This window comes from Salinibius halmophilus (assembly GCF_003577475.1).
Classification (GTDB): domain Bacteria; phylum Pseudomonadota; class Gammaproteobacteria; order Pseudomonadales; family Natronospirillaceae; genus Salinibius; species Salinibius halmophilus.
Map to the genome: position 1 here is coordinate 113,783 of NZ_QPEP01000010.1, position 57,223 is coordinate 171,005.

Annotated in this window: 52 protein-coding genes and 2 tRNA genes (2 of these 54 cut by a window edge); 29 read left to right on the forward strand and 25 right to left on the reverse strand. The window is 49.3% G+C overall.

Going from position 1 to position 57,223, the window contains the following annotated elements; genetic code table 11:
- A protein-coding gene (galU, locus tag DUW71_RS12570) for a UTP--glucose-1-phosphate uridylyltransferase GalU (protein WP_119395609.1) crosses the window boundary here: on the forward strand, positions 1-657 show its 3' portion. 234 nt of this gene lie to the left of the window's left edge; the window shows 657 of its 891 coding nt (coding positions 235-891); the start codon falls outside the window, past its left edge; it ends in the stop codon at positions 655-657.
- Positions 658-779: 122 nt separating this feature from the next.
- Positions 780-1,067 (forward strand): hypothetical protein, encoded by a 288-nt coding sequence (locus tag DUW71_RS12575; protein ID WP_119395610.1) that lies wholly within the window; start codon positions 780-782, stop codon positions 1,065-1,067.
- Positions 1,068-1,111: 44 nt separating this feature from the next.
- Here DUW71_RS12575 and DUW71_RS12580 read toward each other — a convergent pair whose 3' ends face one another.
- Together DUW71_RS12580 and ydiJ are read right to left on the reverse strand one after the other, a co-directional pair.
- Entirely contained in the window at positions 1,112-2,461 is a 1,350-nt protein-coding gene (locus DUW71_RS12580; RefSeq protein WP_119395611.1) for a class II 3-deoxy-7-phosphoheptulonate synthase, read from the reverse strand.
- Positions 2,458-5,517: a D-2-hydroxyglutarate dehydrogenase YdiJ gene (gene ydiJ, locus DUW71_RS12585; RefSeq protein ID WP_119395612.1), complete on the reverse strand. Its 3,060-nt coding sequence runs from the start codon at positions 5,515-5,517 to the stop codon at positions 2,458-2,460. Before ydiJ ends, DUW71_RS12580 begins: the two co-directional genes overlap by 4 nt.
- A 172-nt stretch (positions 5,518-5,689) precedes the next feature.
- Between ydiJ and DUW71_RS12590 the strand changes: the two genes are divergently transcribed.
- The gene (locus DUW71_RS12590; protein WP_119395613.1) at positions 5,690-6,325 is read left to right on the forward strand and encodes a hypothetical protein; all 636 of its coding nucleotides are present in this window, start codon (positions 5,690-5,692) and stop codon (positions 6,323-6,325) included.
- A 79-nt stretch (positions 6,326-6,404) separates the two neighbouring features.
- Positions 6,405-7,412, forward strand: a complete 1,008-nt coding sequence (glpX, locus tag DUW71_RS12595; protein WP_119395614.1) for a class II fructose-bisphosphatase — start codon at positions 6,405-6,407, stop codon at positions 7,410-7,412.
- A gap of 37 nt (positions 7,413-7,449) precedes the next feature.
- On the opposite strand, the gene DUW71_RS12600 is transcribed toward glpX, so the two are convergent.
- Positions 7,450-8,433: a DegV family protein gene (locus DUW71_RS12600; RefSeq protein WP_119395615.1), complete on the reverse strand. Its 984-nt coding sequence runs from the start codon at positions 8,431-8,433 to the stop codon at positions 7,450-7,452.
- 90 nt (positions 8,434-8,523) lie between these two features.
- Between DUW71_RS12600 and gltX the strand changes: the two genes are divergently transcribed.
- The 5 genes from gltX (at position 8,524) to DUW71_RS12625 (ending at position 11,511) form a co-directional block, all read left to right on the forward strand.
- Positions 8,524-10,020, forward strand: a complete 1,497-nt coding sequence (gltX, locus tag DUW71_RS12605; protein ID WP_119395616.1) for a glutamate--tRNA ligase — start codon at positions 8,524-8,526, stop codon at positions 10,018-10,020.
- Between the two features lie 20 nt (positions 10,021-10,040).
- Positions 10,041-10,520: a hypothetical protein gene (locus DUW71_RS12610; protein WP_119395617.1), complete on the forward strand. Its 480-nt coding sequence runs from the start codon at positions 10,041-10,043 to the stop codon at positions 10,518-10,520.
- A gap of 68 nt (positions 10,521-10,588) precedes the next feature.
- Positions 10,589-10,664 (forward strand) — tRNA-Ala (locus DUW71_RS12615).
- A gap of 108 nt (positions 10,665-10,772) precedes the next feature.
- Positions 10,773-10,848: transfer RNA gene (locus DUW71_RS12620), tRNA-Ala, on the forward strand.
- A 267-nt stretch (positions 10,849-11,115) separates the two neighbouring features.
- A complete protein-coding gene (locus DUW71_RS12625) occupies positions 11,116-11,511 on the forward strand; it encodes a GNAT family N-acetyltransferase (RefSeq protein ID WP_119395618.1) in 396 nt (131 codons plus the stop codon).
- Here the strand turns inward: DUW71_RS12625 and DUW71_RS12630 are convergent.
- Positions 11,508-11,678: a CPXCG motif-containing cysteine-rich protein gene (locus DUW71_RS12630; protein ID WP_119395619.1), complete on the reverse strand. Its 171-nt coding sequence runs from the start codon at positions 11,676-11,678 to the stop codon at positions 11,508-11,510. The two genes, DUW71_RS12625 and DUW71_RS12630, sit on opposite strands and share 4 nt — an antisense overlap.
- 71 nt (positions 11,679-11,749) lie before the next feature.
- Between DUW71_RS12630 and DUW71_RS12635 the strand changes: the two genes are divergently transcribed.
- Positions 11,750-12,037, forward strand: coding sequence for a DUF3817 domain-containing protein (locus tag DUW71_RS12635; RefSeq protein WP_119395620.1), 288 nt, complete (start codon positions 11,750-11,752; stop codon positions 12,035-12,037).
- 4 nt (positions 12,038-12,041) lie between these two features.
- Here DUW71_RS12635 and DUW71_RS12640 read toward each other — a convergent pair whose 3' ends face one another.
- The 9 genes from DUW71_RS12640 to DUW71_RS12680 all read right to left on the reverse strand — a co-directional run bounded on the left by DUW71_RS12640 (position 12,042) and on the right by DUW71_RS12680 (position 21,381).
- The gene (locus DUW71_RS12640; protein ID WP_119395621.1) at positions 12,042-12,347 is read right to left on the reverse strand and encodes a TusE/DsrC/DsvC family sulfur relay protein; all 306 of its coding nucleotides are present in this window, start codon (positions 12,345-12,347) and stop codon (positions 12,042-12,044) included.
- Between the two features lies 1 nt (position 12,348).
- The gene (locus DUW71_RS12645; RefSeq protein WP_119395622.1) at positions 12,349-12,576 is read right to left on the reverse strand and encodes a hypothetical protein; all 228 of its coding nucleotides are present in this window, start codon (positions 12,574-12,576) and stop codon (positions 12,349-12,351) included.
- Positions 12,570-12,881, reverse strand: a complete 312-nt coding sequence (locus DUW71_RS12650) for a hypothetical protein (protein ID WP_119395623.1) — start codon at positions 12,879-12,881, stop codon at positions 12,570-12,572. Before DUW71_RS12650 ends, DUW71_RS12645 begins: the two co-directional genes overlap by 7 nt.
- Positions 12,874-13,251 (reverse strand): sulfurtransferase complex subunit TusD, encoded by a 378-nt coding sequence (gene tusD, locus DUW71_RS12655; protein WP_119395624.1) that lies wholly within the window; start codon positions 13,249-13,251, stop codon positions 12,874-12,876. The genes DUW71_RS12650 and tusD overlap by 8 nt, the downstream gene beginning before the upstream one ends.
- On the reverse strand, positions 13,244-13,912 hold the full coding sequence (locus DUW71_RS12660; protein WP_119395625.1) for a Bax inhibitor-1/YccA family protein: 669 nt from the start codon (positions 13,910-13,912) through the stop codon (positions 13,244-13,246). The genes tusD and DUW71_RS12660 overlap by 8 nt, the downstream gene beginning before the upstream one ends.
- A 70-nt stretch (positions 13,913-13,982) precedes the next feature.
- On the reverse strand, positions 13,983-16,643 hold the full coding sequence (locus DUW71_RS12665) for a helicase-related protein (protein ID WP_158584059.1): 2,661 nt from the start codon (positions 16,641-16,643) through the stop codon (positions 13,983-13,985).
- Between the two features lie 124 nt (positions 16,644-16,767).
- Positions 16,768-17,115 (reverse strand): hypothetical protein, encoded by a 348-nt coding sequence (locus DUW71_RS12670; protein WP_119395627.1) that lies wholly within the window; start codon positions 17,113-17,115, stop codon positions 16,768-16,770.
- Between the two features lie 77 nt (positions 17,116-17,192).
- Positions 17,193-20,309, reverse strand: a complete 3,117-nt coding sequence (locus DUW71_RS12675; RefSeq protein ID WP_119395628.1) for an efflux RND transporter permease subunit — start codon at positions 20,307-20,309, stop codon at positions 17,193-17,195.
- Between the two features lies 1 nt (position 20,310).
- Positions 20,311-21,381, reverse strand: a complete 1,071-nt coding sequence (locus DUW71_RS12680; protein WP_119395629.1) for an efflux RND transporter periplasmic adaptor subunit — start codon at positions 21,379-21,381, stop codon at positions 20,311-20,313.
- A 75-nt stretch (positions 21,382-21,456) separates the two neighbouring features.
- Here DUW71_RS12680 and DUW71_RS12685 point away from each other — a divergent pair, with 75 nt between their 5' ends.
- The 4 genes from DUW71_RS12685 (at position 21,457) to fadA (ending at position 27,268) form a co-directional block, all read left to right on the forward strand.
- On the forward strand, positions 21,457-23,355 hold the full coding sequence (locus DUW71_RS12685) for an ATP-binding cassette domain-containing protein (RefSeq protein ID WP_119395630.1): 1,899 nt from the start codon (positions 21,457-21,459) through the stop codon (positions 23,353-23,355).
- On the forward strand, positions 23,355-23,837 hold the full coding sequence (locus DUW71_RS12690) for a hypothetical protein (RefSeq protein WP_119395631.1): 483 nt from the start codon (positions 23,355-23,357) through the stop codon (positions 23,835-23,837). Before DUW71_RS12685 ends, DUW71_RS12690 begins: the two co-directional genes overlap by 1 nt.
- A gap of 125 nt (positions 23,838-23,962) precedes the next feature.
- The gene (gene fadB / locus DUW71_RS12695; protein ID WP_233546130.1) at positions 23,963-26,080 is read left to right on the forward strand and encodes a fatty acid oxidation complex subunit alpha FadB; all 2,118 of its coding nucleotides are present in this window, start codon (positions 23,963-23,965) and stop codon (positions 26,078-26,080) included.
- Between the two features lie 12 nt (positions 26,081-26,092).
- Entirely contained in the window at positions 26,093-27,268 is a 1,176-nt protein-coding gene (gene fadA / locus DUW71_RS12700; protein ID WP_119395632.1) for an acetyl-CoA C-acyltransferase FadA, read from the forward strand.
- An 18-nt stretch (positions 27,269-27,286) separates the two neighbouring features.
- On the opposite strand, the gene DUW71_RS12705 is transcribed toward fadA, so the two are convergent.
- On the reverse strand, positions 27,287-28,069 hold the full coding sequence (locus DUW71_RS12705) for a hypothetical protein (RefSeq protein ID WP_119395633.1): 783 nt from the start codon (positions 28,067-28,069) through the stop codon (positions 27,287-27,289).
- 157 nt (positions 28,070-28,226) lie between these two features.
- Between DUW71_RS12705 and topA the strand changes: the two genes are divergently transcribed.
- A complete protein-coding gene (gene topA, locus DUW71_RS12710) occupies positions 28,227-30,860 on the forward strand; it encodes a type I DNA topoisomerase (protein ID WP_119395634.1) in 2,634 nt (877 codons plus the stop codon).
- On the forward strand, positions 30,818-31,711 hold the full coding sequence (locus DUW71_RS12715; RefSeq protein ID WP_119395635.1) for a DUF72 domain-containing protein: 894 nt from the start codon (positions 30,818-30,820) through the stop codon (positions 31,709-31,711). The genes topA and DUW71_RS12715 overlap by 43 nt, the downstream gene beginning before the upstream one ends.
- On the opposite strand, the gene DUW71_RS12720 is transcribed toward DUW71_RS12715, so the two are convergent.
- Positions 31,686-32,048, reverse strand: coding sequence for a hypothetical protein (locus DUW71_RS12720; protein ID WP_119395636.1), 363 nt, complete (start codon positions 32,046-32,048; stop codon positions 31,686-31,688). The two genes, DUW71_RS12715 and DUW71_RS12720, sit on opposite strands and share 26 nt — an antisense overlap.
- Before the next feature lie 179 nt (positions 32,049-32,227).
- Here DUW71_RS12720 and DUW71_RS12725 point away from each other — a divergent pair, with 179 nt between their 5' ends.
- Genes DUW71_RS12725 through DUW71_RS12735 form a run of 3 tightly spaced genes read left to right on the forward strand, consistent with a single transcriptional unit; the run spans position 32,228 to position 35,106 of the window.
- A complete protein-coding gene (locus DUW71_RS12725) occupies positions 32,228-32,740 on the forward strand; it encodes a GyrI-like domain-containing protein (protein WP_119395637.1) in 513 nt (170 codons plus the stop codon).
- A 30-nt stretch (positions 32,741-32,770) separates the two neighbouring features.
- Positions 32,771-33,391 (forward strand): bifunctional 4-hydroxy-2-oxoglutarate aldolase/2-dehydro-3-deoxy-phosphogluconate aldolase, encoded by a 621-nt coding sequence (locus DUW71_RS12730; RefSeq protein WP_119395638.1) that lies wholly within the window; start codon positions 32,771-32,773, stop codon positions 33,389-33,391.
- Positions 33,382-35,106, forward strand: a complete 1,725-nt coding sequence (locus DUW71_RS12735) for a glycoside hydrolase family 20 zincin-like fold domain-containing protein (RefSeq protein WP_119395639.1) — start codon at positions 33,382-33,384, stop codon at positions 35,104-35,106. Before DUW71_RS12730 ends, DUW71_RS12735 begins: the two co-directional genes overlap by 10 nt.
- Here DUW71_RS12735 and DUW71_RS12740 read toward each other — a convergent pair whose 3' ends face one another.
- From DUW71_RS12740 to DUW71_RS12750, 3 genes are all read right to left on the reverse strand, one after another.
- Complete coding sequence (locus DUW71_RS12740; RefSeq protein WP_119395640.1) at positions 35,107-35,541, reverse strand: CBS domain-containing protein; 435 nt, start codon at positions 35,539-35,541, stop codon at positions 35,107-35,109. It lies immediately after the preceding gene.
- 104 nt (positions 35,542-35,645) lie between these two features.
- Positions 35,646-36,128, reverse strand: coding sequence for a DUF934 domain-containing protein (locus DUW71_RS12745; protein ID WP_119395641.1), 483 nt, complete (start codon positions 36,126-36,128; stop codon positions 35,646-35,648).
- Positions 36,109-37,785, reverse strand: coding sequence for a nitrite/sulfite reductase (locus DUW71_RS12750; RefSeq protein WP_119395642.1), 1,677 nt, complete (start codon positions 37,783-37,785; stop codon positions 36,109-36,111). Before DUW71_RS12750 ends, DUW71_RS12745 begins: the two co-directional genes overlap by 20 nt.
- Before the next feature lie 465 nt (positions 37,786-38,250).
- Between DUW71_RS12750 and DUW71_RS12755 the strand changes: the two genes are divergently transcribed.
- Positions 38,251-39,618: a KamA family radical SAM protein gene (locus DUW71_RS12755; protein ID WP_119395643.1), complete on the forward strand. Its 1,368-nt coding sequence runs from the start codon at positions 38,251-38,253 to the stop codon at positions 39,616-39,618.
- Positions 39,619-39,809: 191 nt separating this feature from the next.
- Here the strand turns inward: DUW71_RS12755 and DUW71_RS17585 are convergent, their stop codons facing one another.
- A complete protein-coding gene (locus tag DUW71_RS17585) occupies positions 39,810-39,956 on the reverse strand; it encodes a hypothetical protein (protein ID WP_158584061.1) in 147 nt (48 codons plus the stop codon).
- 91 nt (positions 39,957-40,047) lie between these two features.
- Between DUW71_RS17585 and DUW71_RS12760 the strand changes: the two genes are divergently transcribed.
- Positions 40,048-40,653: an esterase/lipase family protein gene (locus DUW71_RS12760; protein ID WP_119395644.1), complete on the forward strand. Its 606-nt coding sequence runs from the start codon at positions 40,048-40,050 to the stop codon at positions 40,651-40,653.
- Here DUW71_RS12760 and DUW71_RS12765 read toward each other — a convergent pair.
- Positions 40,643-41,119: an acyloxyacyl hydrolase gene (locus tag DUW71_RS12765; RefSeq protein ID WP_119395645.1), complete on the reverse strand. Its 477-nt coding sequence runs from the start codon at positions 41,117-41,119 to the stop codon at positions 40,643-40,645. The genes DUW71_RS12760 and DUW71_RS12765 overlap by 11 nt on opposite strands.
- A gap of 199 nt (positions 41,120-41,318) precedes the next feature.
- Positions 41,319-44,993 carry a methionine synthase gene (gene metH, locus DUW71_RS12770; RefSeq protein WP_119395646.1) on the reverse strand — a complete coding sequence of 1,225 codons (3,675 nt, stop codon included), beginning with the start codon at positions 44,991-44,993 and terminating at the stop codon, positions 41,319-41,321.
- 165 nt (positions 44,994-45,158) lie between these two features.
- On the opposite strand from metH, the gene DUW71_RS12775 reads away from it, so the two are divergent.
- The 4 genes from DUW71_RS12775 to DUW71_RS12790 all read left to right on the forward strand — a co-directional run bounded on the left by DUW71_RS12775 (position 45,159) and on the right by DUW71_RS12790 (position 49,656).
- A complete protein-coding gene (locus DUW71_RS12775; RefSeq protein WP_158584063.1) occupies positions 45,159-45,881 on the forward strand; it encodes a sulfite exporter TauE/SafE family protein in 723 nt (240 codons plus the stop codon).
- Between the two features lie 240 nt (positions 45,882-46,121).
- Entirely contained in the window at positions 46,122-46,709 is a 588-nt protein-coding gene (gene nfuA / locus DUW71_RS12780; RefSeq protein WP_119395648.1) for a Fe-S biogenesis protein NfuA, read from the forward strand.
- 191 nt (positions 46,710-46,900) lie between these two features.
- Positions 46,901-48,217 carry a GGDEF domain-containing protein gene (locus DUW71_RS12785; protein ID WP_119395649.1) on the forward strand — a complete coding sequence of 439 codons (1,317 nt, stop codon included), beginning with the start codon at positions 46,901-46,903 and terminating at the stop codon, positions 48,215-48,217.
- A 110-nt stretch (positions 48,218-48,327) separates the two neighbouring features.
- Positions 48,328-49,656 carry a GGDEF domain-containing protein gene (locus DUW71_RS12790; RefSeq protein WP_158584065.1) on the forward strand — a complete coding sequence of 443 codons (1,329 nt, stop codon included), beginning with the start codon at positions 48,328-48,330 and terminating at the stop codon, positions 49,654-49,656.
- Here DUW71_RS12790 and DUW71_RS12795 read toward each other — a convergent pair.
- Both DUW71_RS12795 and DUW71_RS12800 read right to left on the reverse strand, forming a co-directional pair.
- On the reverse strand, positions 49,646-50,215 hold the full coding sequence (locus DUW71_RS12795) for a DNA-J related domain-containing protein (protein WP_119395651.1): 570 nt from the start codon (positions 50,213-50,215) through the stop codon (positions 49,646-49,648). The two genes, DUW71_RS12790 and DUW71_RS12795, sit on opposite strands and share 11 nt — an antisense overlap.
- A complete protein-coding gene (locus DUW71_RS12800; protein WP_119395652.1) occupies positions 50,212-51,063 on the reverse strand; it encodes a D-hexose-6-phosphate mutarotase in 852 nt (283 codons plus the stop codon). The genes DUW71_RS12795 and DUW71_RS12800 overlap by 4 nt, the downstream gene beginning before the upstream one ends.
- 143 nt (positions 51,064-51,206) lie before the next feature.
- On the opposite strand from DUW71_RS12800, the gene DUW71_RS12805 reads away from it, so the two are divergent.
- The 4 genes from DUW71_RS12805 (at position 51,207) to pepN (ending at position 55,912) form a co-directional block, all read left to right on the forward strand.
- Complete coding sequence (locus tag DUW71_RS12805) at positions 51,207-52,088, forward strand: NAD(+) kinase (protein WP_119395653.1); 882 nt, start codon at positions 51,207-51,209, stop codon at positions 52,086-52,088.
- An 87-nt stretch (positions 52,089-52,175) separates the two neighbouring features.
- Positions 52,176-52,448 (forward strand): YeaC family protein, encoded by a 273-nt coding sequence (locus DUW71_RS12810; RefSeq protein WP_119395674.1) that lies wholly within the window; start codon positions 52,176-52,178, stop codon positions 52,446-52,448.
- Between the two features lie 3 nt (positions 52,449-52,451).
- Positions 52,452-53,288: a DUF2797 domain-containing protein gene (locus DUW71_RS12815; RefSeq protein WP_119395654.1), complete on the forward strand. Its 837-nt coding sequence runs from the start codon at positions 52,452-52,454 to the stop codon at positions 53,286-53,288.
- The gene (gene pepN, locus DUW71_RS12820) at positions 53,285-55,912 is read left to right on the forward strand and encodes an aminopeptidase N (protein WP_119395655.1); all 2,628 of its coding nucleotides are present in this window, start codon (positions 53,285-53,287) and stop codon (positions 55,910-55,912) included. Before DUW71_RS12815 ends, pepN begins: the two co-directional genes overlap by 4 nt.
- Positions 55,913-55,977: 65 nt before the next feature.
- On the opposite strand, the gene DUW71_RS12825 is transcribed toward pepN, so the two are convergent.
- Together DUW71_RS12825 and DUW71_RS12830 are read right to left on the reverse strand one after the other, a co-directional pair.
- Positions 55,978-57,183, reverse strand: a complete 1,206-nt coding sequence (locus tag DUW71_RS12825) for a 5'-methylthioadenosine/S-adenosylhomocysteine nucleosidase family protein (RefSeq protein ID WP_119395656.1) — start codon at positions 57,181-57,183, stop codon at positions 55,978-55,980.
- Positions 57,184-57,223, reverse strand: the 3' portion of a protein-coding gene (locus DUW71_RS12830; protein ID WP_119395657.1) for a response regulator. 407 nt of this gene lie beyond the right edge of the window; the window shows 40 of its 447 coding nt (coding positions 408-447); its start codon lies beyond the right edge, outside the window; it ends in the stop codon at positions 57,184-57,186.

Here is a 57,223-nt window from a genome sequence, read left to right on the forward strand (position 1 = left end):
AAGCGGGTTAAGCGCCAATTGTTGGAGGAAGTTCAGTCTATTTGTCCGAAAGATGTGACCATTATGCACGTGCGCCAAGGTACTGCTAAAGGCCTTGGTCATGCTGTTCTATGTGCTCGACCACTGGTTGGCGACAACCCGTTTGCAGTCGTGCTACCAGATGTTTTGATTGATGATGTCGCAGCGAATCCAAAAGCCGATAACTTGGCAGAAATGGTCAAGCTTTATAACACCACACAAGAAAGCCAAGTAATGGTAGAGGGCGTGCCGAAAGAGCAGGTCGATCAGTATGGTGTGGTTGATGTCAACGGCGCTGAGTTGAAGCCTGGTGGTGTTGCACCCATTAAAAACATGGTGGAAAAACCGCCAGTTGAAGAAGCACCTAGTAACCTTTCGATTGTTGGTCGTTATGTTTTATCTGCGGCAACCTGGGACTTGCTAGAGCGTACACCACCAGGTGCAGGAGACGAGATTCAGCTAACCGACGCCATGTTTATGCTGATGGAAAAAGAAACCGTTAATGCCTACTACATGAAAGGCCGCTCACATGATTGTGGCAGCAAATTGGGCTACATGATGGCCAATGTGGAATACGGTTTGCGTCATGAAAAACTCGGTAGTGAGTACAAAGCGCGTCTAAAAAAACTACTCAAGTAGTTTTATTCTGGGCGCATAACCGTTGTTATGCGCCGCACCAAAATTTTAATCTCTGCAAGATGGCCAAAACTAGGCGATACTTCGTATAACCCTGTGTTCAACTAAGTGCTTAAGGAGTCGCTATGGCTTGGTTATTGGTGTTGGTTCCAGCTTTGATTGTTGGCGGTTTCTGCTTTATTTGGCGGGACGATAAAGTAGGGCGCTACACCGCAGTTATTATTCCAGCATTGCTTGCGCTTATTGGCTTTGCCTATGTCATTACCATTGCTGATGTGAACGGCGGTTGGTCGCTGGCAACGGTAGCGGGTTGGTTGTTTATTACGGCCATTGCAGGTGCAGGTGGTTTGGCTGGCTTTTTTATTGGCGAGTCGCTTGTTGGGCATGAGACGCCAAAGGAAGATCAATCATAAAAAAAGCTGGCTAAGCCAGCTTTTTTTATATCTTCAGCAAAGCATTATTTTGCTGCATCTTTTAGGCTGTCAGCAATCAAGAACGCAAGCTCTAGTGATTGGTCAGCGTTAAGACGTGGATCACAGTGCGTGTGGTAGCGCTCAGCTAGATCATGCTGTGTTAGGTCGTACTGACCACCCAAGCACTCAGTAACGTTGCGGCCCGTCATTTCAAAGTGAACACCACCAGCGTTGGTGCCTTCCGCTTTGTGGATCTGGAAGAACTCTTTTACTTCCGACAGTACATCTTCGGCGCGACGAGTCTTGTAGCCATTCTCTGTTTTAATGGTATTGCCATGCATTGGGTCGCAAGACCAAGCAACGTTTTTGCCTTCTTTGCTTACTGCGCGCAGTAAGTCAGTGAAGTGCTTCTCTACGTTACCTGCACCCATACGAACGATGATATTTAGCTTACCTTCTTCGTTGTTCGGGTTTAGGCTGTCGATGTTGCGAAGCAAATCATCAACGCTTGTTGTTGGGCCGGCTTTTAGACCGATTGGGTTCTGAATACCACGGGCAAACTCAATGTGAGCATGGTCAGGCTGGCGTGTACGGTCACCAATCCATAACATGTGCGCAGAGGTGTCGTACCAGTCACCCGTTAGGCTATCTACACGAGTGAAGGCTTCTTCATAATTAAGCAGCAGCGCTTCGTGTGAAGTGTAGAACGACGTTTCTTGCAGTTGTGGCGTGGTGATGCCATTAATACCAACTGCTTTGATGAACGCTAGGGTTTCTTCCAAACGCTCAGCTAGATCGTTGTAACGCTCAGCGAGTGGGCTGCGTTTTACGAAGTCTAGGTTCCATTGGTGTACCTTGTGAAGGTCAGCCAAGCCACCACGGGCAAAAGCGCGGATTAGGTTAGAGGTTGCCGCCGACTGATGGTAGGCCTTCAGCAAACGCTCAGGGTCTGGAATACGCGCTTCTTCAGTGAACTTAATATCGTTGATGATGTCACCACGATATGCAGGGAGTGTTACACCGTCGATGGTTTCGGTATCAGCAGAGCGTGGCTTGGCAAACTGACCCGCTACACGGCCGATCTTAACAACTGGTTTTTTCGCGCCAAAAGTCAGCACGATGGCCATTTGTAACATGACCTTGAAGGTGTCGCGAATATTGTCAGCAGAAAACTCGGCAAAGCTCTCCGCGCAGTCGCCACCTTGCAGCAAAAACGCGTCGCCGCGAGACACTGCAGCCAATTCTTGCTTTAGGTTACGAATTTCACCAGCAAATACCAAAGGAGCCTGACGCTTTAATTCTGCTTCTACTTCGGCGACCTTGGCTGCATCTGGGTAGGTCGGTTGCTGTAAGATTGGCTTTTCTCGCCAGGTTTGCGGAGTCCAAGTGCTCATTGTGACTTTACTTCCTTACTACGTTTAACAATAACTTGTAATGGATGTGGAATGGCCACGCCTTCCACGCGTTTTGCTTGACTGCGGCAACTGTAGCCCGGTGCAACAAGGTTTTGCTTGTTTTGCACAGGGTCCTGCCAAGACATATTCCAGAGCTTGATAGACGCTTCCTTGTTTCGCGTTTCATGCCCATATGTGCCTGCCATGCCGCAGCAGCCAACACTTTCGTGTTGTAGCACCAAGCCAACTGATGCAAAAACCGTCGCCCAATCCTTTTGGGAATTGGCGGCATTGGTCTTTTCGGTACAGTGGCCGAGTAGGTGATAAGTTTCACCGCCTAGGTTGATATTGCGTTGGCGAATTTCTTCTGCATGTTTAGCAAGGAATTCTTGCACTAACATGACTTCCGGGCTGTCGTCGCCAACATACTTTTTGTATTCAGCACGATAGCTCAGGGTCATCGATGGGTCTACGCCCACCAAGGGTAAATTCAGTTCGGTAAACTGGCGCAGTTTGTTTGAGGTGCGCAGCGCTACCTTTTTGAAGGTGGTCAAAAAGCCGTGCACGTGCAATGGCTTGCCGTTGGCCGAGAATGGCATGATTTGTGGCTCAAAGCCCATCACCCGCATCGACTCTAAAATGTCTAATACAACCGCCGGGTCGAAGTAGCTGTAGAACGCATCTTGCACCAAAATAGGGGTGCGCTGGCGCTCTTCTCTGCTTAGTTTTGCCAACGCTTTAGGGTCGGCAAACTGAAAGCCGCGTGCCTTGGCTTCTTTGGCAAAGTTGATTTTATCCAGCATTGGGCTGTCGACCATGCCAGCAAACTTAGCCAGCGCCCATTTTACTGGTGGTAGGCTCATTGGCAGATTGTATAACCACGGCACTGGGCGGAATACTGGCATCAAAAACTCAAGTGTGCCGATCAAGTAATCTTTTAGTGGTCGCGCATAACGGTCGTGATACAGCTCCAGGAAGCGAGCACGGAACTCAGGCACGTCAACTTTAATAGGGCAGGCGCCAGTACAGCTCTTACAAGCCAAACAAGCACCCATGCTCTCGTACACTTCGTTGCTGTAGTCGTAATCATTGCCAGCAGTTCGAATTAGTTTGCCTGGGTAGCGCGCAGCTGTGGCAATCACACCACGTGAGCGAATTTTATCGGTTACTTGTTGGCTGTCGATGTCACGCTCGCTTAATAAGCGCAGCCATTCACGAATTAGGCTTGAGCGGCCTTTTGGTGAATGACGACGATCGCGCGTGACCTTATAACTTGGGCACATGGCATCGGCTGGGTCCCAGTTATAACAAGCGCCGTTACCATTACAGTACATGCCAGTGTCGAACTGCTGCCAGCTTTCTTGTTTGATCGTTGCATCTAATTCGCCACGTGTGGTCACTTCATCAATTTTATAAAGTGGAATGTCTTCTTTTGGCGTAGCGATTTTGCCAGGGTTAAACTGGTTGTGTGGGTCAAAGCTGGCTTTGATCTCTTGTAGAATCGGGTACAGGCTGCCAAAGAATTTCGGCGCGTATTCCGAGCGCACACCTTTACCGTGCTCACCCCAAAGTAGACCGTTGTACTTTTTCACTAGCTCAACAACTTCATCGGTCACGCTGCGAATCAGTTTGGCTTGTTCAGCATCTTTCATGTCAATGGCAGGGCGCACGTGAAGTACACCTGCATCGACGTGGCCAAACATGCCATAACGCAGGTTATAACGATCGAGCACAGCGCGAAAATCCATAATGAAATCGGCTAGGTTTTCTGGTGGCACAGCCGTGTCTTCAACGAACGGAATAGGTCGTGCTTCACCTTTGGCATTACCTAAAAGACCTACTGCCTTTTTACGCATTGCCCATACTTTTTTCACATTGGCATCGCCTTTAGCAATACCATAAGCAAAGGCTTGATTCGCTTGGCCTTTAACGCTGTCTAGGTGATCAAGCACCGACTTCATATTGGCTTCGAGAGTGGCTTCATCATCAGCGGTGTATTCAACAAAGTTCACACCAGCAATGTCTTTGCCTTCGGCCGCTGGGAAGAAGTCTTCCACCGTGTGCCAAATTAGGTCGTCTTTGGCGAGCTGCAGTACAAAGCTGTCGACCGTTTCGATCGAGCTTGGCTGGTGCGCCATGAGAGCCTGCGCGTCGCGCATCGAGGCTTCAAAGCTTTCGTAACAAACACAGATTAGAGAGGCGACTTTAGGAATCGGCAATACATTGAGCTTGGCTTCACTAATTAAACCAAGCGTGCCTTCTGAACCACAAATCAGGTTGTTTAAATCAACTAGGCCGTCGTCGTTGCGGATGTGCGCCAAGTCGTAGCCAGTTAAACAGCGGTTTAACGGCGGGAATTTTTCATCAATGTCGGCCTTGTTGTGATCAAAGGCAGCACGAGCAGTGCGGTAAATATCACCAATGCGGCTATCGCCGTTGTCCATGCCATCAATGATGTCGTCGGTGATTGGTGCCGTTTGCAGCACTTCGCCGCCATGAATAATGGTGCGCGTTGCTAACACGTGATCGCGAGTTTTACCGTACAGCACCGAGCCTTGGCCTGAGGCGTCGGTCGAGATCATACCGCCAATGGTAGCGCGGTTCGAAGTTGACAATTCTGGAGCAAAAAATAGGCCGTGCGGTTTTAGGGCAGCATTTAGCTGATCTTTGACTACCCCAGATTGCACACGCACCCAGCCTTCCTCGGCATTGATCTCCAGAATCTGGTTCATGTGGCGCGACACATCAACAACAACGCCATCAGTGAGCGACTGACCATTCGTGCCGGTGCCGCCCCCACGTGGACCAATCTTCACATCATAAAACTCAGGCTGTGCCAAAATACCCGCAATAATCTGCAAATCCTGCTCGTTGGCAGGGTAGAGCACACCTTGTGGTAACATTTGATAAATCGAGTTGTCGGTGGCGAGAACGGTTCGCTGACTATATTCGGGCGACACATCTCCCTTAAAGCCAGATTTTTGCACTGCTTGGAAAAACTTCACATAGTGCTGTTGGATATTAGACAGCTGATGTAAACGTGGGATAGCAGTCATATTTTACTCACTACTCGTAACAACTTTAGGCACAAATGCCGTGAACGCCTACTCGTTATGGTTAACGGCATCGCTATGGGCACGAGATTATACGCATAATTTTGAATATTTCTTGCCAACTTTGGCTTACAGTCTCGATTATTGATAAAAAATTGACGCAAATGGAGTAAATATGGGCCCTTGGTGGCATTTTGCTAACAAATTGGTTTGGTCGGTCATGGCCATTTTATTGGTCTATTGCTTATTAGTAATAGACTTTAATTATATCTATCCTGCCCTGGCAGGCAGTGTTTGGCTGATATATCGATTGTGTTGGCGTCTTGGCTGGCTGGCGCGCGACCTTGAACAAGTGGTTCCTAGTGTGTTAGGCGGTGTTCTGAGCGTTTTGGCGTTCATCATGGTCGACTCGGGTTATGCGCCGGCCGTGCTCACCGTATTTATGGGGCTTATTTTGCCGCGTTGGTGGCTGACTAAAGTGGCTAGGCGTAATTTTGTTCTGCGCAAAAAAGTGCCATTCGCGCTCAAAGACTATGATCAAGGCTGGGTGATGATTGAGTCTGGGCAGCCAAGGCTCGACTTGTACCTACGCGCATGTGTGCCAGATGTGCATTGGCGCCTAGATCGAAGTGCTTTGGCAAATCCCGGTTGGCGCGAGGCTTTTGAAGCAATGGGCATGCCGCCGAACAAAGTATGGCCACTAATCGCGCGTATTGAGAATGGTCAAATGCAGCTTGTATGGTCACCAGAATGGTTGTTTCAGCCGCCAGCGGATGACGTGTTCGTTAATCAAGACAGGCAAAGTAGCTGAATGCGCCCTTCAAGGCGGCAAAATGCCGCCCAAATGGGTATACTTGCCGCGTTAACTCATAAACTGATAGGAATACTCAATGCGTCGCGATCTCGCTTTGCAATTTTCTCGTGTGACTGAAGCTGCTGCGCTAGCTGGCTATAAATGGTTGGGTCGAGGCGATAAGAACATCGCTGATGGTGCTGCGGTTGAAGCCATGCGGTATATGCTGAACCAGTCCGATATCGATGGTGAAATTGTGATTGGGGAAGGTGAGATTGATGATGCGCCCATGCTCTACATCGGTGAAAAGCTAGGCCATGGCGAAGAAGAAGTTGATATTGCGGTAGACCCAATTGAGGGGACCCGCATGACAGCCATGGGCCAGGCTAACGCGGTAGCAGTGCTAGCCGCTGGCGAGCGGGGTTGCTTTTTGAAAGCGCCAGATATGTACATGGAAAAGCTTGTGGTGGGCCCAAAAGCAAAAGGTCATATTGATCTCAACCTGCCATTAGAAACCAACCTTCGTAACGTGGCCAAGGTGCTAAACAAGCCAATAGACCAGCTGACAGTGGTGACACTTGCCAAGCCTCGTCATGATGAGCCGATCAAGCAAATTCAAGCGCTAGGCTGTCGCGTGTTTGCGCTGCCTGATGGTGATGTGGCAGCGTCAATTTTGTGCTCGATGCCGATCTCTGAAGTAGATGTGATGTACTGTGTAGGTGGCGCGCCTGAAGGCGTTATTTCTGCTGCAGTTACGCGTGCTCTAGGCGGTGACATGCAAGGTCGCTTGTTGTTGCGCAATAAAGCCAAAGGCAACAGCCCAGAAAACGATGCGGCGGCGACAACTGAGCTGGCGCGCTGTAAAGATATGGGTGTAGAGGTGGATCGGGTCTATAAGCTAGAAGAGCTGGTGAAATCAGATAACTTGGTGTTCTCGGCAACGGGTATTACCAAGGGTGATTTGCTTGAGGGCGTGCGCCGCGATGGTGATGTAGCCATCACCGAAACCCTGCTGGTTCGTGGTAAGTCGCGTACGGTTCGTAAAATCGAATCCATTCACTATGTTGCGCGCAAAGACGACGAAATCAAACGTATTATTCTATAAGTGTTTGTAGGGGTTGCCTAAGTGGCAATCCCAACTGTTATTCCGTTAGTCTGCGATTGGCTGACTTCCTGGTAAACGCCATCGAAACTGCGCCAGGCCCGAGATATACTCCACCAGATAAACTCATCACTGACTCCAACAGGCGAATGCCATAAGCCTGACAGGCTTCTTTGAAGCGTACATAGGCTTCTAATTGGCGCAGCCATGCCACGTCGTCGGCTACCGAAATGGCAATCATGCTGTTATAGATCTCGTCATTGCGAATGGCTTCTTGGCAAATATCGATCACTTCATTAATGGCATTGCGATAGCCTTTTTGACTATTAATGGCTTGGGTGTCGCCGTTGTGATTGATGATGATTGGGTAGCGCTGGCGCAAGCGGGACAGCCATTCATAATGCCACGTAACTGAGTGGTCGTTTTTCAACCGTGCGCGCTTGCGCATATAAATGGGCTCTCGCAACACCAAATAGTTCTCGGTGCGCCGCCTAAAGAAGTCCATGCGCGCATTGATAGCCGTTTGATCAATGTAGGCTCTGCCACGTTGATTCATCGATAGGCTATGATCTTTATCTTCTAGTTCAAGCATTTTCTGTAAATGCATTACCACTAGCCCATGGCCAGCAAACATTGAACCCGAATCACAAGGGTAGATATGGACTAGCTTGTTACTCGGTGTGCGCAGCTCATTGTTTAGCTGAGAGGCAGCTTCTTCTGCATTGCTCAGCGTCGGTGAGCGATTGCGCATAATGCTAACAACGTAAATTTCTTCGGTCTCTTGCTCGGCGAGTTGCTGGAAAATTTTTCTGAACTGCTCGACTGACGGTGGCTCAGTGCTAGCCAAGGCAGGGAGTTCTAAGCGGCCATCGCGGTAGATTTTTTGCATGCGTTCAGGTTGGCGTTTATCGGGAAAACGCAACCCGTTGATGCGGATTGTGGCACTCGCCAGCTCAATGTGAGGCTGTTCAAGTTGCTCATGTGGCAAATCACAGGCACTGTCTATTACAATCGCAGTGGTCATAAATAGTTATCCGCAATAATTAATCCTTCATCGGCGCGACTTAACTCTCTATAATGTCGGCCATCATTAACTTAGGACAATACCATTATTATGAGCAAAATTAGAACTCGTGTTGCCCCGTCTCCAACCGGCGATCCTCATGTTGGCACAGCTTATATCGCACTTTTTAACCGCGTATTCGCCAAGAGCCAGGGTGGCGAATTCATTTTGCGTATCGAAGACACCGACCGCGCGCGTTCAACGCCAGAAAGTGAAAAAGCAATTCTTGACTCGCTGAAGTGGTTAGGTCTGACATGGGATGAAGGGCCAGATTGTGGTGGTGAGCATGGTCCTTACCGCCAAAGTGAACGTGGTGATATTTACAAAAAATACGCCGATCAGCTAGTAGATGAAGGCAAGGCGTTCCACTGTTTCTGCACAACCGAGCGTTTGGATGCCATGCGCCGTGAACAGCGCCTAAACAGCCAGCCACCGGGTTACGATGGTCGTTGTAAGGGCCTATCTAAAGAAGAAGTGGCTGAGCGTTTGGCAGCGGGTGAAGAGTCAGTGATTCGTCTGGACGTACCACGTGAAGGCGTATGTGAAGTGCCAGATATGCTGCGCGACCCAATCGCCATCGAATGGAAACAAGTTGACTACCAAGTACTGCTGAAATCTGACGGTATGCCAGCCTACCACCTAGCCAACGTCGTTGATGATCACTTAATGGGTATCACGCACGTGATTCGTGGTGAAGAGTGGATCTCGTCAACGCCTAAGCACATTTTGCTGTACCAGCACTTTGGCTGGGAAGCACCAACGTTTTTCCACTTGCCGCTACTACGTAATGCCGACAAGTCGAAGTTATCGAAGCGTAAGAACCCAACGTCGATCACCTTCTATGAAAAAATGGGTATCTTGCCAGAGGCGCTATTGAACTACCTTGGCATGATGGGCTGGACCATGCCAAATGGTGATGAGAAGTTCTCGCTGACTGAAATGACTGACAACTTTGATATTAACCGTGTATCACTAGGTGGTCCGGTATTCGACGTTGAAAAGCTAAACTGGCTAAATGGTCGTTATATTCGCGAAGACATGAGCACAGATCAGTTTGTGCAAGCGCTGAAAGACTGGGCGTTCAACGAAGAATACATCAATAAGTTCATGCCATTGGTGCAAGAGCGTGTTGAGCGTCTTTCTGATGTCGCACCGCTAGCGGCGTTCTTCTTTGCTGGTATGCCAAATATCAAAGCAGAAGATTTCGCTCACAACAAGATTGACGAAGAAACACTGCAGAAGCTTTTGCAGTTCGGTCTATGGAAGCTTGAAACTCAGCGCCACTGGAACAAACCAGCGATCATGGCAGACGTGAAAGCAGTGGGCGAGCACCTTGGTCTGAAGTTAAAAGACGCACTGTTCCCCTTCTTTGTTGCCATTACTGGTGAGCCACGCTCGGTTTCTGTATTGGAAGCCATGGACTACCTAGGCCCTGATATGACCCGTGCACGGCTTCGTCACGCGCTTGAAGTTGTTGGCACGCCTTCGAAGAAACAACTGAAAAGGCTTGAGAAAGAGTTTGCCGAAATCGGCACCTTCATGGACTAACCTGATTTTTGGGATGGACAATGCAAGCAGTTAGATGGACTCAAAATGACCGGCGCCCGCGTATGCGGGCAATGGTCAGTCAAATTGATCCAGAGGAGATCCTGGCATCGGTTTGTGTGCCAGGGCCTCAGGGTGAAACCGTGCATTGGGAGCTATATTGGCACAATAAAGCCATTTACTTTCGCACGTTAGACTGGTTTCAACAGCGTGGCTCAACTGGTATTCAATGTGAGGATATTGGCTTTGCCCCAGCGCTGATTAAGTCTGTCTTTGCTGACCCTAAGCACCGCCATGCCCCTGGCTTGGCGTGGCAGCTTAATCGCAACGATGAGCGCATCTGGGTGGCTGTAAAAGACCAAGTGCGCACGCTTGAGCGAGTGCCTGAGTTTGGTGAACTGGCGATCTGGCTTGAAATTGCCAGTATGGCAGGTACACCATTGCCAGCGCCGTCGCACCCGTTTTGGCATCAGGTAAATATTCTGGCGTCGAAAAAAAGTTAATAAAATCAGATATTTGGGGGTTGACCGAAGGGGATAACTCGGTAAAATCTCCAACCGTTCCAAGATGTGGGGCTATAGCTCAGCTGGGAGAGCGCCTGCATGGCATGCAGGAGGTCAGCGGTTCGATCCCGCTTAGCTCCACCAATTGGAATTAAAGATCAATCTCAGATCGTAGGTCTGTAAATAACCTCGAAGAGGTTTTTGCAGACAATTCATCCCAAGTTGTAATCGTCATTGCAACGTCAAGTAATTGGGGCTATAGCTCAGCTGGGAGAGCGCCTGCATGGCATGCAGGAGGTCAGCGGTTCGATCCCGCTTAGCTCCACCAAATCTTTGAACGGTTTCCAATATATGGATGACCTAACGCGGTCAGCGCAACGCGGTTGCCGGTTACATCCCGCTTAGCTCCACCAAATCTTTGAACGGTTTCCAATATATGGATGACCTAACGCGGTCAGCGCCGAGTGTCGGCCCAGAACGGGTTGCCGGTTACATCCCGCTAACTCCACCGATTTTTCACTTATTGCTATAATCATGTCTTCAAGATCGCTTCGCGATACTTAAAGACCTACATTCACATCGGAACTGCGTCTCTATGCGTGTATCTCTGACATGTCTATCTGAGCACCCTGATTTTTATCACCAAGTCCGGCAAAGTTATGTGCGCCAGTGGGGGAGCTTAGAGTCAGAGCATAGGTTGTTTGATCGCCAGCTGCAGCGCCACAAGGTGCTGCTAGCGTTGCACAATGGCAACCTGGTGGCCAGCGTGCAGATCAGGCGTGAATGGTGGGGTACTCGGTATTGGTTGGCTAACTTGCTGGTACTGCCAGCTTATCGCCAACAGGGTATCGCATCACAGTTGGTTAAGCATGCGCAACGAAATCAGCGCCTCTACGCGCGCACCGAGCACCTTGATGGTGGCTTATATGCCAAACTTGGCTGGCAGGTGATTAATACCAATAGCAGCTGGGTGGTGATGCGCAGTCGTTAAGTTTCTCGCTCAACAATCACCTCATTACCGATCACTTGTACTAGCATAGGCTTGCAGCATACTTCGCAGTCCTCTATGTATTCTTGGTCACCATCGGCTGGCACGTAAACAATCTCGATGGGTGCATTGCAATGAGGGCAGGTTGTGGCTGATAGGTCGCTTAACATAAGGTTCCACCATTAAAAATCTGTTCACCGATATGGTAAAGTACGCGTCGGATTTTAGACTAGTGTGCCCTATGCTTAATTTTTTTCGCCTTGTTAGTGTTATTGAAGGTATCTCGTATTTGCTAATTTTGAGCGTGACGCTTGGGTGGCTAAGTCGAGATTATGTCTCTGTGCTGGGGATGGGACACGGTGTGTTATTTGTGATCTATATTGCGGCGTTGTTCGCCTGCGCACTGTGGCGTAAGTGGACATTGTTATACACACTGATGCTGTTTATCGCATCCCTGATCCCGTTTGCTTTTATTGCGGTGGAATGGCATTTAAAACAAACGGCAAGCAAACAGCTTGCTAGCAAGTAGACGGCTACAGGCAGTTCTTTGGTTTAGGCAGGCCAGCGAGGCGGCAAGCAGGTTTTGCTGGGCTTTCGCCAAATAACATCATCAGCTTCATGCTACTGGCATACTCAGGCGCTTGCTGTTTCAGTGCTTTCACCATTAAGCGCATGTTCGGGCTGCGCTCAAACTGTTGGTAAAAGCTGCGCAGCGCATTGATTACTTGCCAGTGTGCTTCGGTGAGCGAAATGTTCAGCTCACTGGCCACTTGTTCAGCAAACTCTGGTTGCCAAGCGTTAAAGTCTTGCAGATAACCTTCTTCGGTGCAGGCGTACATACTAATACCAACTAATCACTTTTTCAGCGTTGGCGCATTGTAGCGCAATGTCGTCCATGCTCAACTGCTGTGCTCGGTTTAGGCCGTATTGTGCGCACGCTTCTTGCTCATAATACGCATCAATATCACATGATATGCCAGCGTCTAGGCAAATGATGATGTCTAACTCTGACTTTACCCGCAAAAGTGTCGCTAGGCGCTGAGGGTTGCCCAATAGATGTACTACCATACGGACACACTGCTGGCTTGTTGTAAAAGTGTCTGCAGCTCGATATCGCTGACAGGGTTCAGTGCTATTTCGGCGTCGCTTAGATTGAATGCGGCGCTGTCTTGTTGCGCGACTAGCACAGTGGGCGCATCAAACATTTCTAGCATGGCTAAAGATTTACTAGCTAGATGGTTGCCAAAAGCGTTCAGCACCCCTTGCCCGACAAGTACAACCTGTACGGGCACATCAAAGGTAATCATACTAAGCGCGGTATCGAGTGCATCACGCGCCTCAAGAGTTTCGATCAACACGACCGGGTTAGCCAAAATACACCACCTTATTGCCCGCAAGTTCGGCTTGAGTTAAATCGACTAGGCTTGCCATCTCAAAGCCTGGTGCTAGTTGTGGTTGCTCATCTTTTACTAAACCATGGCGCTGGGCCGCTGTTGCACAAACTTGTAAAGCAAACCCAGCTTGCTCTGCAAGTGTCTGCCAAGCAACTTGAGCGTGCCACTCGTTTTCAGCTGGGTCTGCATAAGGTAGGGCAGTTAATACCCCCTCGCCATAAAAGAAGACGCTGCTAATGGTTTGCCCGTTGTTGAGCAGTGCAGACGCAAAACGCCAAGCCGTTTTGGCGGCTTGGCGTTGGTTTGGCAGTGCTTTTACAACTAGAGTAAAAGCGCTTGTTTTAGTCATCGCCAGAGAAGGCCATGATTAGGTGCAACAGGCTAGTGAACAAGTTATATAAGCTCACATACAAGCCAACGGTTGCCATAATGTAGTTGGTTTCGCCACCGCGTACAATGCGACTAGTATCGAACAAAATGAACAACGACATGATCAATACAATACCGGCAGAGATCGCGATATCAATGATGCCATATGGCATAAAGATCGAAGCGATCAGCGCACCCACAATCACCAGCATGCCAATCATGATAAAGCCACCTAGGAAAGAGAAATCTTTCTTAGTGGTTAACACAATGCCTGACATGGTAGCGAAAATCACGCCAGTGCCAACCAAGGCTTGCATCACCATGCTCGCGCCACCTGGCAAGCCGACTACCATGCTAAGCATTGGCCCTAAGCCTGCACCGAGCAAACCGGTGAAAAGGAACACCATAGCCAAGCCTGTGCTTGAGTTAGCAGTGCGTGGGATCACGAACCACAACAAGCCGATGGCTGCAATGGAGAACACCAATGACATCATAGGTGTTACAAAGCTCATGCCAAGCCAAGCCATGAAACCTGAAAAAACGAGTGTCATGCTCAAAAGTGCATAAGTATTGCGAAGCACCTTGTGTGTGGCGAGCAAGGATTCACTGCGCTGAATTGTTTCTTGATTACTTTCAACCATAACCATCCTCCTAGTGTTAGGTTAATAATGTGGGGTAAGTCACTAAAACTCAAGCCCCACAGATTACCCTTTAGTGATCTTCTGGGGTACATACGATCAAACGCAGGGCGTCGATGTGTAGCTGAGCGCCTCCCTCTAGTGCTGATAGTAGCGCGTCTCGTTGCGTTTCTAAAGCTTCAACTTCTTGCTGATCGAATAGTGGGTTGTTACTAGCAATCCACTGCAGTTGTGATAAGCGCTCGTTCAGCTGGCGCTCAACGGCCTGCTGAGCGGTTTGGCTAAACCCATCAAGGTCTGCTGTGGCGAGTGTTGGCAAGGCGGCGAGCATGGTTGCTAATTCATCTCGCTTCATTTGCAAGACTTGCCGTGCCACCTTTTTTGGAATGTTGGTCAGCAGTGGGTCCAGCTTTTCACCTGGTAACGCCGCGGATAAATTCTTAGTGCCGGTGGCTTCGGTTAAAATGCGCAATGTTTGTGGCGCATGGTACTGGTCTGGCTGAAAGCGACGAGGACCCGGTACACGTAGCGTAATCAAAGCTTCTAACAGGATGGTGCCCGCCGGCAATGCTTCGGTGGTGAAGCGCATCACCGCAGCGGTGCCTAGCTCACCTGTTGTTAGAATCTCCAGCAACCCTTGTACTAGCGGGTGATCCCAAGTTAATAAGTCTATGTCGTCGCGAGCTAGGGCAACACTGCGTTTGGTGGTAAAGGTTTTACCCTCACTAGGCAAGCCAGGCAGGGATGGCACCAGCATGTTGTCGACGGGCTGAATCAACATGGTGTCATCGTCAAGTTGCTCGTAGAACACATTGAGTGCGTTGAGCACGGCCTCAACAAAGTCAGCGATGTTGTCATCACCGGTTTGGGCGCTTACAGCCTCGGCTAGTTGTGCCGCATATGGCTGGCGGCAGCTTGCTCGTTCTAGTAGAACGTCACGACCATTTTCCATCGCTGCAATGAGCTCGTCACTACGTTGGCGAGCATCGCTGATCACTGCTTCATCAACATGTTTGCTGACATATTTCTCCACCCGATCCATAAACTCTTTTTGCACGCGCGACGCGACAGGATTTGGGCGAGTAAAAATGCCAAGCGCTTCATCAAACCAACGCAAGCGAGCGCGGGCGGTGTCATCGACTGTTGGCACATGTATTTGAATATCGTGTAGCTGACCAATGCGGTCTAAGCGACCGATGCGTTGCTCTAAGCGGTCTGGCTGTGTTGGCAGGTCGGCCATTACTAGGTGCTGACAGAACTGAAAATTGCGCCCCTCAGCGCCAATTTCTGTGGTGAGCAGCACGGGGACATTTTCTTCCGGGTCAGCAAAATAAGCTGCCACGCGGTCCAGTTCATCAAGGCGTTGGCCATCATGCATCAGGGCTGCATGTAAGCCTTGTTTGCTCCAAAGCGCATCGGCAATCTCGTCTAATAGCGCTTTTGAGCGAGCAATCACCAGTGATTTTTCTGATTTATGCTCGGCAACAAACGTACAGACCCAATCCACCACGCTGTCTGTATCGTGCTGCACCAACTCGCGCTTTGGGAAGCCAGGGATATTACGGCGCAGGTTGCGGAACAGTACTCGGCCAGTACCGTGGCGGTCGACTAATCGATCCAAGGCCAGTTGATGATCAGATTTAATGGCCGACTCGGAAAGGCCAGTAAGTTTAACAATATCGGCCAGCTGCGCAGGGGTTTCATTTTCTTCTGATAACGCAACGGCAAGTTCAGCCATATGCTGCTGATCAGCTTCCAGTTCTGCTAGTTTCTCAGCATTATCAAACTGTCCCGGCTCAAGCAAGCGCAGGCGTGCTAGGTGTGCTGTTTCACCAAGCTGCTCGGGGGTGGCAGAAATCAAGATAAAGCCAGGTGCCATACGCGCTAAGCGTTCTACTCGTGAAAAGGCTGCTTGCTCTGGCGTCATATGTTGGGCTTCATCAATGATCACCAGCTCAGGCATCAGCATGAGCAAGCTAGCCGAGGCTTCGGCATCATTGAGCCAGTTAGTCGGAGCAATGATTAGCTGATGGTTGCTGTCGATATCTTCAGCTGTTTCAGGCAACGACGCGTTCAGGTTAAAACGGCGTTTTAATTCTACAAACCATTGAAAGCGTAGGGCGTGCGGCACCAAAATCAGTGTTGTAGATGGGCCAAACTTAAGCCAGCGGCGCGACAGTATATAGCCCGCTTCGATGGTCTTGCCCAAGCCTACCTCGTCGGCCAGCATCACGCGTGGCGCTTGTCGGTCGGCGACTTCTTTGGCAATGTAAAGCTGGTGCGCCAGTGGTTCAGCACGCACACCAGTGAAACCTTGCACGGGTGATTGACTCCATTGGCCAAAATGCTGCCACGCTTGTTGGCGCAGGCTGAACCATTTGCCCTTATCTAGTTGACCCGAAAGCAAACGTGTTTTGGCGTTATCCTGGCGAAAGTCTGGCGAGAGCTCAGTCTCGCACACCATAGCGTCGTCGGTCGTGCGATAAAAAAGTAGATTATTGTGCTCAAAGACCTCTTCAACGGTATGGGTTTGGCCTTCCTTGTCGGTAATGCTGTCCCCAGCGTGAAATGCAACGCGCGAGAGTGGCGCTTCATCGGCGGTAAACAGGCGTTCGGTTTCAGCTGCATCGAAGGCGATCGTGATTCGGCGCTCATCAATTTTGAGCACAATGCCCAAGCCTAATTCGGGCTCAGATTGGCTCACCCAGCGTTGACCTATAGAAAATTCAGACATTACCTGACTCATTAATACGTTAGCCTCTACAGCAGGTGCTCACAAAGGGCGCGAATTCTAACGATTTACCGATGAAATTGTAGTCTTGACATGCAGTTCTTGCTGTTTAATTGGCGAATACTGATCAAAACAGCTCGGGTTCACTGCCTTGTGGTGGTAACCAAACTCGAAACTGCTCTTGCCAGCTTTGCAGCGAGTGGTCGTCTTTTATGGGGGTGAGTGCATGCAATGCTTCCCGTTCTTGGTCACAGGTTAGCTGTTCAGCGAAGTCGATAATATTAGGCGCAGGGTGCGAAGCCAGATAATTGGCTAGCCAAGATAGATGCTGAAGTTGTTGGCGAACAATATCAGCGTGCTGCAGTTGCCATTGATTGTCGACATCATGCTTGCGCTCGCTTGGGTCGATGGCGGCGGCCATCGCTTGAATACGAACGGCGAGAAACGCTTGCAGTTTGGCTTGATCGCTAATCATGCTGGGCTCCATCAGATGACTAATTAGAGCCTAGCAGGTGGCAAAAAAAATGCCCGCTAGGCGGGCATTTTTGGCACTTAGCGCTTCGGAAGGCGCCACATCAATAAACATGGTGTTAGTACAAGCGTTAATATGGTGGCGAAGGTTAAACCGCCGCCAATCGCTGTCGACAGCTGTGTCCACCATTGTGATGAGGGCGAGTTGAAAGTGATCGAGTTATTAATAAAGTCGATGTTCAACGCAATCATCATCGGCAGTAATCCAAGCACGGTGGTCACCGTTGTCAGCATGACTGGGCGAAAACGCTGGGCAACCGTGCGCAGAATGGCGGTACGAGCATCAATGCCTTGGCGATACAGAACGTTGAATGTATCGATCAATACAATGTTGTTGTTCACCACAATACCTGCCAGTGCCACAATACCAATGCCACACATCATGATGCCAAACGGCTGATTGGTCACCAGTAGACCCAGCAATACACCAGCTGTTGAAAACACAACTGAGGTTAGAATCAAGCCAGCTTGATAGAAGCTCGAGAACTGGGTGACAAGGATGGCCAGCATTGAGAAGATGGCAATACCAAACGCAACGCCCATAAACGCACCCACTTCTTGTTGCTCTTCAAAGTCGCCAACAAAACTAGCGCTGACATTGCTTGGCAGCTCACCTGAGCGATTAGCTTCTACAAACCGCTCGGTTAGCTCGTTCATCACCAAATCCAAGCGTGCATCACCCACCAAGTTGGCTTGTACATTCATTGCCAGCTTGCCATCGGTGCGAGAAATGGTTGGCTGCTTCATTTGTGGGTAGCGCTCAATAAAGTTCGAAATTGGCACCTGACCCGACACCGTCGCAAGGGTAATTTGGTCGATTTGATCCAACTCACGGCCGTTGTACGGGTAGCGTAGGCGAATATCGAGCTCGTCTGAGCCAGTCGCTGGCCTAAATGAGCCAACATTAACACCAGTGGTCACCATTTGGATTGACGTACCAACCGATGCGATATCGGCATTAAAGCGTGTTGCGGCTTCGCGATCGACCAATACTTCCCATTCCACACCAGGCATAGGTAAATCATTGCCAACGTCGGTTAGGCGCCCGTCATCTTCAAGCCAGCGAGTGATGGTGGCAACGCCTTTTTGCAAGTCCTCATAGTTATCGGACACAACTTCAATTTGCATGTCGATACCCGTAGTTGGACCCATCGCCGGCACCGATTTTTCTACTCGAACACCAGCGATTTCACTGGCTTTATCCACTAGAGCTTGCAGTTCGGTTTCGCCAAACTGACGTAGCTGCCAGTCAACAAACTCCATCTGAATGGTGCCTATGGTATCCTCGGCAGCACCACTGCCAGCAGCCGCAACGACCGTGGTGTAGGCTGACTTCACCACTGGCTCTTGCAGAACAATACGCTCCACTTCGCGGACTATTTCATCGCGCTCAGCTAGCGACAGGTTGCCGCGAGCTTTTACTTGAATGTTGCCAAACTCAGAATCAATTGCTGGGAAAAACTCGGTGCCATTATCCGACCACATAAACAGGCCAATGAGCACCAAGATTACACCGAAAACACCGCCCAGTACGCCAGCAGGCCCCCAAACTCGGTCTCGGGTAAAGAAGGCGATCATGCGTACATAACCACCTAAAAAACCAGTCATCTTAGTTGGGTCGCCTTCTTCGGCTAACTCAATGTTCTTTTGCACCTTTGGCGTTGCCGGTAGTGCTTTGCCTAATAGCATGCCAAAGGCAGGTACCACAATCAGCGATACCACAAGCGATGAGCCCAGTGTTGCCAATACGGTGATTGGCAAGTACTTCATAAAGTCACCGGCAATGCCTGGAATAAAGAGCAGAGGTATAAATACGGCAAGTGTTGTGGCAGTCGATGCGATGATTGGCCACGCCATTCGAGTCGCTGCTTCACGATAGGCCGTACGCCGGTTAGCGCCTTCCAGTAAGCGACGGTCGGCATATTCAGTGACAACGATGGCGCCGTCTACCAGAATGCCGACGGTGAGGATCAATGCAAACAAGGCAACAATATTTAGCGTGTAACCCATGGCATGGATAATTAAGATGCCGGATAGGAACGACGCAGGAATCGCCAAACCGACCAAAATAGCTGAGCGCACCCCTAAAGCCAGCAGGATAACTATGGTCACCAAAAATGTGGCAAGAAGCACACTGTTGTACAGGTCGTTAAGCGTTGTTCGCACCTGTGCTGATTGGTCTTGGGTAAAACCAGCGTCAATACCTTCCGGCCAAAACTCTTTGGTCGTCTCAACTGTGCCGCGCACTTCATCGAGTGTGCCAATGATGTTGGCACCAGCGCGCTTAACAATCTCGAGCGTTACGGCAGGGCGCCCATTTACCCGTGAAATTTGCTCGAAATCTCGGTAAGTGCGTTGACCTGTGGCGATATCGCGGAAACGAACAATGGTGTCACCATCTTTTTTCACCGGCAGGTTAAGAATATCTTCTTCACTAGAGATCAATCCCGGTACTTTAACCGCAAAGCGACCCGCGCCTGTGTCTAGGTTACCGGCTGTTACCAAACGGTTGTTGTTAGCGATGACGTTATAAACTTCTGAGTGAGACAGGTTGTAGCTCGCCATCAGCGTTGGGTCGATGATGATTTCTGCTACTTCTTCTCGGTTGCCACGAATAGGCGCCTCTAGTACGCCAGGAATCGCTTCAATGCGCTCCTGCAGGTCTTCAGCGACAGTGTACAATACCCGGTCGTCCACATTACCAGAGAGTGTTACCACCATTACCGGAAACGCCGCTAGGTTAATCTCCATAACATTGGGATCACTAGCATCTTCGGGCAGTTCAGGTTTAGCGCGGTCTACACGGTCTTTGGCATCGTCGATTGCTTCGTCAATGTCGACCCCAAGTTCAAATTCCAGTTGTAGCGATGCACTGCCTTCGTTGGCCTCAGAAACAATTTCTTTCAACCCTTCAAGGCCCTTAAGCTCTTGATAGAGTGGGTTAACTAGCATCTTGTCGGCATCTTCAGGCGAGATACCTTCTTGCGTTACGGTAACAATAGCGAATGGAATGGTGACATCCGGCTGCGCTTCTTTTGGTATGGTTAAGAAGGAGCTGATGCCCATAATCATTAGCAACGCAAACAGCAAGATCACTGTGCGCAGCTTTGATAATGACGCGTTAATTAGTCCTAGCATGCTAGTCTCCTGCGTACTCAACGGATACCAGTTCACCAAGCTCTACAAAACCCTGGCCACGCGTAATGATATTGGCACGCTCGCCTAATCCGGTAACCCAGGCGCCGTCTGTTTGCGAGCGAAGTAACTCTACTTTGCGCCACTGTACGCGGTTGTTGCTATCTAGCACTTTTAAGCCAAGGTCACCCTCGTTATCAAGATTGAGCAACGCTGGCGAGACAAAGTGGGCTTGCCTGGTTGGTAAGCGCAGTGAAACCTCAGCGGTCATGCCATCAGCTAAACGGCCTGTCTCGTTGCTCGCTTGAAGTTCAATGGCAAAGGTGCGCGTGGCAGGGTTGGCCGTTTTAGATATAAAACGCACTTGTGCAGCAAAGGTCTCGCCAGTCGTCAGGGTGATCTCTGCTTCGGTATCTAGAGATACTTTACCTATATCGCGCTCGGCAACCTCAGCGTGAATGACCACTGGGTCAAAGTCGATGATTTCACCCACTGGTTGGCCGGTACTAACAAAGCTACCAATTTGCACGGCAAGCGAGTTGAGGGTGCCTTCAAAAGGTGCTTTAACGCTTGTGTGCTCAAGGCGCAGCTCAAGCGACGTTACTTGGGCTTTCGCTGATTCTAGCGCCGAGCGCGCCGCTGCGAGTTGGGTTTGGTTTTGCAAACCACGGTCTACCAAGTTTTCGGTAGCGTTATACTCTTGCTGGCGCTGATCGACCAGTGCCCGTGCTGAACGTAACTGCGCTTGCAGATCATTTTGCTCAAGCTCAACAATGGTTTGCCCAGCTTGTACAAACTCACCTTTACGAGCATTGATGGAGCGAACTTTGCCGGCCACCTCAACAGCAACCTGAACTCGGCGGTCTGCAGCAGTCGTGCCTGTAACCACTAGCTCATCTGTCATGGTACGTGCCACTGACCTGTCAACTAGTACAGAGGCCAGCGTGTCAGGGTTTTGCTCGGCTAAAGATGGTGGCAGGCTTTGTTCCTCGGCCGAAACAACACCAATGCTCAGCCAGCCGACCACTGAAAGAGTTAATACTGCGGCCGCTATTTGGCCTGAATGAATGCGCATGCTCGCAAATCTCCTAGGTATCGAAACGCTATAACCTTTATAATCGCTGCCAGAAATGAATATTCGAGGACAACTATGCCACTGGTAACTCTAGATGAAGTTTCCATCGCTCATGGAGATAAACCACTGTTAGACCATGTTTCCTGGCAGCTAGACACGCAACAACGTGTCTGCCTAATGGGGCGCAATGGTACTGGTAAATCCACAATGTTAAAACTGTTAACACAGCAGCTTTTGCCAGATTCAGGTACGGTTCGATGGGATGAGGGGATCACTTTTGGCTATTTACCCCAGGATCCACCCGAACCAACCGATGAACTAGTCCGTGATGTGGTCGCTGCGGGTAAAGGGGAAGCAGCCCAGCTACTGCAAGAGTTTCAGCAGCTTTCAATGGACCCTAATGCTGACCTAGATCGGTTAACTTTTCTTCAAACACGGATAGATGACCTAGACGCATGGCAACTTGAACAGCAAGTGAACCAACAGCTAAAACGCTTCGGGCTTGATGGCGATCAACCGCTCAAATCTTTATCGGGTGGTTGGCGCCGACGTGCTTGGCTTGCCCGAGCGCTCATTAGTAACCCAAGTGTGCTGATTTTAGATGAGCCGACTAACCACCTAGATATTGGTGCCATTGAGTGGCTCGAAGAGTTTTTATTGTCATTCCAAGGGTCAATTATTTTTATTACCCACGACCGCCAGTTTGCCAATAAGGTCGCCAATCACTTTGCCGAGTTAGATCGCGGCAAGCTTTACCCTTACAAAAGTGATTTAGAAGGGTTTTTGGCCTACCGCGAAAAATGCCTAGAAGATGAAGCCAAAGCCAATGCTGAGTTTGATAAAAAACTAGCACAAGAAGAAACCTGGATTCGACAAGGCATTAAAGCCCGCCGCACTCGCAATGAGGGCCGAGTGCGAGCCCTCAAACAGTTGCGTAATGAACGTCGCGAGCGGCGCGATCAAATGGGCAAGGCTAGTTTTGACATTGGCCAAGCAGACAAGTCGGGTAAGTTAGTCTTCGAATTTAAAGACCTAACGCTCTATACCCCAGAAAAACCCTTGGTCAACGGCTTTACCAGCCAGGTAATGCGCGGTGATCGCATTGGTTTGGTAGGAGTGAATGGCTGCGGCAAAACGACGTTGCTTAAGGCCTTGCTAGGTGAGCGCGAGTTAAATGGTGGCACACTGCGCACAGGTACCAAGCTGGAAGTAGCTTATTTCGACCAAACGCGGGCGCAAATCGACCCTGATAAAACGGTAATTGACAACCTAGAGCATGGTTCTGATTTTATTGGTGAAGGAAAGCGTCACATTCTAAGTTACTTACAAGACTTTCTATTTACCCCAGAGCGTGCCCGCAGCCCAGCAGGGGTGTTAAGTGGTGGTGAACGTAATCGCTTGTTGTTAGCCAAAATGTTTTTGCAGCCTGCTAACTTGTTGATTCTCGACGAGCCAACCAACGATCTCGATGTGGAAACACTAGAGCTATTGGAAGAACAGTTAACCAACTTCACTGGCACTGTTATGTTGGTATCGCACGATCGTGCCTTTCTTGATGCCCTAGCGACGCAATGCTGGGTATTCGAAGGTGATGGTGTGCTGCGAGAATATGCCGGTGGCTTCGCCGATGCCAAAATGCAAGGCGCACGCCTACCGACCGAAGAGGTCGTCAGCGAAAAATCAGCCGCGAAAGCGGCTGACAATCCGCCTGCCAAGGCAGCAGCGAAACCGGCCAATAAACCAAAGAATAAGTTGTCTTACAAACTACAGCGCGAGTTGGATAGCTTGCCGGGCGAAATTGCCGAGCTTGAAGCGAAAGTGGAAGCTAGCCAAGCTGAGCTGAGTTCCTCAGAGTTTTTAGCGTTACCACATAGTGAGCAGATGCCTAAGTTTGAGGCCCACAGCCAGATGGAAACCGAGCTTGAGGGCAAAATTGAGCGTTGGATGGAACTAGAAGCGCTACAGGAGGAATAATGGGATTAATTATCACTGGGTTGGCGTTTGCCGTCGTCGTCGGCGCTTGGTTGTGGCTGCGACCAAGCCCAAGGGAGCGGCGCATTAATAAGCTGCACACCGATGCGTTTGCCAATGGCTTAAAACTTAGATACGAAAGCCTGCCCGATATGAGCAATGAAGGCCGGGTGCGCGAAGCCAAAAAGCCGTTTACTTTTTTTAATCGCGAGTTCAAAGAAAAACAAGCCTGGCCTAGCTACACCCTGTTGCGCACGCAAGGTGAGAGCAGTAAGTACCTGCCTGTCGGCTGGTATTTGCAGCAAGGGGAAAAGCTTGACCGCGATGTCATTGAGCAACATCTTTTTGCCAAGCTGGCTCAGCTACCAGAGGAGGTGGTGGCTGTCACTCAGTGGCCACTGGGTATTGGCATTGCTATTGATGAGCGCCGTGAACTAGAAATTGAACAAATTAAACAGTGGCTGGATATTATACAGTGGAATTAAATTCACAAAACCAATCCAATTGTTTCCATTAATTCCCAAAAAGCAGGGGCTAACCGACAAATGTTAGCCTTTTTTTTTACCTTGCTAAGCTCTTTAGGGTGGAAGGTCAGGAAAGAGGCAGAATTATGTTTGCAGGTCAGACCATTTTTGTGGAGCGCAACGGCGAGTTCGCTGAACTCATCATCGATGCCGTTGATAAATCAGTTAATACACTCTCGAAAGCAGCGCTACAAGAGCTCGACGATGCGCTAAAAACCGTGGCCGCTAGTGATGTAAAAGGCCTACTCATTTATTCAAAGAAAAAAGACTTTGTGGTGGGGGCAGACATCACCGAGTTCATTCCTATGTTTGCGCGTGGTGAAGAAGCGCTTGTAGCAAACTTGCTGCGCACACATGCAATTTTTAATCAGCTTGAAGATATGGCCATTCCATCTGTGGTGGCCATTTCTGGCAATTGTTTGGGTGGTGGTTTTGAGCTAGCGCTGGCTGGTGACTTTCGGTTAGCTACAGAGGATGCCCGCATTGGTTTGCCAGAAACCAAGTTAGGGATTTTCCCAGGCTTTGGTGGCACCGTGCGCCTAAGCCGTCTACTCGGCCCAGACAATGCACTAGAGTGGATTGCCACGGGGAAAGATCAGCGAGCCAAACGGGCACTTAAAGATGGTGCGATTGATGGCATTGTAGAGAAAGACAAGCTATTGGACGCGGGTCGGGCACTGCTAGCAGACGTGGTCAGCGAGAAGCTGTCTGTTGCAGGGCGTCGGGCGCAAAAAACTGGGCCATTAAAATTAGCGGAAATGGAACAGTTGATGGCCTTTCAAACGGCTAGAGCGGTGATTGCTCAGCAAGCTGGCAAAAACTATCCAGCGCCACTAGCCGCCTTAAGTGCCGTGCAAGATCATGCTAACTTGCCACGCGACGCAGCCGTGCGGGTAGAAGCTAAGTACTTTGCCAAGGTTGCACGTGGGCCGGTGGCAAAAGGCCTAATTTCACTGTTCTTGGCTGATCAGCACTTAAAGAAAGTTGCCAAAGGCTGGAGTCAAGACGTGGCCGATGTTGAACGCATGGCCGTTTTGGGCGCTGGCATAATGGGCGGTGGCATTGCTGGGCAAGCAGCCAAGTCTGGTATGCTCGCTTTGATGAAAGATGTCGCGCCACAAGGCATTGAGCAAGGCTTAGCCGAGGTCAGTGGGGTGCTGGGGCGGCGCGTTGCGCGCGGGCGCATGAAGCAAGAGGACATGGTAGCGGCATTAAACCGTTTGTGGCCTACGATGAGCTATGGTGATTTTGATAAAGTCGATGTCGTGGTGGAAGCCATTGTGGAGAACCCAGACATCAAAGCCAAGGTTTTGGCCGAAACAGAACAACAGGTTCGCCCAGATGCCATTATTGCCAGCAACACCTCCACCATTCCTATCACTTTATTAGCCCAGTCCCTACAACGGCCAGAAAACTTTGCTGGGCTGCATTTTTTTAATCCCGTCCACCGTATGCCATTGGTCGAAGTGATTCGTGGTAAACAAACCTCAGATGAAACCGTCGCTAAGCTGGTAAAAGTTGCCTTGCAAATGGGTAAGCAGCCGGTCGTCGTCAATGACTGCCCAGGCTTTTTTGTAAACCGGGTGCTGTTTCCTTATTTCTTCGGTTTTCTCTCGTTAATCGAACAAGGCGTGGATTATGCCCGCATCGACAAAGTGATGAAGACTTTTGGCTGGCCAATGGGACCGGCTGAGTTGTTAGATGTTGTAGGCTTAGACACCGCTGTACATGCCCGTGCGGTGATGGCCAAGGGTTTCCCAGATCGCATGGCGATAGCTGGCGAAGGGCCGTTGGAGGCTTTGGTTACGGAAGGGCGCTTGGGTCAGAAGTCGGGCAGTGGTTTTTATCAGTTTGTGCCAGATAAAAAGGGCCGCGCGCAACCACAAGTGGATAATGAGATCGTCGAGCGGTTTGCCAAGGCGGATGTGGCCATGAGCGATGAGCAAATTGTCATGCGTATGATGATTCCTATGGCCTTTGAAACCATTCGTTGTTTGGATGAAGGCATTGTGCAGTCTGCTTCCGAAGCGGATATGGCATTGATCTATGGCCTAGGCTTCCCACCATTTAAGGGTGGCTTGCTGCATTGGCTCGATCAGGTTGGCATGGCCACAGTATTGAGTGCGAGCGAAGCGTGGCAAACGCTTAGCCCATTGTATGCGCCACCCGAGGGTGCAACCGCCAACCGTAAGTTTTTTGCATAGGAGGATGCGACCATGACATTTAAAGATAATGATGCCGTTATTGTCGATTTCGCTCGCACACCAATGGGCCGCTCTAAAAATGGTAGCTTTCGCAATACGCGTGCTGAGTCACTGTCGGCTAATTTAGTTAGTGGTTTGCTGGCACGCAATGAACTGCTGGATGCCAGCAAAATAGATGACGTGATTTGGGGGTGTGTTAACCAAACATTAGAGCAAGGCTGGAATATTGCTCGTATGATGCAGTTATTGACCGATATCCCTAAAACAGTGCCAGCGCAGACCGTCTCGCGCCTCTGTGGCTCCTCTATGTCGGCACTGCACACTGCTGCCCAAGCCATTCAGTCTGGCAATGGTGATATGTTCCTTATTGGTGGCGTAGAACACATGGGTCATGTCAGCATGATGCACGGGGTTGACCCAAACCCAGCGTTGTCAAAAAAAGTCGCCAAAGCTGCTGGCCATATGGGGATGACCGCCGAGCTGCTAGCGCGCCTGCATGGTATTGGGCGCGACATGCAAGATCAGTTTGGCTATCGCTCTCACCAACGTGCACATCAAGCCACAGTGAACGGCTGGTTTGACAACGAAATCATTGGTCAAGAGGGCCATGATGAGCAAGGTAGACCTTATTTAATGCTGCATGATGAAACCATTAGACCAGATACCACGGTGGAGGGGTTAGCTGCGTTAACGCCGGTGTTTGACCCGAAACAGGGGACGGTTACCGCCGGTACCAGCTCGCAGATTACCGATGGCGCAAGTGCCATGATTGTGATGTCTGGGGCGCAAGCGAAGGCCCTAGGGGTGGCACCGCGTGCAAGGGTTGTGTCGATGGCAGTGGTTGGGGTGGACCCTTCTATTATGGGCTATGGCCCAGTACCTGCAACCGAACTGGCCCTCAAACGTGCCAAGCTCTCGATGCAGGACATTGGCGCGGTAGAATTAAATGAAGCCTTTGCTGCGCAAGCTTTGCCTGTGTTGAAAGACCTACACTTGCTCGACGACATGGATGACAAGGTCAACCTGCATGGTGGCGCGATTGCCCTTGGGCACCCATTTGGCTGCTCTGGCGCTCGCATCACTGGTACCTTACTGAATGTTATGGAGCGCAAAGACAATCAATTTGGTTTAGCAACGATGTGCATTGGGTTAGGGCAGGGGATAAGCACCATTATTGAGCGGATCTAGTCTAGCCATGCCGCTGGGTTAACTGCCCGGCGGCTTGCCTTGTTGCATCCTAGCGTCTTCCTCCATCAGGGCTTCAACAATGATTTGGTCGGCCTCTTTTTTCATTTCTTCTTCGCGATGCGACTGGTAAACACCGCTGACTTGTTTGGCAATTTCCTTGATCTTGTCGCTCTTGCCTTCGAATTCTAGTTCGGAAGCTATGAGCACCTCTTTGGCGTGTTTATAGTAAGCCGCGGCCTTGAGACGATCGCCCATGGCTTCGTGGTTGTCACCAATGCGCAAAAAAGACTGTACTTCGCAGCGCAACATCAAGGTACGCAAGAACGTCTTATACTCGTTTGCTTGTGCCCCAGTAATGCCGCCTTGTTCAGCCAGCTTGCTAATCATGCGTAGTGTGCGCCCAACATGTTTGCGAAGTTTTGCGGTTTCCCGCTCACTTTCTGGGGCGTGCAGCGGCTCGGTTTCAAGGATATCTTCATCATTGGCAATTTCTTCACGAAGTTGCTCTAGGCGTTGTTGCCAATAAGTAAGGTTTTCCGATTCTGCTTCGGCGTCGAGGTTCAGCCAAAGGTTCACAACATACTGCATTTCTTCAACAATGGCCGAGGCAATCGCTTGGCGGCCGCAGTACTCACGAATGATGCCAAAGGTCTCGATCATTTCTTGTAAACGCAAATGATAGGCGCGCACAGTTGACAGCTTGGCGTTCTGCTGCTCTTCTTCTTGCGTAGCAACTTTGGCGATGACGATGCCGCCAACAACCAAAACAAGCAAAACAAACGTAAACAGCACAATAAGCATACAACTCCTTGCAAAAACCTTGTGAGACTCACATTAAGGGTACTAAATTTTAAAAAAAGCGGTAGATAAACTTGACCTCGGTTGAGTTTCCCTTGTATACCTCGCGCTTTAGTAAGGCAATTTAAACATTTGACGTTAGCCATAGGACATTTTCGGCATGGGCAAAGCTCTGGTAATTGTGGAATCACCGGCAAAAGCCAAAACAATTAATAAGTATCTTGGCAACCAATACATTGTGAAATCTAGTGTTGGTCATATCCGTGATCTCCCTACCGGTGCCTCGGGCAGTAAAATAGACCCAAAAGAGCGCGCCCGATTAGCGGCAGAAGCGCGCAAGTTACCACCAGAGGAGCGTGAGCGCCGCAAGCGTGAGCGCAAGCATGTGCAATTAATTGAGCGCATGGGGGTGAACCCAGAAAAAAACTGGGAGGCGCATTACGAGCTCTTGCCGGGCAAAGAGAAAGTGGTAGAAGAGCTTCGTCGAGCCGCTAAAACAGCTGACGTTGTTTATCTCGCAACCGATTTGGACCGCGAAGGGGAAGCCATTGCTTGGCACTTACAACAAGCCATAGGTGGTGATGCTCAAAAATATCGTCGTGTTGTGTTTAACGAAATCACCAAATCAGCCATTCAAGAAGCGTTCTCTAAGCCAAGTGACGTTGATCTTGACCATGTGCACGCTCAGCAAGCACGCCGCTTCCTGGATCGTGTGGTTGGCTTTATGGTGTCGCCGCTATTGTGGGAAAAAGTAGCACGTGGTTTGTCGGCAGGGCGCGTGCAGTCGGTTGCGGTGCGCTTAATTGTTGAGCGTGAGCGTGAGATCCGAGCTTTTAACCCTGAAGAATTCTGGATGCTTAATGCAGACATGGTTGGTAAAAACGGCCAAGCCGAGTTTGAAGTGGTTAAGTATCAAGGCAAAAGCTATCGCCCAACCAGTAAAGCCGAGAGCGATAAACTAGTCGCTCTCTTTTCTGGCGCCGAGCCAGTGGTGAGTAAGCGCGAAGATAAGCCGACTAAGTCAAAGCCAGCGGCACCCTTTATCACCTCAACCATGCAGCAAGCGGCGAGCACCCGCCTTGGTTTTTCGGTGAAGAAAACCATGACGTTGGCGCAACGCCTATATGAAGCGGGTCATATTACCTATATGCGTACCGACAGTACCAACCTGTCAAAAGACGCATTAGAGCAAGTACGCAGCCATATTGGTCAAGAGTATGGTGACAAGTACCTGCCCGAACAACCGAATTTTTATGGCAGCAAGAAGAACGCACAAGAAGCGCACGAGGCGATTCGCCCAACAGATGTTGCTACTGCACCTGGCAGTATTGATGCCGAGCCAGATGCGAAGCGTTTGTACGAGCTAATTTGGCGCCGATTTGTTGCCTGCCAAATGACCCAAGCCGAATACCTATCAACGACGATTGAAGTGACCTCAGGTGACTTTATTTCGCGGGTAAAAGGCCGTATTCAAACATTTGATGGTTTCACTCGCGTGATGCCAACGAAGACTGACGAGCCAGAGTTGCCAAACATTCAGCAAGGCGAAACGCTTTCGCTGGCTGATGTTAAACCTAGTCAGCACTTTACCAAGCCGCCAGCGCGTTTCAGTGAAGCGGCACTGGTCAAAGAGTTAGAAAAGCGTGGCATTGGTCGTCCATCGACCTATGCTGCCATTATTTCAACCATTCAAGACCGTGGTTACGTGCGTTTAGAAAACCGTCGCTTCTACGCTGAGAAAATGGGTGACATCGTGACCGACCGCTTAGTCGAGAGTTTTAGTGACTTGCTTGACTACAGCTTTACTGCCGAGATGGAAAACGAGCTAGATCATATCGCCAAAGGCCAGAAAAACTGGCAAGCGGTATTAGATGAGTTTTATGGCGAGTTTAAAGCGGCGCTGGAAACGGCAGGGTCCGACACTGGCATGCGCGCCAATGAACCAACGCCAACGGATATCGACTGCCCAACCTGTGGTCGCAAAATGATGATTCGTACCGGCTCTACAGGCGTGTTCTTAGGCTGTTCTGGTTATAGCTTGCCGCCAAAAGAACGCTGTACGCAAACCATGAATCTAGCGTCGGATGAAGACATTGTGAATGCCGATCTAGATGACGATGATGCCGAGACACATGCGCTGCGTCAGCGTCGCCGTTGCCCTAAATGCAGCACCGCGATGGATTCATATCTGGTAGACGATAAGCGCAAACTACATGTGTGTGGCAATAACCCAGATTGTGATGGTTACGAGATTGAACATGGCACCTTCCAACTTAAGGGGTACGACGGCCCAACGCTTGAATGTGATAAGTGTGGCTCGGATATGCAGCTCAAGTCTGGGCGCTTTGGTAAGTACTTTGGTTGCACCAACGATGAGTGTAAAAACACTCGTAAAGTGCTGAAGAATGGCCAGCCAGCACCGCCGAAAATGGACCCAGTGCCGATGCCAGAGCTCAAGTGCCTAAAGGTAGAAGATACCTATATCTTACGTGATGGCGCATCTGGTTTATTCTTGGCAGCGAGTCAGTTCCCGAAAAATCGTGAAACTAGACCGCCAAAAGTGGTTGAGTTGGTACCACACAAAGAAGAAATTGATCCTAAGTATCACTACATTATTGAAGGCCCACGCTTTGATGATGAGGGCAATCCAACAGTGATTCGCTTCTCGCGCAAAATGCAGCAGCAATACCTGATGACTGAAAATGAAGATGGTAAAGCGACGGGTTGGCAAGCCTATTACGAAGACGGTAAGTGGGCGGTGAAAGAAAAGAAAAAACGCTCTGCGAAAAAGTGATCAGTGACCAACTACCGTTCTATATTGGCCTACCGGCTTGGCAGCATAACGCCTGGCCGGTTTGGCTAAACGACAAACAGCCGCTAACGGCTTATAGTCGTTACTTTAACTGCATAGAAGGCAATACCACTTACTGGCAGTTACCCTCAATTGAGCGTGTGAAACGCTGGTATCAACAAACGCCAGCGCACTTTCGCTTCGCTATGAAAGCGCCCAAGGAGTTGTCGCATAATCGCCTAGATGATGCGCAAACACTAGCGGCATTTTTGGCTGTATTGGATGCGCTTGCAGACAAAGCCGGTACTAGCTTTATGCAGCTGCCGGCAAGCTTTGGGCCAAAACAGTTGCCCCAGTTGCTTCAATTTATTGACCACTGGCCAGCCGAAAAGCCGTTGGCGATTGAAGTTCGCCATCCCAGTTGGCATGACCGCAGTGACGCCGAGCGACGGTTAAATAACCTTCTAAAAGAAAACAATATCGAGCGTGTCGGGTTCGATACCCGCTCGTTATTTAAGCGTGAAGCGCAGTGGTCGCAGCTGGCGCCTGAGCGCAGCGAGGGTCTTGCAGATGCCCTGCAACGTAAGCCACGCGTGCCTACCAAGTTGGCTGGCTTTACCCACACACCAATGTTGCGAGCCCTGGCTTGTTATCACGAGTCAGATCGCCAGCAAGATTTTGGTCGCTGGACCAACCAGCTACAAACTTGGTGCCAGCAAGGTAAACAGCCCTATTTGTTTTTTCACACTCCCGACCTACAAGATGCCCCACAACTATGTGAGGCGTTTCTTGCCGAGGCATCAACGGAGCTTAACTGGCCTGCGGTACCTAGCCAGCCAAGCCTAGGCTGGTAAGGTCAAGCTCTAGTTGTACCGGTTCTATTTCAATATAGTGGTGCTCACGTTCAAGCAGTAGTTCGCAATCACACTGCAATAACAGTTCGTCTAGGGCGGAGCGGTCGATAGACTTGAGCCACTTTTCTTGCGTTACAATCACTGTATGCTCGCGTGACTCAATCAGTGCAATAAGATGAGCCGGCGATTCTAGGCGACAGCGCAGTACTTGCTTGCTATCGAAGCCTGCGTCACGGCACCCTTGCTCGGTTGGGTACCAATCGACGCCAGCGAACGTGATCCAGCGTGAATGATCGCTAAGCGTTGGGATGCTAACCATGATGTCGTTGCGTGTCATAAAGTTCCCATACAGTTGTTTATACAGTATGTGTATAGGTATACAGCCAAAAGTTTTGTTTGGCAAGTGAACAACGAAAAAAAACCTTGTTTATTAAATGTAGAAATATCGACTTGTCACATTTCTTTCAGAACGCATTTGATTCAGAATCAAAAATAAAGTCATGGATGTTTTGCGCAATGGGCGTCATCAGCAATTTAGACATACAAGTTAAATTAAAAGGCAGGGCGAGGTTGCCTGCTTTGCACGTGGCTGGGCGCGCAACCAACTCACCCGAACTAGAATATGGCGTGTTGTATCGCTTTTGGGAGCAACAGTTAACTCGAGGCTTGCTAGACGAGCTTGTCACATATTTGCCTGACCGGTTAATCGAAGACACCACCATTGCTGTGTACGGGCTAAAGCCTGGTGCTTTATACCGTTATCTTATTGGTGCAATGATCGCTAGTCAGCAGACAGTGCCTAGCCGTTTTGATCATGTCAGCATTCCTGGTGGCCACTACTGGCACTTCATCGTTCGTGCACCGTACTGGATCGAGACAGAAGAGCTGTGGCAAACAGTAAAACAACGATGCAGCTGCCAAGCAGTGGATAGCGCAACTTACGGCATCGAGCTCTACACCAATCAATACATTCAATCGCAAGAAATTCGTCAAATTGAATTTCTTATGCCGGCGGAAGTGGTAGGCTAAACGCTGATTTATCGTTAAGTTTTGGTGTTTATGTCGAGCGTTTCAGAACAACAAATTCAGGCTTATGGCCGCATTATTCCACTCGTTTCAATTGATCAACCAAGTTGTATTAGCGCACTAGTCGAGGCTTTTTTGAGCGCCGGTATGCAATCTGTTGAAGTCACATTACGCACGCCTAGTGCCTTGGCTGCCATTGCCGAGTTTGCTAAGTACCCCGAGCTAAAAGTGATTGCCGGTACGGTCATTACTCCAGTGCAAGTGAATGAGGCGCTAAGCGCTGGTGCTGACTTATTGGTTAGCCCAGGTGCCACCGATGCGCTACTTGATGCCAAAGCACCGCTTGTGCCGGGTGTCTCAACCCCGTCAGAAGTCATGCAGGCACTTGCGCATGGGTATCATGTGCTGAAGGCATTTCCAGCTGGTGCAATGGGTGGTGCGCAGTGGCTTAATGCCATAGCGGGCCCACTGCCGCAGGCCAAGTTTATGGCCACTGGTGGTATTAACCTTGATAATCTTGCGCAAATTAGTCGCTGTAAGAATGTGGTGGCGATTGGTGGCAGCTGGCTAGCGAGTCCACAGCTGATCGCCGAGCGAGCCTGGCAAAAGATTACTGATAACTGTAGGCAAGCGAGGGAAATAGTATGCAGCTAGTGCCGCCGGTAAAACGTGTAACTTGGTTAAATGACAGCTGCCAAGTGGATTTAAGCGAGTATAACACGCTTGCCTTTCATGATCCTTTGCCAAGCGAATCATACCAAGATGACTCATTGCCCCAGCAAGGCTATCGAATTGAGCTAACTGGCCAGCGGCTCGTAGTCCACTACAAAGATGCGCTAGGGCGCTGGTATGCGGTGCAAACGCTTAAGCAGCTCGCTGAGCAAAAAGCCCTTCAGGCTGGGGTAATTGAAGACTGGCCAGACATTCCAGTGCGTGGCGTGTTGCTCGATATCAGCCGTGATCGTGTGCCAACCATGAACAAGTTGTATGAACTGCTGTCGATGTGGGCGTCACTCAAATACAACCAAGTACAGCTATATATGGAAGCGGCGTTTGCCTATCAAGGTGAAGAGGCTGCTTGGCAAGGGCGCTCTCCTATTACTGCAAGCGAGCTGGATCAAATTCAGCGCTGGTGTGATGAGCTAGGGCTTGAGCTTGTGGCAAACCAAGCCACCTTTGGCCATATGGAAAACTGGTTAGACAAGCCTGAGTATCAGCATTTGGCTGAAAATATTGGAGGCTGTTATGACGGCGCCGGTAATTTTAGGAATCACTCCTTTTGTTTGAGTGCGGTCAACCCGCAAGCCAAAGCATTTGTTGAGCGCTTATTCGATGAGCTACTGCCACACGTAAATAGCCCTTGGGTTAACGTTAACTGTGATGAGACCTTTGATTTAGGCGTTGGTGATAGTGCACAAGCCTGTGCTGAACGAGGCAAGGGTAGGGTGTACCTTGATTATGTGTTGGCGATCAATGAAATGCTGGCAAAACGTGGCAAGCGCATGATGCTATGGGGGGATATATTACTAAACTACCCAGAGCTTGTTGGAGAGCTGCCTAAAAACGCCATCGCGCTGAACTGGGGATACGAAGCTGGTCATGATTGGCAAGGCTCATGTGGCGTTTTACAGAAGGCTGGCATAGAGCACTATGTGGTGGCAGGTACGGCAACATTCGCCTCGGTAACTGGCCGTTGGTTAAACGCCAGAACGAACATCGATGAGGCCATCGCCGCCGTGCATGAATTTTCAGCCAGTGGCTTTTATGTTTCCGAGTGGGGCGATTTTGGCCATACGCAGCCATGGGTTGCAGGCTACCCGGGCTATGTGTATGCCGCGAGTAAAGCTTGGCATCAGGATGCGGATATCAATATCGAGCAGGCGCTTGAGGGCTTTATGCCAAATGATTGCGTTGCGCCGCTGTTGTTACTAGCCAATAGCTATTTGGCTACCCAAACCGCAGATCAGTTACCTGGCGTTGGGATTTATGGCGCGCTCTTGTGTAATCAGATGACCAATCGTCATATGAAAAAGGTTAAGCATTGGTCCGTAGATGGGTTTGCGCTTGCTCAGCAGCAATGCCGCAGTGCACTAAACGCGCTGCAGAACGCGCAAACTTCCTTGGTACAACAAGAAGTATTGCTAACTGCCAAGCTTGCTGTATTTGCCTGCCAGCTTGGGCAGGAGTTAGCGAAGCAGGGCGATTATCGGATTGAACGCCTACCAGAGGCAATGAGGCAAGCATTGGCGCAGCACCTTGCACCATTGCTTCCCGAGTTTGAAAAAACTTGGTTACAAGAAAGCCGCGCTGGTGGCTTAGACGATAGCCTTGCGCGGCTTGAGTTTTTGCATAACAAGCTAGCTAGTTAGTTAGTGCTCGGCACCGAGTAGCTCGAGGCAAAGCTTTAAATAGTCGGCCGAGGTCAGTAGGCCGACTAACTCACCTTCATCTAGCACAACCAGGCAGCCATGTTTGTTGTCACGCAAATACTGGCCAGCTTCAAGCAATGAATCGTCTGGGCCAAAGTCGACAAAATCAGCTTCGATGATTTCTCTTACCGTGCGTTTTTTTTCTTGATGGCTAAAATTATCCAAGCCAAACTTTTCGGTTAACAGGAGTACTTCTTTTAATAGCCCTCGCTGAGTAACAAGGCCGACAAACTCACCCGTGCTGGCTTCTAAAACAGGTACCCGGCGAATGCTGTACTGGCGCATTAGTTCGCGTGCTTCGGCTAAAGAAGTTTCGGTGGTACAGGTAATAAGGTCTTTTACCATCAGCTCTTTAACAAGCGTTTTGTTACTCATTGAACCATCTCTTTTGTCTCTGGTTATTTGAAGTGTAGACGCTTTTTAATTAAGCAAAAAAAAGCACCTATTGAAGGTGCTTTTTGAATCCAATTACCGGTGGCTTATGCACGACGACGGAAGAGTGGGTCTGGTCGCTCAACCGAAGTCTGATAAGCTTCGCTGAAGTAGTTCAGCGTCTTTACGGCATTCTCTACTTTTTGATCATCACGCAGCTCGAACTGGTCGAAACCACAGCGGTGCATATACTGTAGCTGGTCAAGCAATACATCACCAATCGCACGGACTGGGCCGGCAAACTGGTAGCGTTCGCGTAATAAACGGGCAGTGGAGTAGCCACGGCCATCGGCAAACTTAGGAAACTCAATGGCCACCAATGCAAGCTTTTCAAGATCGGCAGCAATTTGCTCGGCAAACTCGTCTGACTTCAGCCAAACACCAATCGTGCGCCCGCTTAGTTGTTCGCGATTTGCTTGCCATTGTTCAACTGATAATAGCAAGTTGCCTTCGCTTGGTAGTTCATTACCGTCAACGCGAACAAACTGTTCGTTGGTCAATTCGCCTAGATTATTGATCAGCGTCGGCATATGCAGCCTCCTTAAAAGGTTGCACGCCAATGCGGCGGACAACATCAATAAATAGTTCGCCCTCATGGCGTTGGGCAACAAATACGTTAAGCAGCTTTTCAATCACATTAGGGATTTCTTCTGCTTCGAAGCTAGGGCCGATAATTTTGCCAATGCTTGGTTCATTGTTAACGCCACCCGACTCACCGCCAATGGTAACCTGGTAGAACTCACGGCCCTTTTTATCAACGCCTAGGATGCCAATGTTACCAACGTGGTGGTGACCACAGGCGTTCATGCAGCCTGAAATATTCAAGTCCAAATCACCTAGGTCGTACAGGTAATCCATGTCATCAAACTTAGCTTGAATCGCTTCTGCAACTGGGATCGAGCGTGCATTAGCTAGGGCGCAGAAATCACCGCCTGGGCAGCAAATCATATCCGCAAGTGTGCCAACTGTTGGGGTTGCAAAACCATTGGCTTTGGCAGCCTCCCACAGCGCAGGCAAGTCTGATTTTTTCACATCAGTCAGAATAATGTTTTGATAGTGGCTAACGCGCAACTCAGCAAAACTAAACTCTTCAGCAAGCTTGGCAGCAGCACGCATTTGTGCGCTGGTCGCATCACCCGGTGCAACGCCTACCTTTTTCAGTGAGAGGGTAACCGCACAGTAGCCAGGTACGCGGTGGTCCATGGTGTTGCGTGTTACCCAGCGGTCAAAGCCTGCTTTTTCTTGGCGCAATGCTGTTACCGCTGCGGGTTCTTCATCTGCTAGTTGTTCGTAAGCAGGGTCAATAAAAAACTTCGAAACACGGTCTACTTCATCTTGCGTCAGCGTGCCTGGGCCATCTTTTAAGTGCGCCCATTCTTCTGCTACTTTTTCAGCGAACGCTTCGGTACCCAAAGCTTTCACCAGAATCTTGATGCGAGCCTTGTACTTGTTATCGCGACGACCGTTTAGGTTGTATACGCGCAGTACTGCATCCAAGTAGGTAAGCAGGTGCTGCCACGGCAAGAACTCGTTGACTAGGCTGCCAATAATTGGCGTGCGACCCATGCCACCACCAACGAATACTTTAAAGCCTAACTCGCCAGCATCATTTTTCACTAACTGCAAGCCAATATCGTGCACGGCAATGGCTGCACGGTCTAGGTCGGTGCGTGAATTCACCGCAATTTTGAACTTGCGTGGTAAATAAGCAAATTCTGGGTGGAACGTAGACCACTGACGAATAATTTCACACCACGGACGCGGATCAGCAACTTCGCCTTTAGCAATGCCAGCAAATTCATCTGTTGTAGTGTTGCGGATACAGTTACCAGATGTTTGTATCGCATGCATCTGCACGGTTGCAAGCTCAGCTAGAATGTCAGGAACTTGCTCAAGTTCAGGCCAGTTGTACTGAACGTTTTGGCGCGTGCTGAAGTGCACATAGCCCTTATCGTAGTCGTCAGCAATGTCAGCAAGCTTATATAAGCGCTCACTGGTTAGCATGCCATAAGGCACTGCCACGCGTAACATTGGTGCGTGGCGCTGAACGTAAAGGCCATTTTGTAGGCGAATTGGCAAAAATTCCGCTTCTGGAATCTCGCCCGCTAAATAACGGTTGGTTTGATCGCGGTATTGTTCTACGCGTTCATCAACGATTTTCTGATCTATTTCGTCGTACTGATACATGAGCGACTCTGCTCCGGTGCTCTACACACAATTTACAAGTGGTGCGACTATACAAGATCCCCCTTATTCCATAAATGACTTTTGCATCATAACTTAATGAATGCTGCGCATAAGAAAATTGAACGCATGGGTTAAATAAGAATGATAATAGATACAGTTAAGGTTTGAGTAGTAAGCAAAATAAAGCGTAAAAAGCGATTAAATAGCTTAAATTTCGGTAATTGAATCGGGATTTGCCGTAAAGAAGCTTAGAACACAATAAAAATTCATCTGAAATCTGTTAGTATGCCTGCCCTTGTAGAGTAGATTGAGGCCAAACGGGCTTAGAAGTGCTATGTGGCGTTCCCGTTTGGTGTGACATTCAACAGTGTCGACACTGTGCTCGCAACGTATAGCGGATGACCTAGCACGTCGTTCCCTGTACGTCATTTTCGTCGGCCATTAATTGAGCAGGTAGTTATATCCATGAATCAAGTTGTTTCGATGTCTGGACAAATCAGTGCCCTGAGTATCGACCCCAAGCCGTTCAAGGTATATACCCATAATCAAATGGACAAAATTCCTCAGGTGGCAGAACTGCCTGAAGAAATGCGTTTTGAAATGAAGGTTGTGGCGAGTGTTTTGCCATTTCGTGTGAATCAATATGTGATTGATGAGTTAATCGATTGGCAAGACCCGCTGAACTGTCCGATTTTCCGCTTAATGTTTCCGCAAAAGGAAATGCTAGAAGCCGAAGATTTTGACAAAGTAGCCGAACTCGTTCGTGCTGGCGCATCGATGAAAGAGCTAAAGGTGGTGGTTAATGAAGTTCGTGAGAAACTTAACCCTCACCCAGCTGGCCAGAAAGAAATGAACGTACCGCAGGTAAATGGCGAGGCGATTGAGGGCCTGCAGCATAAGTACCGCGAAACCGTATTGTTCTTCCCAAGCCAAGGCCAAGTGTGTCACAGCTATTGCACATTCTGTTTCCGCTGGGCGCAGTTTGTTGGTGACGCCGACCTTAGGTTTGCTGCCAAAGAAGCCAGCCAGTTCCACGACTATTTGCGTGAACACACCGAAGTGACAGACGTGCTGTTTACTGGTGGCGACCCTATGGTAATGAAGACGAAAAACCTTCGTGCCTACCTAGAAGCATTTATGACCGATGAGTCATTGTCGCATGTGCAAACCATACGTATTGGCTCAAAAGCACTAACCTTCTGGCCTTATCGTTTTGTGACTGACCCAGATGCAGAAGACTTGCTTGAGTTGTTGCGTGAGCTTAGCCTAGCTGGCAAGCATGTTGCCTTCATGGCGCACTATAATCACCCAAAAGAGATGCAAACGCCGGTGGCAAAAGCCGCTATTTCGGCCATTCGCTCAACGGGCGCGCAAATTCGCAGCCAAGGGCCACTTCTCAACCACATCAACCGAGATGCACAAGGTTGGGCAGATATGTGGCGCGAGCAAGTGCAGCTTGGCATCATTCCTTATTACATGTTTGTTGAGCGCGATACGGGTGCCCAGCATTACTTCGAAGTGCCTTTGGTAGAAGCCTGGAACATCTTCCGCGATGCCTATCAGCAGGTGTCTGGTGTGGCGCGTACCGTGCGTGGTCCGAGCATGAGTGCTGACCCAGGTAAGGTTGAGATTCAAGGCGTATGTGAAATTAATGGTGAGAAGGTTATCTCGCTGCGCTTTATTCAAGGCCGCAACCCAGACTGGGTGAACCGTCCTTTCTTCGCCAAATATGATGAAAAAGCGACCTGGTTGCACCATTTAGAGCCAGCCTTCGGTGAAGAGAAATGGTTCTGGACCGATGAGTTCGAAGCCATGAAAGCGGGTAAGATGTAAGTTTTACGAACCGAAGGTTCGGGAAACATTGATCGATGGTGATACATGGTTCAATAAAATCTTAAACCCTCGGCTAGACTCCCGCATGCGCGAGAGTGACCGGTAGGTTTTACGAACCGAAGGTTCGGGAAACAATGATCGGTATTACTAGGTGTTGCCCGGTGCAACTACAAGCGCCGGGCGACTTACAGCTATTTCGGTGTACACATTCGACAGCCCTTTTCATCGGGCTGGCTGCCTTCTATGTAGCGAACCTTCCTGCTTGGCGAGTGGCGATCGGCAGACACCTGAAACATCCGTCCTGCTCGCACATCTTTTTTTTCTGTTTTGTCTGACATAATCAAACTCCAATTCAGCTTCTGCTTGCTAATATAGTGGGCACCAAAGTGATTCGCGAGCAAAAGATTGATGCAATTTAGGGATAATATAATGGCGCTACTGCTAATCGCTGCACCAGTGAGTGCCCAGCAAGTGGTGTTAGTGCATGGCATTGATGATGACGCCAGCAAGTTTGATTGGTTTATTGAGCAGTTATCCGACGATTGGCAAGTGACCGCGGCCAATATTAGCCCTAGTGATGGGTCAATAGATTTTGAAACCATGGCTCAACAATTGGATGAGCAGTTGCCGGACGGTGAGTTTCATCTACTAGGATTTAGCATGGGTGGCATTATTACCCGCTCATGGCTGCAGACCAATGAATCGCAATGGGGCAGGGTGCTCAGTTACACCTCTTTATCGGCGCCAAATTTTGGTACCACTTGGGCTGACGTGTGTGATGAGAAGGTTGGCTGTCGGCAAATGCGCCGCGACAGCGAGTGGCTAGGCAAGCTAAATAGTGATATCAAGTTCCCAGAGCACATCCCAACGCTCACGATTCATACGCCTTTGGACGTTGTGATTATTCCACCCGACAGCACCGAATTGCCAGGAGCGATAAACGAAACCATGTGGGTGTCTATGCACCCGATGATGGTGCGCAACCGCGACGTATTAGAGCGCGTTGTCCAGCATTGGCAATCCGCTACCAATTAACTCGATAATGCACCGACAAGGTTTCTGTACCAGGGTTGGGCTCAGCAAGGCTAGCATTCGATAAATGGTGAAAAGCAAGCCCTATTTTGGTTTGGTCGCTGAATCGGTAGCCAACTTCAATACCAGAGCGGAACTGCAACCAATACCCTAAGTCGGTGTCGTTTTGGTTGCCGAAAAAATAAAGACCAGGAGCAAAGTTTAGTTCTAGGTAGGGCGTGCTGGCTCTTTGAAACACCGTTGAGCGGCGTAAAATGCCGGCAAATACATAGTGAGACGCATAGCGACTGCGCAATATACCTATTTGTGGGCGAAAATTTGCCGCAGTGAGAGACTGAGGTAGTTCAACTGTAACGCCATATTGAGAATCCTGATTATTGCGCGCCACATCATAACTACCAAGAAAAACGCCTGTATTAGTGGCGCTACAGAGCGCGGGCAATAGCAAAAGTAACACAGCTCTAAGCATATGAACCTCGCAAAAGCATGGTTTTTCTTTAGTAAAGAAGTCGCAAGAGTAAAGCGGGTGTCTCTTTGCTTTGATTTGTAATGCTAGGGAACAAGTTAAGACGTCAAAATTAAGTCTTGTGTGAGTTGGGCGTTACTATTCGTTAATAAGAAGGTAGGCAAATACAGTAAAAAGGCGACCCTTGGGTCGCCTTTTCAGTTTATTCGTCATCCATTACAGACGACAACCAGCGCGCCATTTTTTCGACTGGCATGCCCTTGCGGGCAGCGATATCCTCTAGCTGGTCGGACTTGATTTTGCTAATGCCGAAGTATTTTGCCTCTGGGTGACTGTAATACCAGCCTGAAACAGAGGACGCCGGCCACATGGCGAAGCTATCAGTTAGCGTAACGCCGGTATGCTCCGGGGCATTTAAAATACTGAATAGCGTTTCTTTTTCAGTATGATCCGGGCAAGCAGGGTACCCTGGCGCTGGGCGAATGCCTTTGTAGGCTTCTTTAATCAGCGCATCATTGTCTAAGTCTTCATCGGCGGCGTAGCCCCAATGCTCTTTACGCACTCGCTCGTGCATATACTCGGCAAACGCTTCGGCAAAACGGTCGGCTAATGCCTTGACCATAATGCTATCGTAGTCATTATTTTCTGCTTCTAATTTGCGTGCATACTCATCGGCTTCAATGCCCGCCGTGACCACAAAACCACCAACATAGTCATCGTTATTTGGTGATACAAAATCAGCCAACGAATAATTTGGTTTGTCTGAACGGTCGGCTTGCATACGCAAGTGATGCTGCATGGCAAGCTTGTCGCTGCGCGTTGCATCGGTGAATAGTTGCACGTCGTCAGCGCCAACGCGATTCGCTGGCCATAAGCCAATGACCGCGCGTGGTTTAATGATGTCGTTCGACAACAGGTGCGCCAACATTTGCTCGGCATCAGCGAATAGCTTTTTCGCCTCTTCTCCAATGATCTTGTCATCAAAAATCTTTGGATACTTACCAGCTAACTCCCAAGTAAAGAAGAACGGTGTCCAGTCGAAATAAGGCACCAAGTCGGCAGGTTTTACATCGTCAATCACCTTGATGCCGGTCCACGCTGGTTTTGGTGGCGTGTAGTTGTCCCAATCCAGTTTCGCGCCACGCTCGATGGCATCCGCATAAGACAACATAGGAGTTTTAGCGCGCTTGGCTCGACGTTCACGCACGGTCACGTATTCGGCTTTAGTCTTTTCAACAAAGTCCGCTTTTTTATCCGACAATAAGTTTTGCGCCACGCCCACCGCTCGCGAGGCGTCGGTTACATAGATCGCACAGTCGTTTTTGTAAACTGGCTCAATCTTAACGGCCGTGTGCGCCTTGGACGTGGTCGCGCCACCAATTAATAGTGGAATGTGGAAGTCTTGGCGCTGCATTTCTTGCGCAAGGTGTACCATTTCATCGAGTGATGGCGTGATCAAACCAGACAAGCCTATGATATCAACGTTCTCTTCGCGCGCCGTTTTGAGAATCTTCTCCGGCGGCACCATGACACCCATGTCGATTACTTCGAAGTTGTTACATTGCAGCACCACGCCAACGATGTTTTTGCCGATGTCATGAACATCGCCCTTCACCGTAGCCATGAGGATTTTACCCTTAGCTTCTGCCGGGCCATCCCCTTTCTCTTCCTCGATAAACGGAATAAGGTGGGCAACCGCTTGTTTCATTACACGCGCCGATTTTACCACCTGAGGCAGGAACATTTTGCCTGAGCCAAATAAGTCACCAACCACGTTCATGCCATCCATTAATGGGCCTTCAATCACGTGCAGCGGGCGCTCGGCCTGCTGTCGGGCTTCTTCGGTGTCTTCAATAATAAACTTGGTAATGCCTTTAACCAGCGCATGCTCGATACGTTTATTAACCGGTAGCTCACGCCAAGCTTCGGTTTCGGCTTCTTTAACGCTGCCATCACCGCGGTAATTGTCGGCTACTTCCAATAGGCGATCTGTGGCATCGTTGCGGCGGTTTAATACCACGTCTTCAACGAGTTCGCGCAACTCATTCGGGATGTCATCGTAAATCTCCAGCTGGGCTGGGTTAACGATACCCATGTTCATGCCAACCTTGGTGGCGTGGTATAAGAACACAGAGTGAATGGCTTCCCGTACTGGATTGTTACCACGGAACGAGAACGATACATTCGATACACCGCCTGATACCGACGCATAGGGTAGGTTCTTGCGAATCCACTCGGTGGCGTTGATAAAGTCGATGCCGTAGTTGTTGTGCTCTTCAATACCGGTGGCAACAGCGAAGATGTTAGGGTCGAAAATAATATCTTCTGGTGGGAAGCCAATGCCAACTAGGGTGTCATACGAGCGCTTACAGATTTCAATCTTGCGTGCTTCGGTATCGGCCTGACCTACTTCATCGAAGGCCATTACCACTACCGCAGCACCAAAGCGCATGCACGAACGGGCTTGTTCGATAAACTTCTCTTCGCCTTCTTTTAGCGAGATTGAGTTCACGATGCATTTGCCTTGCACACACTTAAGACCCGCTTCAATCACGTCCCACTTCGATGAGTCGATCATGATGGGTACACGCGAGATATCGGGTTCAGAAGCAATTAGGTTCAAAAAGCGTACCATGGCCGCTTTTGAATCCAACATGCCTTCGTCCATGTTGATATCAATGACCTGAGCACCGTTTTCTACCTGGTCGCGCGCAACCGACAAGGCTTCATCGTAATCTTCTTCTTTAATTAGGCGCTTAAACCGCGCCGAACCCGTAACGTTGGTTCGCTCGCCGACGTTGACAAAGCGTACTTCATCGGTCAGCACCATAGGCTCTAAGCCCGAGAGGCGCATGCGTGGTTCAATTTCAGGAATTTGACGTGGCATAAGATCGCGCACACGATCGGCAAACGCGGCAATGTGTTGCGGCGTAGAGCCGCAGCAGCCACCCAAAATATTAATTAAACCCGCTTCGGCAAACTCCACCACAATGTCTGCCATTTCATTTGGTGTTTGGTCGTATTCACCAAACTCATTAGGCAGGCCAGCGTTTGGGTGAGCGGATACATAACAATCAGCAATGCGTGACAAGGTTTCAACATAAGGGCGCAATTCATCGGCACCTAAAGCACAGTTCAAACCAATCGACAGAGGGCGAGCGTGGCGCAGTGAGTAGAAGAATGCTTCTGTTGTTTGCCCAGACAGAGTACGACCTGAGGCATCGGTGATGGTGCCGGAAATCATAATCGGCAGTTCAATACCAACTTCTTGGAATACATCTTGAACCGCTGCCACCGCCGCTTTGGCGTTAAGTGTGTCGAAAATCGTCTCGATTAGAATGAGATCTGAGCCGCCTTCGATGAGTGCACGTGTTGAGTTGCGGTAGTCTTCGACAAGGGTGTCGAAGTCAACATTGCGATAGCCTGGATCGTTAACGTCTGGCGAAATAGACGCCGTGCGCGAAGTTGGCCCAAGCACACCCGTCACATAACGTTGCAGGCCTGTCTCTTCGGTGACTTCATCAGCGGCTTGGCGGGCTAGGCGAGCACCTTCTAGGTTTAACTCATACGCCAAGTCTTGCATGTCGTAATCGGCTTGTGACAGCTTGGTAGAGTTAAAAGTGTTGGTTTCAATGATCTCAGCACCGCCATACATGTAGTCTTTGTGAATACGTTTAATGGCTTCAGGCTGAGAGAGAATGAGCAGGTCGTTGTTGCCTTTTACATCGGTATGCCAATCGGCAAAGCGCTCACCGCGGTACTGCTCCTCGGTAAATTTTTCCTGCTGGATCATGGTGCCCATGCCACCGTCGAGCACAACAATGCGCTCTTTTAGGGTTTCTTTTAGTAGGGCAATTCGCTTTGATACTTCTGTCATAACTGACTCTGCTCTTTATATTTCTTTCGGGTCGGTGCTCTGTTTGTGGCGCCGCCGTAGATCAAACCTGACAGGTCATCAGGTCATCGTATTCTTGCTGGTTCGCGATTATATCAAAAAATTTTGATATAAAGTAGCGCCCTCGCTGACATCATAGGTAATGCTTTGCTATTTGAATGGTTCATCGCGCTCGTTGTAATTGTATTGTCATCAGTTGTACAAACCGCGGTTGGTTTTGGTTTGGCCATTATTGCTGTACCCATTCTAGTACTGATCGACCCAAATATGGTGCCTGCGCCAATTGTTATCGTGGCGTTTTTTCAACTTTGGCTAAATTTGTACGCCCACCGCGCACATGTGAACTGGAAACCACTGCTGTGGGCATTTGTAGGCAGAGTTCCGGGCACTGTTGCTGCCGTGCTGGCATTGCGACTAACTGGCGAGGCCGGATTGCAATGGTTTATTGGTTTAGCGGTATTGATGGCAGTGATTATTAGCTTGTCTAAATGGAGGCTGGCGCTCAACCGTCGTAATCACTTTTTTGCTGGTATGGCCTCTGGTTTTACTGGTACCACCAGTGCCATTGGCGGCCCGCCGATTGCGCTCCTATACCAGCATCAAACCGGTGATACGGTGCGAGCTAACTTGTCGGCCTATTTTATCGTTGGCTCGGTGATGTCAATCATTGGTATGGGGGCAGGGGGCTTGTTAACCATGCAAAGCTGGCTTTATGCTGGGGCATTTCTAATACCTACTTTTGTTGGTGTGTGGATTGGCTTGCGAGTGAAGCACCTGCTAAAACCCACATTTATGCGCCCCGCCATGCTGATACTTTGCGGCACCTGTGCTGTGGTAGTATTAGCACAGGCGGTTAGGTTGACGTTTTAAATGCTCATCAAACCGACGCGTTTTGAAAGACTACCTCGTCATGCCTGAGTGCTTTTATCGGGCATCTAGCTGCGGGACAAGAATATGCGCAAACTAGACTCCCGCTAACTGCACGCGGGAGTGACGACTGCCTCCTCACACTGGGCAGATTCATCCAAACATACCTGACCAAAATAGTCTGGTATTCCACTTTCCAACGTATTGCCGTACAATAAGTTCAAATTTGAGGGCAGGATTACGATGGATATTCAATTAACCATTACCCCAGCGGCACATGACTTTTTGGCCGACTTATTAAGCAAGCAAGGTACCGAAGGCACCAATGTTCGAATGTTTGTTACCCAGCCAGGTACAAAATACGCAGAAACATGCCTTGCTTACGCGCGTCCAGGTGAAGAAAAAGCCGAAGACGAAATTATTGAGTTAGAAAAATTCAAAGTATTTCTAGAAAAGGCTAGCTTGCCGTACCTAGATGAAGCGGTGGTGGATTATCAAACCGAGAAGGTGGGTGGCCAGCTAACGATTAAAGCGCCCAACGCCAAGCTGCCGAAGGTAAATGAAAATAGCCCCCTAGATGAGCGTATTAACTATGTGCTAGTGACTGAAATTAACCCAGGCTTGGCAGCACATGGTGGTGAAGTGTCGTTGGTAGAAATTACTGAAGATAATTTTGCCGTTCTACGCTTTGGCGGCGGTTGCCAAGGGTGCTCAGCGGTAGACCTTACACTAAAAGAAGGCGTAGAAAAGTCGTTGATGCAGCAAATACCAGAGATTGCTGGGGTGCGCGATGTAACCGACCACAGCAACACCGAAAACGCATATATGTAGAGCTGATCACTTAGATAATTCAGCTAGCAGAGCCAAGCCGTGAGCTATCTTACTCGCGGCTTTTTTGTGTCAAAAATTTGTGATTTTGTAACTCACCTGCCTTTTAGTGTGAACTAAATCACGTTTTGGTGTCTACTTACGATAACAGTGTTCAACCCATCAAGGAGGGGTGGTCTGCAATTGAGGTTGGCGTGAGAGAGAGAAACCACTTTATTATCGAGCTAGTTGTATTGTTAGTGATGATGGCACTAACTGTATTTGTACTTTGGGCGCAGTATGTTGGTTTGCAGCAAACACTAGATATCACTAATGATGACCGTTTCGAATTAGCCGCCAGCGATGACCGAAGCCAAGGTGGTGCGTCAGTTGGTACATTGATCGACAATGGTGATCAGCATATTTTGCGCTGCCAAATCGAGCGTTCGGCCTATCAATGGCCTTATTGCACACTTGAGTTTCGCGTGCTTGAAGAGGTAGTCGGTGCCCCGGGTATAGATTTTAATCTATATGACTCCGTAACCGTGGCGGCTTATTACGATGAAGACAACCCACGCTCGAAGAATGCTTCGCTTCGCTTTCAGTTGCGTAACTTCAATCCTGCCTATTCAAACCTAGAAGAAAACCCAGACAGCTTAAAATATAGTGGCATAGAGTACCGGCCTGATGGCAAAGCGACTGAAATTTCCATGGACAACATCAATGTATACAGTTGGTGGATTGCCTCGCATTCGCACTTGCCTATTTCACTTCAGTCGGCAGAGTTTCAAGACATTCGCAAAATTGAATTTGCCACAGGCAACTTTATGCGCCGCGCCACGCACGACATCATCATTGATCATATTACCTTCTCTGGCCCCTTGTTTGATTCCAAACTGGTAAACCGAGCACTGCTGTACTCGTGGCTTGTGGTCGTGGTGCTACTGATTGCAGCGCGGCTTTGGAATGTGCGAGTTATGCTGAGCCTAGCCAATGCCCGCCAAAACGAGCTGTCGACGATCAACTCGCTGCTAAGCGTTAAAAAAGACGAACTTGAGCAAATCGCTCAACGTGACCCATTAACCGGTGCACTCAATCGTGGTGGCCTCGAATCCTTGTTTGATAATCGCTTAAACCCCAAAAAGGTTGCACTTAGTGCCATATTTATCGACGTTGATCACTTTAAGCGAATTAACGATAACTATGGACATGCCGTTGGTGATGCTGTGCTGAAAGACTTGTCAAGTGTGGTGAGCAGTATGACACGCGACACTGACCTGTTTGCCCGCTGGGGTGGTGAGGAATTTGTGTTGATTTGCCCGAATACTGAGCTTGCCAATGCAGCAATGCTTGCTGAAAAAGTGCGAGCGGCACTCGAGGGTCATACTTGGCCGGCGGATATCAAGCTGACCGCCAGCTTTGGGGTGGCACAAATGAATGACGAAAGCTTCGACGCCTTTTTAGCGCGAGCAGACAAGGCGCTGTATCAGTCGAAAGAACAAGGCCGCAACAGGGTAACAATTGCCAGCTAGTGCTAGAACGTCGACTATACTACAGAAACCAGTAATGTTGTTTGCGCTAAAATAATAACGGTGTTAGAAAGGTGAGGAGAGCCTGAAGCGCTGTTCAATTGGAGACCTAGGTGTCGGAAAAATTCCAATACATGTTCGAAATATTGGTTGTGCTGTTGCTTATTTTGGCAACAGCCTTTGTGCTGTGGGCGCAACGCGTAGGGTTAACAACCAGCATTGAAGTATTGAGTGATGACCGATTTATCGCCACCCCGCTAGATGACCGAGCTAATGAGGGTAAGTCGGTTGCGACACTGCGTAAAGAAGGTGATTCGCTGATCGTGGAGTGTGAAATCGTTCGCTCCACCTACCAATGGCCATATTGTGAAGCAAAGTTTAACGTTGACCCGGAAGTTAACGGCAAACCAGGCATTGATTTTTCGAACTTTCAGCGTGTTGAAATTACCGCTTATTACAACGAAACCGACGAGCTAAACCGTAGTACCAACTCCACAGTGCGCTTTCAAATGCGCAACTTTAATCCGATTTATTCCGATTTAGAAATCGACTCCGATAGCCTAAAGTACAACGGCATTGAGTACCGCCCTGAAGGTAAAAAAACCGTCATCCCGATGGATTCGTTAAACGTATATAGCTGGTGGATTGCTGCCCATCCAGACTTGCCGATTGAACTTCAAGAAGCTGAATTTGATGACGTTTGGGTGCTTGAGCTGGCAACGGGTAACAATATGCGCGCCGGAAAGCATGAAATTGTTATCGAGAAAATTGAGTTTATTGGCCCACTGTTCAACTCGGTGATTGTTAACCGAGTGCTGCTGTACAATTGGGTAGGTGTCATCGCCTTCTTATTGTTGGTTCGCATACTTACCGCCACCCGCCATTTACAAGTTGCCAAACTGCGCGAAGCAGAGCTCAAATCTATTAACCGCTTACTCAATGTAAAAAAAGAAGAGCTCGAGAAAAAGGCAACCCGCGACCCACTAACTGGTGCGTTGAATCGCAATGGCCTCGAAAGTTTCTTGTTGGGCGACCTAAACAACGAGCAAATATGTGTGTCGGTGATCTTTATGGATATCGACCACTTCAAGCGCATAAACGACACCTACGGGCACGGTTTTGGCGATGAAGTACTACGCCGTTTTGTTGATGTGGTCACTAACAATACTCGCGGTGGTGACTTGCTGGCGCGTTGGGGTGGTGAAGAGTTTGTACTGCTGCTGCCAAATACGAACCTAAGCAAAGCCACTGAAATAGCAGAAAAACTCAGGCGCGCCATCGCCGATAAGCCACTTATGGATGAAGTGAATGTGACGTCTAGCTTTGGCGTAGCCGAACTTAAAGAAGAAACTTTCGAAAGCTTCTTTAAGCGTGCAGATGATGCACTATATCGCTCGAAAGAAACCGGCCGCAATAAGGTTTCCGTTGCCGCTAACGGCTAGCCGATTTAAGCACTTCGTAAGCTTGCTGAATTTTATTAAACTGCTCAGCGTTACCACCCTTATCTGGGTGGTGCTGATTAGCTAGCGTTCGATACTGGCGTTTGACCGTTTGCATATCGGCTTCGTTCGCCACCCCTAATACCCGTTTTGCCTTGGCGATATCATTGTTATGATAACGTTGCCACTGGGCGAAAAAGCCCTCTAACATGGCGGCGACGGAGTCTGGCGTTTCAGCTGTTAGGTTATTGGCATTCATGTAATAACTGGCAAGGCCATCCATGCGACTGACCTTGGTGCTGGCGTCGCTGGCTGGGTGTAGGCGAACATACAACAAACCAAGCTCTAGCTCATAGTCGCCTGCTAACTGTTCGCGCAAATGGTACAACGCATTGCGCATTTCAAAATGCTGCTGAAACAGTTCGAAGGAAGAGTTGATTGCGACGCTCGCATCTTGTTCCTTATGCCAAGCGCGCAATAAATCGAGTTCAGTTAGGGTAAGTGGATTGGCTTGCAACTGCTTAAAAAGCCAATCTATCAGTTGCCGGTTGGGCAGGGTCATAACACCTCTATGTGGGCTGCAATACTATGAGTAGACCCAGAGGCTAGCATAATCTCATCGGCCAATGCATTGGCCGTTTCAACACATAACATTTGCTGATAGTCGCTTTCTTGCATACCACTCAAACCACTGGCAATATCGCGCCAAGGGTTCCACACCACCACCGCACCCGTATTACGATGGCGCACTAGAATTTTGCGCTCGCCGTCATCAATTTCTGTATTGGCATTATTGGCATAATAAACGCGGTCGGTTTCACCATTAAAGGTAATGGCCTCGCCGCTGGCCGCCTGGCGCTCACCTTTTTCAACATAATCAGCATGCTCAAGGCCGGTTACCTTGGTGTTATGAATATCTGCCACATTAAAATAGGTATGCAATGCTTGTGTAACAGGCAGCGGTTGCTCGCCAGCATTGGTGGTATCTAGCTTAATTTCCAAGGTTTTGCCGAACACCACAGTCAGCTTTGCTAGCGCGTCGTGAGGGTAGCCTGGTGTTTTGGCTGAGTTGTCTAGCACCATGGTGACCACAACAGCATCGATATCGCTGCTCACATTGGCCAGTTGCCAAGCTTGGTTGCGGGCGTAACCGTGGCTGTTTAACCCTTCAATTTTGCTGGCGCCAAACCAAGGCCAGCAAATAGGAATGCCACCGCGAATTGCGCTGTTTGTTGGGTATTCCACCTTTTCCGACAAAAAGATTACCGGCTTTTCGCCCGTGGGTTGCCAATGCGTGATGTGCGCCCCATGTAAGAACATGGTAGCTTGGCAACTAGGGTGACTAATTTGCAAAAACTGCTGGCCGCTTGCTAGCTGTTCAAGGGTAACGCCTTCGGGCATGCTGGTCATGGTGAAGTCCTTTGCGGTAAAACACAATTTGGCGAAGCGTAGCGCGAATACGTTTGATAAGCTACGGCCTAAACTATAAAGCTAGCCACTGCAGCGAAAAAGTAGAAATAAAAAATGAGCAGAATCAACTTAGGCCACAATTTATGACAGAGTTTCAACGCATAGGAATTGTTGGCCGCCCGGGAAGTGAGTCGGTTAAAGCTAGTACCCGCCGCTTGGCAGGGCTATTGCGCGAGCTACAAAAAGACGCCGCCATAGAGGCTAACTATGCCGATGAAGTAAAAGATATTGGCTTGCCAACCAAAACCATACACGAACTAGGCGAATGGGCGGACCTAGTAATTGTGGTGGGTGGCGATGGCACCTTGTTGGGTGCCGCACGCGAGATATGTGCCTTTGAAGTGCCAATTTTAGGCATTAACCGTGGCCGGTTAGGGTTTTTAACCGACATCATGCCTGATGACATGGAACGCCATGTGAAAGCCGTATTGGCAGGGCAGTACGTGAAAGAAGATCGTTTTTTACTGCAAGCCAGCATTGAACGTGACGGTAAAGAAATTGCCGCTGGCACGGCAATGAACGACGTAGTGCTCCATCCAGGCCAAGCCATTCGGATGATTTCCTTTGAGCTGTCTATCGACGAGCAGTTTGTTTACTCACAGCGCTCAGACGGCCTGATTGTTAGCACGCCAACTGGCTCAACTGCGTATGCGTTAAGTGCTGGTGGGCCGATTATGCACCCAAAACTAGACGCCCTAGTATTGGTACCCATGTTCCCGCACGCGCTATCAAGCAGGCCATTAGTTGTGGCCGGTGATGCCCAGGTTTGCATAAAAATCGGTGAAGACAACACCCTAGAGCCCATGCTGAGCTGTGATGCGCAAACCTCGGTGCAAACCCGGCTTGGCGATATGGTATGTATAAAAAAACTGCCACACCGGCTACACCTATTGCACCCAACCAGTCATAACTACTACGCCATTTGTCGTAACAAACTAGGCTGGGGCAAAAAACTAGTCGATTAACACAACAACCAACCAGGTCGGTCTGTAAATCGTCTGCGCAGCAGATGGTTGCAGACATACCCAATGCAAAACAACGAGCAGACAATTATGAGCAACGACACCCAAGGCTATGATGAGGTACTGGCAAGCCTCACACCGGAAATGATTGACCGCTTTCGCACCGCCCTCGAACTTGGCAAATGGCCAGATGGGCGCGTGTTAACAAAAGAACAAAAAGCAACCACACTGCAAGCTGTAATGGTGTGGGAAGCCAATAACCTGCCCGAAGCCGAGCGCACGGGCTACATTGAGCGCAACGCCTGCCAAAGCAACAAAGGCGAAGAAGACACGGTTAACATCTCAGATTTACTAGGCGGATAACACATGCCAGCAGTCACCACAGGCACCCTAGAAAAAATGCAGGTACGCGACACCTCGCCACTTGAATACGAACTAGTAATTGGCGAGCAAACGCTACCGCTTAACCCGCTCATTGGTCAGCGCATCACATTGTCGTTCTCGGGTGACATTTACTGCCTACACTGCGGTAAGAAAACCAAAAAGAGCTATGGTCAAGGTTATTGCTACGACCACTTTATGAGCCTTGCGCAAAACGACAGCTGCATGATGAGCCCAGAAAAATGCCACTGGGACCAAGGCACCTGTCGTGAACCAGACTTCGGCGAGCGGGTATGTAACCAAACGCACTACGTGTATCTAGCTAACGCCTCGGGCGTAAAAGTAGGCATTACTCGTGGCACGCAAATCCCTACGCGTTGGCACGACCAAGGTGCCAAGCAGGGCATGCTGATTGCCCGCGTGGCCACCCGCAAGTTAGCCGGTGAGCTAGAAACCCTATTCAAAAGTGCTGTGGCCGATAAAACCAACTGGCGCAAGCTAGTAAAAGGAGACGCGCAAGAGATTGACCTAGCGGCTGAGCGTGACCGCTTAATTAGCGAGCTAGGCGAAGAATTGACCAACTTTGTTGAGAAACACCAAGGCAGAGTAGAGATGATTGCTCATGCCGACGTACATCAATTTAATTACCCGGTACAAACGTATCCTGATGTAACGCAAAGTTTAGCTGCCGACAAAACGCCAGAAATTTCAGGGCGCTTACTTGGCATCAAAGGTCAATATTTGTTACTAGACTGTGGTGTGATTAATATTCGCCGCCATAGCGGCTATGAACTTCATTTTGTACATCAGGAGGGCGCATGAGCGCGCAGCCAAAAGAGATTTTTCTAAAGGACTATCAACCATCGGCGTGGAACATTGACCACGTTGACTTGCTGATTCAAATTTTCGAAGAAGAAACCGTTGTTACCAGTAACTTGCGCATTAGTCGCAACCCTGATGGCCCAAAAGATAAAGACCTTGTGCTGCACGGCGCCGACCTAGAATACGTTGCCACCTCGATTGACGGCGACGAGCGCATTCTAGATGAAAACGTATTCATTGAAGATGAAACGCTACGCGTGAAAGACGTACCCGATGCCTTTTTGCTGAACACCGTGGTGCGCATCTATCCAGAAAAGAACACCTCGCTAGAAGGCTTGTATAAGTCGGGTGGTATGTATTGCACCCAGTGTGAAGCAGAAGGCTTCCGAAAAATTACCTGGTACCTCGACCGCCCAGACGTACTAAGCATTTTTAACACCCGCATTGAAGCCGACAAAGAATTATTCCCGGTACTGCTGGCCAACGGTAATGAAATTTCGCGTGGCGACATTCACAACGGCCGCCACTACGTGGCCTGGAAAGACCCACACAAAAAACCGGCTTACTTGTTTGCCACCGTTGCTGGCAAGCTAGAAAAAACCACCGACACGTTTACCACCATGAGTGGCAAAGAAGTGAAGTTGGAGCTATTCGTTGAGCCGCACAACCTAAGCAAAACCGACTTCGCCATGGGTGCGCTAAAACGCTCATTCAAATGGGACGAAGAACGCTTTGGCCGCGAATACGACCTAGATATCTTCATGGTAGTGGCAACTGATCACTTCAACATGGGGGCAATGGAAAACAAAGGCCTCAACATCTTTAACTCGGCGGCGGTACTAGCCAACGAAAAAACCTCGACCGACGCAGACTTTGAGCGCATTGAAGCCATTGTAGGCCACGAGTACTTCCACAACTGGAGTGGTAACCGTGTAACCTGCCGCGACTGGTTCCAGCTCAGCCTAAAAGAAGGCTTCACGGTATTCCGCGACGCTGAGTTTACTGCTGATCTACACTCACGCCCAATTAAGCGTATTGATGACGTGAACATGCTGCGCTCGGCTCAGTTCCCAGAAGACGCAGGCCCAACGGCACACCCAGTGCGCCCGCAAAGCTTTATTGAAATCAACAACTTCTACACCCTGACCATTTATGAAAAGGGTGCCGAAGTGGTACGCATGATTCACACCTTGTTAGGCGAAGAGAACTTCCGCAAAGGCTCAGATCTATACTTTGACCGTTTCGACGGCCAAGCCGTGACCACAGAAGACTTTGTGGCCTGCATGGAAGAAGTTAGCGGCATCGACCTAACGCAGTTTAAACTGTGGTACGACTTTGCTGGCACACCAGTAGTGACCATTAAAGACGACTACGACGCCACCACAGGCACCTACAAGCTCACCGCGCAGCAAATGGTGCCAGATACGCCAGGGCAAACCAATAAACCAGCGTTCCACATTCCAGTGAAACTAGGCCTATTGGCTGAAAGCGGCGAAAACCTTACACCAGGTTCAAACGATACCAACTGGGATGCCAAAACCGGTGTATGGCACCTACGTGACCGTACTCAAACCATTGAGTTCACTGGCCTGAAGAGCAAGCCAGTACCAAGCTTGCTGCGCGATTTCTCGGCACCAGTTAAGCTGAACTACAACTTCGACCTAGACCAACTTGCATTGCTGGCGCAAAACGACGCCAACGCATTCAACCGTTGGGACGCCGTACAGCGCTTCACTACTCAGCTGATTCTAGCAGCCGCCGAAGCGGGTACAGAAATTAGTGAAGTTGATGAGCGCCTATTAAAAGCCTACGAGCAGATTCTGGCTGATGAAAACATCGACAACGCCATTCGCGCAGCACTGCTAACACTGCCGTCGCGCCCATGGTTGGCCGAGCAAGTAGACAGCATTGACCCAATTGCCATTAACGATGCCCGCCAAAGCTTGCGTGTGGCCATTGCCAAAGCCATGGCCAAGCCATTGCGCGGTAAGCTAAACAGCATTAAACGCCCAGCCAAATACGAGTTCAAATTCCAAGACGTTGCCGCCCGCCGCCTACGCGCCGTGCTGTATGCCTACTTGGCCTTGGTAGATGATAAAGTTGTGGCAGAGCTAGAGGCTCAATACAAAGACGCCAACAACTACAGCGAGCAAAACGACGCGCTGCAAATTTTGAATGAAGTCGACGACAAAGCCAGCTGGGCAGCCCGCCTAGAAGACTTTATTAAAGAGTGGGGCGATGACGCGCAAATGATCGAAGCTTGGCTGAGCCTCAACTCAACCAGCAAGCACGCCGACCTTGCGCACATCACCAAGATGCTCAAACACGAGAAGTTCGACAAAGGCAACCCAAACCGCGTTCGCCGCCTAATCGGTGCCTTTGCCATGAACAACATCGCTTTCCACGCCAAAGACGGTTCTGGTTATAAGTTCTTGGCCGAGCAAGTCATCGACACCGACGCCCGCAACCCACAGCTAGCCAGCCGCATGATAGTACCGCTAACCCGCTGGAAGCGTTATGCCGAGCAGTATGCTGGTGAGATGCGTAGTGCGCTTGAGTTGATTGCTGAGGTGAAGAGCTTGAGCCCTGATTGCTTTGAGATGGTTTCGAAGAGCTTGAAGTGATTTGAGCTTTTTAGAGCTTAGTTGATTTGAGTTGGAACCCGGCGCTTGCGCCGGGTTTTTTTATGTTAAGTATCAGATTGCTTTGCTTGAAAAATTTCCTCTATTAGGGCGAATGTGAAACTTGTACTTGTATAGGCGGCATAGTTCTGAATATCGTCATTCTTTTCGGGGTCAGCAAAATCACAGACTGATTTTATGACGGCAGCCAGTTTTGGTGGAGTAGCTGAAAGCTCTGCCGCAGTGCAGAATCCAAATCCCTCCATCTCGATACCAATCGTTTTTCGGTGCTGCGCTTTAATAGACTCCACAATCTCTGGGTTTTCTAGCACAACTGAGCCGGTAGCAATAGGACCTAGGTGAGCACTTAACGATTTCTCAGGTTTATTAGCAGGCCAATTTGTATAGATTCTTTGAAGTGTGTTTCCATTAGAGACGAGATTTTTAACGAGGTTTCGGTACTTTGGGTTAATGGCGATTTGGTTAGGAGCAGCTTTGAACTCATGTTTACCATCTTTAATCGTTGCCTTTCCTGATCCCCAGTCCCAGACAAGGTCGGCAACTAATATGTCACCTAATGCTACTTTCCCTTCTATTCCTGCTGCAATACCTGTCATAAATAAATAGTCTGGTTGGAGAATATCCAAAACCTGGCTTGTAGTCACGCTAGCAGAGGCTATGCCCATTCTGGGGCAGCTAATTGCAGCTAACTTTAGGGCATTTTGCCCTATTAGAAGTTCACCAACATGACAAGTAGCATCAGTAGTGCCCAGGTTTCTTTCAACCCAGGAGTAGGGCGTCCGTAACACCGCTTCAAGCTCACAATGTTGAAGCGCAGTAACAATTGCAATGTCTACTTTCTCAATCGGTTTGCTCTGATATTCGATTCTTGACTTTAATAAAGTACATAATTCCGACATATCATGTTCGCAACAGACTATTGGCCAGCCTCTATTTTGGAAATATGTAATAGAATCTTCATATGTTTTAGTGTGGGTTGTAGCTCCAATAATGAAACCTGGCTTCTTGATTTTTGGGCGAACTGATAATTGCTCAACTAAAATCCTTCCTCCTTCTTCGTTTATTTGCTCGCCAAGTCTTATTGGAAGTTGGATGTCTGTTACTAATATTTCAAAGTGTATTTTCGCTAGTAAAGAGTTAGCTTCACTTACAGAATGAACAGATATTATCTCCCAGTCAGGATTTTCACTAAATAATCCAGCTACTTCTTTTATGATGCTATAGTTGTCATCAACGACTAAAATTTTATTCATTTAGACTCTCCTGATTATGTTTCTTAATTCAGATTTCCAT

Bases quoted from the DNA above. Each gene is read 5' to 3' on its own strand.
- DUW71_RS12575 (WP_119395610.1), top strand. From the start codon at position 780: ATGGCTTGGTTATTGGTGTTGGTTCCAGCTTTGATTGTTGGCGGTTTC.
- DUW71_RS12580 (WP_119395611.1), bottom strand. From the start codon at position 2,461: ATGAGCACTTGGACTCCGCAAACCTGGCGAGAAAAGCCAATCTTACAG.
- ydiJ (WP_119395612.1), bottom strand. From the start codon at position 5,517: ATGACTGCTATCCCACGTTTACATCAGCTGTCTAATATCCAACAGCAC.
- DUW71_RS12590 (WP_119395613.1), top strand. From the start codon at position 5,690: ATGGGCCCTTGGTGGCATTTTGCTAACAAATTGGTTTGGTCGGTCATG.
- glpX (WP_119395614.1), top strand. From the start codon at position 6,405: ATGCGTCGCGATCTCGCTTTGCAATTTTCTCGTGTGACTGAAGCTGCT.
- DUW71_RS12600 (WP_119395615.1), bottom strand. From the start codon at position 8,433: ATGACCACTGCGATTGTAATAGACAGTGCCTGTGATTTGCCACATGAG.
- gltX (WP_119395616.1), top strand. From the start codon at position 8,524: ATGAGCAAAATTAGAACTCGTGTTGCCCCGTCTCCAACCGGCGATCCT.
- DUW71_RS12610 (WP_119395617.1), top strand. From the start codon at position 10,041: ATGCAAGCAGTTAGATGGACTCAAAATGACCGGCGCCCGCGTATGCGG.
- DUW71_RS12625 (WP_119395618.1), top strand. From the start codon at position 11,116: ATGCGTGTATCTCTGACATGTCTATCTGAGCACCCTGATTTTTATCAC.
- DUW71_RS12630 (WP_119395619.1), bottom strand. From the start codon at position 11,678: ATGTTAAGCGACCTATCAGCCACAACCTGCCCTCATTGCAATGCACCC.
- DUW71_RS12635 (WP_119395620.1), top strand. From the start codon at position 11,750: ATGCTTAATTTTTTTCGCCTTGTTAGTGTTATTGAAGGTATCTCGTAT.
- DUW71_RS12640 (WP_119395621.1), bottom strand. From the start codon at position 12,347: ATGTACGCCTGCACCGAAGAAGGTTATCTGCAAGACTTTAACGCTTGG.
- DUW71_RS12645 (WP_119395622.1), bottom strand. From the start codon at position 12,576: ATGGTAGTACATCTATTGGGCAACCCTCAGCGCCTAGCGACACTTTTG.
- tusD (WP_119395624.1), bottom strand. From the start codon at position 13,251: ATGACTAAAACAAGCGCTTTTACTCTAGTTGTAAAAGCACTGCCAAAC.
- DUW71_RS12660 (WP_119395625.1), bottom strand. From the start codon at position 13,912: ATGGTTGAAAGTAATCAAGAAACAATTCAGCGCAGTGAATCCTTGCTC.
- DUW71_RS12665 (WP_158584059.1), bottom strand. From the start codon at position 16,643: ATGTCTGAATTTTCTATAGGTCAACGCTGGGTGAGCCAATCTGAGCCC.
- DUW71_RS12670 (WP_119395627.1), bottom strand. From the start codon at position 17,115: ATGATTAGCGATCAAGCCAAACTGCAAGCGTTTCTCGCCGTTCGTATT.
- DUW71_RS12675 (WP_119395628.1), bottom strand. From the start codon at position 20,309: ATGCTAGGACTAATTAACGCGTCATTATCAAAGCTGCGCACAGTGATC.
- DUW71_RS12680 (WP_119395629.1), bottom strand. From the start codon at position 21,381: ATGCGCATTCATTCAGGCCAAATAGCGGCCGCAGTATTAACTCTTTCA.
- DUW71_RS12685 (WP_119395630.1), top strand. From the start codon at position 21,457: ATGCCACTGGTAACTCTAGATGAAGTTTCCATCGCTCATGGAGATAAA.
- DUW71_RS12690 (WP_119395631.1), top strand. From the start codon at position 23,355: ATGGGATTAATTATCACTGGGTTGGCGTTTGCCGTCGTCGTCGGCGCT.
- fadB (WP_233546130.1), top strand. From the start codon at position 23,963: ATGTTTGCAGGTCAGACCATTTTTGTGGAGCGCAACGGCGAGTTCGCT.
- fadA (WP_119395632.1), top strand. From the start codon at position 26,093: ATGACATTTAAAGATAATGATGCCGTTATTGTCGATTTCGCTCGCACA.
- DUW71_RS12705 (WP_119395633.1), bottom strand. From the start codon at position 28,069: ATGCTTATTGTGCTGTTTACGTTTGTTTTGCTTGTTTTGGTTGTTGGC.
- topA (WP_119395634.1), top strand. From the start codon at position 28,227: ATGGGCAAAGCTCTGGTAATTGTGGAATCACCGGCAAAAGCCAAAACA.
- DUW71_RS12720 (WP_119395636.1), bottom strand. From the start codon at position 32,048: ATGACACGCAACGACATCATGGTTAGCATCCCAACGCTTAGCGATCAT.
- DUW71_RS12725 (WP_119395637.1), top strand. From the start codon at position 32,228: ATGGGCGTCATCAGCAATTTAGACATACAAGTTAAATTAAAAGGCAGG.
- DUW71_RS12730 (WP_119395638.1), top strand. From the start codon at position 32,771: ATGTCGAGCGTTTCAGAACAACAAATTCAGGCTTATGGCCGCATTATT.
- DUW71_RS12735 (WP_119395639.1), top strand. From the start codon at position 33,382: ATGCAGCTAGTGCCGCCGGTAAAACGTGTAACTTGGTTAAATGACAGC.
- DUW71_RS12740 (WP_119395640.1), bottom strand. From the start codon at position 35,541: ATGAGTAACAAAACGCTTGTTAAAGAGCTGATGGTAAAAGACCTTATT.
- DUW71_RS12745 (WP_119395641.1), bottom strand. From the start codon at position 36,128: ATGCCGACGCTGATCAATAATCTAGGCGAATTGACCAACGAACAGTTT.
- DUW71_RS12750 (WP_119395642.1), bottom strand. From the start codon at position 37,785: ATGTATCAGTACGACGAAATAGATCAGAAAATCGTTGATGAACGCGTA.
- DUW71_RS12755 (WP_119395643.1), top strand. From the start codon at position 38,251: ATGAATCAAGTTGTTTCGATGTCTGGACAAATCAGTGCCCTGAGTATC.
- DUW71_RS17585 (WP_158584061.1), bottom strand. From the start codon at position 39,956: ATGTCAGACAAAACAGAAAAAAAAGATGTGCGAGCAGGACGGATGTTT.
- DUW71_RS12760 (WP_119395644.1), top strand. From the start codon at position 40,048: ATGGCGCTACTGCTAATCGCTGCACCAGTGAGTGCCCAGCAAGTGGTG.
- DUW71_RS12765 (WP_119395645.1), bottom strand. From the start codon at position 41,119: ATGCTTAGAGCTGTGTTACTTTTGCTATTGCCCGCGCTCTGTAGCGCC.
- metH (WP_119395646.1), bottom strand. From the start codon at position 44,993: ATGACAGAAGTATCAAAGCGAATTGCCCTACTAAAAGAAACCCTAAAA.
- nfuA (WP_119395648.1), top strand. From the start codon at position 46,122: ATGGATATTCAATTAACCATTACCCCAGCGGCACATGACTTTTTGGCC.
- DUW71_RS12795 (WP_119395651.1), bottom strand. From the start codon at position 50,215: ATGACCCTGCCCAACCGGCAACTGATAGATTGGCTTTTTAAGCAGTTG.
- DUW71_RS12800 (WP_119395652.1), bottom strand. From the start codon at position 51,063: ATGACCAGCATGCCCGAAGGCGTTACCCTTGAACAGCTAGCAAGCGGC.
- DUW71_RS12805 (WP_119395653.1), top strand. From the start codon at position 51,207: ATGACAGAGTTTCAACGCATAGGAATTGTTGGCCGCCCGGGAAGTGAG.
- DUW71_RS12810 (WP_119395674.1), top strand. From the start codon at position 52,176: ATGAGCAACGACACCCAAGGCTATGATGAGGTACTGGCAAGCCTCACA.
- DUW71_RS12815 (WP_119395654.1), top strand. From the start codon at position 52,452: ATGCCAGCAGTCACCACAGGCACCCTAGAAAAAATGCAGGTACGCGAC.
- pepN (WP_119395655.1), top strand. From the start codon at position 53,285: ATGAGCGCGCAGCCAAAAGAGATTTTTCTAAAGGACTATCAACCATCG.
- DUW71_RS12825 (WP_119395656.1), bottom strand. From the start codon at position 57,183: ATGAATAAAATTTTAGTCGTTGATGACAACTATAGCATCATAAAAGAA.